The 57,671-nt window shown below is 57.0% G+C and carries 49 protein-coding genes and 2 pseudogenes (1 of these 51 running past the window's edge); 35 read left to right on the top strand and 16 right to left on the bottom strand.

What is annotated here, in order from left to right; genetic code table 11:
* Positions 1 to 599, bottom strand: the 5' portion of a protein-coding gene (locus BM022_RS09245) for a response regulator (RefSeq protein WP_091138809.1). 100 nt of this gene lie to the left of the window's left edge; 599 of the gene's 699 nt are visible here — the first part of the coding sequence; its start codon is at positions 597 to 599; its stop codon lies beyond the left edge, outside the window.
* Between the two features lie 169 nt (positions 600 to 768).
* Between BM022_RS09245 and BM022_RS09240 the strand changes: the two genes are divergently transcribed.
* From BM022_RS09240 to BM022_RS09220, 4 genes are all read left to right on the top strand, one after another.
* Positions 769 to 1,311: a Spy/CpxP family protein refolding chaperone gene (locus BM022_RS09240; protein WP_091138731.1), complete on the top strand. Its 543-nt coding sequence runs from the start codon at positions 769 to 771 to the stop codon at positions 1,309 to 1,311.
* A 201-nt stretch (positions 1,312 to 1,512) separates the two neighbouring features.
* A complete protein-coding gene (locus tag BM022_RS09235; RefSeq protein ID WP_091138729.1) occupies positions 1,513 to 2,175 on the top strand; it encodes a hypothetical protein in 663 nt (220 codons plus the stop codon).
* Positions 2,176 to 2,338: 163 nt separating this feature from the next.
* Positions 2,339 to 2,461, top strand: a complete 123-nt coding sequence (locus BM022_RS16030) for a PEP-CTERM sorting domain-containing protein (RefSeq protein ID WP_091138727.1) — start codon at positions 2,339 to 2,341, stop codon at positions 2,459 to 2,461.
* Between the two features lie 292 nt (positions 2,462 to 2,753).
* The gene (locus tag BM022_RS09220; RefSeq protein ID WP_218146866.1) at positions 2,754 to 3,911 is read left to right on the top strand and encodes an HAF repeat-containing protein; all 1,158 of its coding nucleotides are present in this window, start codon (positions 2,754 to 2,756) and stop codon (positions 3,909 to 3,911) included.
* Between the two features lie 46 nt (positions 3,912 to 3,957).
* Here the strand turns inward: BM022_RS09220 and BM022_RS09215 are convergent, their stop codons facing one another.
* Positions 3,958 to 4,152, bottom strand: coding sequence for a hypothetical protein (locus BM022_RS09215; RefSeq protein ID WP_091138722.1), 195 nt, complete (start codon positions 4,150 to 4,152; stop codon positions 3,958 to 3,960).
* Positions 4,153 to 4,649: 497 nt separating this feature from the next.
* On the opposite strand from BM022_RS09215, the gene BM022_RS09210 reads away from it, so the two are divergent.
* The 11 genes from BM022_RS09210 to BM022_RS16015 all read left to right on the top strand — a co-directional run bounded on the left by BM022_RS09210 (position 4,650) and on the right by BM022_RS16015 (position 14,134).
* Positions 4,650 to 5,828, top strand: a complete 1,179-nt coding sequence (locus BM022_RS09210; protein ID WP_091138721.1) for an HAF repeat-containing PEP-CTERM protein — start codon at positions 4,650 to 4,652, stop codon at positions 5,826 to 5,828.
* A 222-nt stretch (positions 5,829 to 6,050) separates the two neighbouring features.
* Entirely contained in the window at positions 6,051 to 7,211 is a 1,161-nt protein-coding gene (locus tag BM022_RS09205; RefSeq protein ID WP_091138720.1) for an HAF repeat-containing PEP-CTERM protein, read from the top strand.
* Positions 7,212 to 7,726: 515 nt separating this feature from the next.
* Entirely contained in the window at positions 7,727 to 8,617 is an 891-nt protein-coding gene (locus BM022_RS09200) for a DUF3466 family protein (protein WP_371264319.1), read from the top strand.
* A gap of 192 nt (positions 8,618 to 8,809) precedes the next feature.
* On the top strand, positions 8,810 to 9,052 hold the full coding sequence (locus tag BM022_RS16025; protein WP_371264315.1) for a hypothetical protein: 243 nt from the start codon (positions 8,810 to 8,812) through the stop codon (positions 9,050 to 9,052).
* Positions 8,958 to 9,197, top strand: a complete 240-nt coding sequence (locus tag BM022_RS09195; RefSeq protein WP_091138717.1) for a hypothetical protein — start codon at positions 8,958 to 8,960, stop codon at positions 9,195 to 9,197. Before BM022_RS16025 ends, BM022_RS09195 begins: the two co-directional genes overlap by 95 nt.
* Positions 9,198 to 9,521: 324 nt before the next feature.
* Complete coding sequence (locus BM022_RS09190) at positions 9,522 to 10,667, top strand: HAF repeat-containing PEP-CTERM protein (protein WP_091138715.1); 1,146 nt, start codon at positions 9,522 to 9,524, stop codon at positions 10,665 to 10,667.
* Between the two features lie 325 nt (positions 10,668 to 10,992).
* Positions 10,993 to 11,703, top strand: coding sequence for a hypothetical protein (locus BM022_RS09185; protein ID WP_091138713.1), 711 nt, complete (start codon positions 10,993 to 10,995; stop codon positions 11,701 to 11,703).
* The gene (locus tag BM022_RS16020; protein ID WP_091138712.1) at positions 11,700 to 12,083 is read left to right on the top strand and encodes a PEP-CTERM sorting domain-containing protein; all 384 of its coding nucleotides are present in this window, start codon (positions 11,700 to 11,702) and stop codon (positions 12,081 to 12,083) included. The genes BM022_RS09185 and BM022_RS16020 overlap by 4 nt, the downstream gene beginning before the upstream one ends.
* A 97-nt stretch (positions 12,084 to 12,180) precedes the next feature.
* Positions 12,181 to 12,699 carry a hypothetical protein gene (locus BM022_RS15205; protein ID WP_143079559.1) on the top strand — a complete coding sequence of 173 codons (519 nt, stop codon included), beginning with the start codon at positions 12,181 to 12,183 and terminating at the stop codon, positions 12,697 to 12,699.
* Positions 12,700 to 12,943: 244 nt separating this feature from the next.
* Positions 12,944 to 13,546, top strand: a complete 603-nt coding sequence (locus BM022_RS15765) for a hypothetical protein (RefSeq protein WP_218146865.1) — start codon at positions 12,944 to 12,946, stop codon at positions 13,544 to 13,546.
* A 66-nt stretch (positions 13,547 to 13,612) separates the two neighbouring features.
* Positions 13,613 to 14,134 carry a PEP-CTERM sorting domain-containing protein gene (locus tag BM022_RS16015; protein ID WP_256209087.1) on the top strand — a complete coding sequence of 174 codons (522 nt, stop codon included), beginning with the start codon at positions 13,613 to 13,615 and terminating at the stop codon, positions 14,132 to 14,134.
* On the opposite strand, the gene BM022_RS16410 is transcribed toward BM022_RS16015, so the two are convergent.
* Positions 14,109 to 14,471 (bottom strand): Tn3 family transposase, encoded by a 363-nt coding sequence (locus BM022_RS16410; RefSeq protein WP_177191673.1) that lies wholly within the window; start codon positions 14,469 to 14,471, stop codon positions 14,109 to 14,111. The genes BM022_RS16015 and BM022_RS16410 overlap by 26 nt on opposite strands.
* A gap of 88 nt (positions 14,472 to 14,559) precedes the next feature.
* Between BM022_RS16410 and BM022_RS09160 the strand changes: the two genes are divergently transcribed.
* A complete protein-coding gene (locus tag BM022_RS09160; RefSeq protein ID WP_091138707.1) occupies positions 14,560 to 15,729 on the top strand; it encodes an HAF repeat-containing PEP-CTERM protein in 1,170 nt (389 codons plus the stop codon).
* Between the two features lie 345 nt (positions 15,730 to 16,074).
* On the opposite strand, the gene BM022_RS15510 is transcribed toward BM022_RS09160, so the two are convergent.
* Positions 16,075 to 16,236: a hypothetical protein gene (locus BM022_RS15510; RefSeq protein ID WP_177191672.1), complete on the bottom strand. Its 162-nt coding sequence runs from the start codon at positions 16,234 to 16,236 to the stop codon at positions 16,075 to 16,077.
* Between the two features lie 241 nt (positions 16,237 to 16,477).
* Here BM022_RS15510 and BM022_RS09150 point away from each other — a divergent pair, with 241 nt between their 5' ends.
* Together BM022_RS09150 and BM022_RS09145 are read left to right on the top strand one after the other, a co-directional pair.
* A complete protein-coding gene (locus BM022_RS09150) occupies positions 16,478 to 17,803 on the top strand; it encodes an HAF repeat-containing PEP-CTERM protein (protein ID WP_091138703.1) in 1,326 nt (441 codons plus the stop codon).
* A gap of 336 nt (positions 17,804 to 18,139) precedes the next feature.
* Positions 18,140 to 19,300, top strand: a complete 1,161-nt coding sequence (locus BM022_RS09145; RefSeq protein WP_091138701.1) for an HAF repeat-containing PEP-CTERM protein — start codon at positions 18,140 to 18,142, stop codon at positions 19,298 to 19,300.
* A gap of 81 nt (positions 19,301 to 19,381) precedes the next feature.
* Here BM022_RS09145 and BM022_RS15505 read toward each other — a convergent pair whose 3' ends face one another.
* Entirely contained in the window at positions 19,382 to 19,543 is a 162-nt protein-coding gene (locus BM022_RS15505; RefSeq protein WP_177191671.1) for a hypothetical protein, read from the bottom strand.
* A gap of 9 nt (positions 19,544 to 19,552) precedes the next feature.
* Here BM022_RS15505 and BM022_RS16405 point away from each other — a divergent pair.
* The 3 genes and pseudogenes from BM022_RS16405 to BM022_RS09135 all read left to right on the top strand — a co-directional run.
* Positions 19,553 to 19,771 (top strand): annotated as a pseudogene (locus BM022_RS16405) (hypothetical protein); the annotation flags it as partial.
* 133 nt (positions 19,772 to 19,904) lie between these two features.
* A complete protein-coding gene (locus BM022_RS16400; protein WP_143079564.1) occupies positions 19,905 to 20,030 on the top strand; it encodes a PEP-CTERM sorting domain-containing protein in 126 nt (41 codons plus the stop codon).
* A 249-nt stretch (positions 20,031 to 20,279) separates the two neighbouring features.
* Positions 20,280 to 21,416 carry an HAF repeat-containing PEP-CTERM protein gene (locus BM022_RS09135; protein WP_091138700.1) on the top strand — a complete coding sequence of 379 codons (1,137 nt, stop codon included), beginning with the start codon at positions 20,280 to 20,282 and terminating at the stop codon, positions 21,414 to 21,416.
* Positions 21,417 to 21,514: 98 nt separating this feature from the next.
* On the opposite strand, the gene BM022_RS09130 is transcribed toward BM022_RS09135, so the two are convergent.
* The 4 genes from BM022_RS09130 to BM022_RS09110 form a co-directional block, all read right to left on the bottom strand.
* On the bottom strand, positions 21,515 to 21,841 hold the full coding sequence (locus BM022_RS09130) for a DUF190 domain-containing protein (RefSeq protein WP_091138698.1): 327 nt from the start codon (positions 21,839 to 21,841) through the stop codon (positions 21,515 to 21,517).
* Positions 21,842 to 21,874: 33 nt separating this feature from the next.
* Positions 21,875 to 22,894, bottom strand: coding sequence for a class I fructose-bisphosphate aldolase (locus BM022_RS09125; RefSeq protein WP_091138697.1), 1,020 nt, complete (start codon positions 22,892 to 22,894; stop codon positions 21,875 to 21,877).
* Positions 22,895 to 23,136: 242 nt separating this feature from the next.
* Complete coding sequence (locus tag BM022_RS09120) at positions 23,137 to 25,290, bottom strand: hypothetical protein (RefSeq protein WP_091138695.1); 2,154 nt, start codon at positions 25,288 to 25,290, stop codon at positions 23,137 to 23,139.
* A 575-nt stretch (positions 25,291 to 25,865) separates the two neighbouring features.
* Complete coding sequence (locus tag BM022_RS09110) at positions 25,866 to 27,998, bottom strand: EAL domain-containing protein (protein ID WP_091138693.1); 2,133 nt, start codon at positions 27,996 to 27,998, stop codon at positions 25,866 to 25,868.
* 354 nt (positions 27,999 to 28,352) lie between these two features.
* Here BM022_RS09110 and BM022_RS09105 point away from each other — a divergent pair, with 354 nt between their 5' ends.
* The 7 genes and pseudogenes from BM022_RS09105 to BM022_RS16390 form a co-directional block, all read left to right on the top strand.
* Positions 28,353 to 29,285 (top strand): histone deacetylase family protein, encoded by a 933-nt coding sequence (locus tag BM022_RS09105; RefSeq protein ID WP_091138691.1) that lies wholly within the window; start codon positions 28,353 to 28,355, stop codon positions 29,283 to 29,285.
* Between the two features lie 371 nt (positions 29,286 to 29,656).
* On the top strand, positions 29,657 to 30,928 hold the full coding sequence (locus tag BM022_RS09100) for an ABC transporter substrate-binding protein (protein ID WP_091138806.1): 1,272 nt from the start codon (positions 29,657 to 29,659) through the stop codon (positions 30,926 to 30,928).
* Complete coding sequence (locus BM022_RS09095; RefSeq protein ID WP_091138690.1) at positions 30,925 to 35,040, top strand: PAS domain S-box protein; 4,116 nt, start codon at positions 30,925 to 30,927, stop codon at positions 35,038 to 35,040. The genes BM022_RS09100 and BM022_RS09095 overlap by 4 nt, the downstream gene beginning before the upstream one ends.
* 152 nt (positions 35,041 to 35,192) lie before the next feature.
* Positions 35,193 to 35,564 carry a VOC family protein gene (locus BM022_RS09090; protein WP_218146864.1) on the top strand — a complete coding sequence of 124 codons (372 nt, stop codon included), beginning with the start codon at positions 35,193 to 35,195 and terminating at the stop codon, positions 35,562 to 35,564.
* A 56-nt stretch (positions 35,565 to 35,620) separates the two neighbouring features.
* Entirely contained in the window at positions 35,621 to 36,856 is a 1,236-nt protein-coding gene (locus tag BM022_RS09085) for an EAL domain-containing response regulator (protein WP_091138688.1), read from the top strand.
* Between the two features lie 323 nt (positions 36,857 to 37,179).
* Positions 37,180 to 38,076: a hypothetical protein gene (locus BM022_RS16395; protein ID WP_371264314.1), complete on the top strand. Its 897-nt coding sequence runs from the start codon at positions 37,180 to 37,182 to the stop codon at positions 38,074 to 38,076.
* A 15-nt stretch (positions 38,077 to 38,091) separates the two neighbouring features.
* Positions 38,092 to 38,721: pseudogene (locus BM022_RS16390) on the top strand (carbohydrate porin); the annotation flags it as partial.
* Between the two features lie 278 nt (positions 38,722 to 38,999).
* On the opposite strand, the gene BM022_RS09075 reads toward BM022_RS16390, so the two are convergent.
* Together BM022_RS09075 and BM022_RS09070 are read right to left on the bottom strand one after the other, a co-directional pair.
* A complete protein-coding gene (locus BM022_RS09075; RefSeq protein ID WP_091138686.1) occupies positions 39,000 to 39,215 on the bottom strand; it encodes a hypothetical protein in 216 nt (71 codons plus the stop codon).
* Positions 39,216 to 39,455: 240 nt separating this feature from the next.
* Positions 39,456 to 39,824 (bottom strand): Mth938-like domain-containing protein, encoded by a 369-nt coding sequence (locus tag BM022_RS09070; RefSeq protein ID WP_091138685.1) that lies wholly within the window; start codon positions 39,822 to 39,824, stop codon positions 39,456 to 39,458.
* A gap of 233 nt (positions 39,825 to 40,057) precedes the next feature.
* Between BM022_RS09070 and BM022_RS09065 the strand changes: the two genes are divergently transcribed.
* The 3 genes from BM022_RS09065 to thrC all read left to right on the top strand — a co-directional run bounded on the left by BM022_RS09065 (position 40,058) and on the right by thrC (position 44,321).
* A complete protein-coding gene (locus BM022_RS09065; RefSeq protein WP_091138683.1) occupies positions 40,058 to 41,302 on the top strand; it encodes a pyridoxal phosphate-dependent aminotransferase in 1,245 nt (414 codons plus the stop codon).
* Between the two features lie 101 nt (positions 41,303 to 41,403).
* Positions 41,404 to 42,720, top strand: coding sequence for a homoserine dehydrogenase (locus BM022_RS09060; RefSeq protein WP_091138682.1), 1,317 nt, complete (start codon positions 41,404 to 41,406; stop codon positions 42,718 to 42,720).
* Between the two features lie 185 nt (positions 42,721 to 42,905).
* Positions 42,906 to 44,321: a threonine synthase gene (gene thrC / locus BM022_RS09055; protein ID WP_091138680.1), complete on the top strand. Its 1,416-nt coding sequence runs from the start codon at positions 42,906 to 42,908 to the stop codon at positions 44,319 to 44,321.
* 110 nt (positions 44,322 to 44,431) lie between these two features.
* On the opposite strand, the gene BM022_RS09050 is transcribed toward thrC, so the two are convergent.
* On the bottom strand, positions 44,432 to 44,962 hold the full coding sequence (locus BM022_RS09050) for a GrpB family protein (RefSeq protein ID WP_091138678.1): 531 nt from the start codon (positions 44,960 to 44,962) through the stop codon (positions 44,432 to 44,434).
* Positions 44,963 to 45,354: 392 nt separating this feature from the next.
* On the opposite strand from BM022_RS09050, the gene BM022_RS09045 reads away from it, so the two are divergent.
* The gene (locus BM022_RS09045; protein ID WP_091138677.1) at positions 45,355 to 46,392 is read left to right on the top strand and encodes a DUF2278 family protein; all 1,038 of its coding nucleotides are present in this window, start codon (positions 45,355 to 45,357) and stop codon (positions 46,390 to 46,392) included.
* Positions 46,393 to 46,469: 77 nt separating this feature from the next.
* On the opposite strand, the gene BM022_RS09040 is transcribed toward BM022_RS09045, so the two are convergent.
* Genes BM022_RS09040 through BM022_RS09030 form a run of 3 tightly spaced genes read right to left on the bottom strand, consistent with a single transcriptional unit; the run spans position 46,470 to position 49,594 of the window.
* Entirely contained in the window at positions 46,470 to 47,246 is a 777-nt protein-coding gene (locus BM022_RS09040; protein ID WP_091138675.1) for a gamma-glutamyl-gamma-aminobutyrate hydrolase family protein, read from the bottom strand.
* Between the two features lie 27 nt (positions 47,247 to 47,273).
* Positions 47,274 to 48,389: a YbdK family carboxylate-amine ligase gene (locus BM022_RS09035; protein ID WP_091138673.1), complete on the bottom strand. Its 1,116-nt coding sequence runs from the start codon at positions 48,387 to 48,389 to the stop codon at positions 47,274 to 47,276.
* Positions 48,386 to 49,594, bottom strand: coding sequence for a cation:proton antiporter (locus tag BM022_RS09030; protein WP_091138671.1), 1,209 nt, complete (start codon positions 49,592 to 49,594; stop codon positions 48,386 to 48,388). The genes BM022_RS09035 and BM022_RS09030 overlap by 4 nt, the downstream gene beginning before the upstream one ends.
* Positions 49,595 to 50,002: 408 nt before the next feature.
* Here BM022_RS09030 and BM022_RS09025 point away from each other — a divergent pair, with 408 nt between their 5' ends.
* Positions 50,003 to 50,449: a DUF1810 domain-containing protein gene (locus tag BM022_RS09025; protein WP_091138669.1), complete on the top strand. Its 447-nt coding sequence runs from the start codon at positions 50,003 to 50,005 to the stop codon at positions 50,447 to 50,449.
* A gap of 652 nt (positions 50,450 to 51,101) precedes the next feature.
* Positions 51,102 to 53,240, top strand: a complete 2,139-nt coding sequence (locus tag BM022_RS09020; protein ID WP_091138667.1) for an EAL domain-containing protein — start codon at positions 51,102 to 51,104, stop codon at positions 53,238 to 53,240.
* Between the two features lie 187 nt (positions 53,241 to 53,427).
* Here the strand turns inward: BM022_RS09020 and nadC are convergent, their stop codons facing one another.
* On the bottom strand, positions 53,428 to 54,792 hold the full coding sequence (gene nadC / locus BM022_RS15190; protein ID WP_143079558.1) for a carboxylating nicotinate-nucleotide diphosphorylase: 1,365 nt from the start codon (positions 54,790 to 54,792) through the stop codon (positions 53,428 to 53,430).
* Between nadC and clpB the strand changes: the two genes are divergently transcribed.
* Positions 54,697 to 57,282, top strand: a complete 2,586-nt coding sequence (clpB, locus tag BM022_RS09010; RefSeq protein WP_091138665.1) for an ATP-dependent chaperone ClpB — start codon at positions 54,697 to 54,699, stop codon at positions 57,280 to 57,282. The two genes, nadC and clpB, sit on opposite strands and share 96 nt — an antisense overlap.
* The last annotated feature ends 389 nt before the right edge of the window (positions 57,283 to 57,671 follow it).

Below are 57,671 nucleotides of genomic sequence, written 5' to 3'. Positions count from 1 at the left end.
ATGTCGAGGCTGCGGTCATAACGGCTTAATTTACGGCCAAGCGCGTGCTGTGAGAGTGCCGACTTCAAAACGACACTACCCGCTTCCCGCAGCAGCACGTGCAACAGGCTGAATTCGGTACTGGTCATCTCGATGGGATAACTATCGCACGTGACGGTACGGGAGCCGACGTGCATGACGAAGTCATCCAGCACGATTTGATCAGGCCGATCTCTTCCATTCTGGTGCGTGGCTCGCGCCTCTGCTCTCCTTAAGATTGCGCGAATACGCGCCACCGTGACGCGCGGATTCGAGGGTTTGGCGAGATAATCATCTGCTCCAAGTTCGAGTCCGACGATGCTGTCCACATCGTGCCCGCGCACAGTCAGCATCAGCACGGGAAGCTGGGACCGGGTACGTAGCTCGCGCAATACATCGAAGCCATTCCGGTGCGGCATCATCACATCGAGTATCAGCAGATCGTACTGATTGATCTGCGCCTTGCTTAACGCCGTATCGCCGTCATGCGCCATGTCGACCTCGAAGCCCTCTTCGGCAAGGTAATCGACCAGCATGCTGCTCAACTCGATATCGTCATCCGCCAATAGTATGCGCACCATCCGTTTCCCCAACTCGATCATTCTGCGAAGACTTGCGCGATGTATCCAGTTTGGATATTGCCAAATTAATGGCGGCAAATACAGTATCTTCCGGTTTCTTTACATAACTTTACGCTTCCGTAACCCCACTTGACGTTCCCCGGTCTTATTCTTCGTTCAAGCCGTGCACATGCGCGGCGATATTCTCAACAACATTCAAGAGGATTTGGCTATGAAGACAATCACGATGGTTACGTTGATCAGCGGCCTGTTGGCAAGCAGTCTTGCCTTGGCCGATCCGCATACCGATAACTATCTGAAAGAGGGAGGGCGGGGATGCCATCACGGCGCACGTTCCGGAAAGATGGAAGGGACGAAAGGGATGGAAGGCAAAGGACCATACTGGGAAAAAATGGCGGATCGCCTTAAACTTACTACTGAGCAGCGTACGTTGGTGAAAGCCACGGTGGAAAATGCCAAGCCCCGACTTGCAGACTTAAGAGAAAAAATGCGGACAAATCGAGAAGCGTTGCGAGAGCTTCGTCAAGTTGGCATCGGTGACGAAAGCCGACTACAGGCATTGGCACGAGAGCGCGGCAACCTGGTGGCCGACCTGACGATTCAGCGCACCCAGATGCGCGATGATATACGCCAGATATTGACCGATATCCAGCGTGAACAGATTAAGCAGATGCGCGAAGAATATCGGCATGAGCATCGTCATAAAGCCTGAAACACAACGACTCTGGAAATAAGGTCTCGTGCGCGCCACCTTCGGAACATGGGACGCCCCGGGAGGAAGGCGATTTGATCTGCGCTCAACTGCTTCCCTTTGCCCGATAGCAGGGCAAAGGGATAGCTGGCTGACGGGACCGATGGCTGCTGGCACATGTTCCGCATTTTGGCAACTCTCTGCTGTGACCGATTGGTTGGGATGAACAGATTATCGCGACTTTGCGTCATCCTGACGCTATGCACCACCGCTGCCGGTTGCGCGGGGTTTCGCGGCGGCTGGGAAAGTGTCGCGTATACGCACCGCATTGCTTCCACGACGCCCCGCAGCCAGCATTCGGGGGGAGAGCGGGAGCTGAACCTGCCCGGAGTGAAACTGAATGTCAGCATCGACAACCGTTTGCAGACGTACGACACGCAGATCTTCTTCGGCTTGCCGCTCTCCATCGATCCCCGAAACGTATATCCGAAAAATCACCATCCGGGGAAGACGCGCGTTTTCGTGAACGTGACGCCGCAGACAGGCGGGTTCGTATTCCGGCCGCTGCTTGCATCCCTTGTGATCGGGGGCAAGCAGTATGCAGCGGTGCGCGGTTTCGAGTTTGGCATGTGGGATGCGGAGGGAAAGCAGACGAATACCGGGGGAACATGGGATCACCGCGATGTCGGAGCGGGACTGGCCCTTACCCAGCCCCACCAGCGTTACCTGTTGTCGCTGGAGTTCGATGTTCCCGTTCCTTCGCCCAGGTCGAACGGCATTTCGCTCGATCTGTCGCGCGCACTCCAGGACCTCGGCAGTGTTGGAGACCCCCCGTTGCCACTAATCCGGTTTGCACCGGTTAAATGGGAGGAGGGGTATAACTGAATTTTCCGGTGCGGTTAACGATCTCTGCTATTTAGAAAGTTAATTGTCGTGGTTGTGCTATAGGTAGAGACCAACTCTTGGGAGATCGCTGGCTTTAGTGGCAGGGCACGATCGACCTCAATTCGCTGATTGATCTGCCCTATGGGTTGTTCTCACCAGCGCCTTGGGTATCAATGACGCGGGCCAGGTCCCTGTCATCGCTCAGGTCATCCCTGAACCGGAGGCCTATGCCATGCTACTTGCCGGACTTGGGTTGATTGGATTCATGGTGCGGCGGGCGCCGTAGCTGGTCCGCCGTGGCTGGTCTAGACTTTGCTTAGATACTATTCTTTATCGCCATCTACGACCGCGACCTTCACCTTCATGGGCGTCGCCCAGCGACTGACCCCGCATTTAATCTACCTGATCCCTTTCAGATCCACTACCAAATCCTCGCTGTAGCGCAGATGAGTTTGCGCTGTTGCTGCTATCGCTGCTACGACGGAGATTTCCTCCTGCCTTGACAATCCGACTCTGTCGCCTATTTTAAAGCATGCCCTGCTGGCGCTGCTGTCTTTCTCAAGGAGGAGCATTCGATCATGAAGATTATGCATACTGCACAGGTGCGCTGCTTTTTCCTTTTCCTTGTGGCAGTCTTATCCGCCAACCTGGGGGTTGTAACCCTCGCCGTCGCCCAGGAACGCCCCTACCTTATCGATTTGAATACGAGGACGTTGACGGAGCTCGGAAGCTTCGGGGGCATAACTGAAGCAGATGCAATAAACGAATCCGGGCAGGTAGTGGGTTGGTCTTATTATTCGGGGGCAGAAGGACATCACGAGGCCTTCATTACCGGCCCCGGCGGCATAGGCATGATCAGCCTCGGAACCCTCGGTGGAGTGAACAGCCGCGCGCATGACATCAACAGCGCTGGCCAGGTGGCGGGCTGGGCCGAAAATGGCGCGGGAGACTTACGTGCCTTTATTACAGGCCCAAAGGGCAAAGGCATGACTGATCTCGGCACGTTTGGCGGAGATTACAGCTTCGCCACGGGCATTAACGACGCCGGGCAGGTGGTGGGCCAGTCGGTCACGGCATCAGAAGCCGACATTGTGGTCACTGGCTCCAATGGAGAAGGCTGGAACACTCCCGTCACCGGGGGCGTTGGCGCATCCTTCCGAATCAACAATTCCGGACAGGCAGTGGGAGTGTTCAACAGCCACGCTTTCGTCACCGGTCCTGACGGTATAGGGATAACTGATCTTGGAACACTGGGTGGAAGCTATAGCGAGGGGCACGGAATCAACGATGCCGGGCAAGTGGCCGGCCTTTCTTACACCGCAATGAGTGACTCTTACCAGCATGCCTTCATCACCGGACCGAATGGCGAGGGCATGACCGATCTCGGGACGCTCGGTGGGCGTGCCAGCGAAGCCACCGGAATCAATAATGAGGGGCGCGTAGTAGGCGGGTCGACGACGGGTGCGGAAGGAGGCTGGCATGCTTTCATCACTGGCCCTAATGGAGAGGGCATGACGGACCTTAATTCACTGGTTGACTGGCCGGACCGGGTTCTTCTAATTCGCGCCGTGGATATTAATGACGCGGGCCAAGTCCTTGCCATCGCTCAAGTCCCGGAACTCGAAGCCTATGCCATGATCCTGGCCGGGTTGGGGTTGATCGGATTCGTGGTATGGCGGGAGCGTCTCGTCGCGGAGAAGCGGCCTGAAGTCCAACGTTATTTCCATTCTTTCTAAACTGGCTTCGTCCAGTTGCCCGATCTCCACGATCACGTTTCTTACGCTAGTCCTCCAACGCGTATCGGCTCATCACCTCGTTCGAGTCGATGCTGCTCTCGGCCCAGTATGCGCTCTCAAGGTTCTTGATGCCCGTGTGTGTCAATTCAGAGAGATAGTATTCCCTGTCATGCCCATACCGCTCGACAAGGCGGTTCAGCCTTAATTCGATATCAGAGTTAATCTCCAGCCTGAGTTCCATGATGTCGCTCCCTTTGTTAACTGATCCTTCTTGCTAAACCCGGCGGCCTGATGAGGGCCACCGCCCCGATTCGTCCAAACATGGCATTGATGTTACAGAGTTTCGCAGTTTTAGCTATTGGACCGAAGTACACATTTAGCAGCGGAATTGTTGCTGGACACGCGCATCGCAGCCTGGCATGCCGGGGCATCGCTGAGTCTGGTCGCGTAATGGTTTTGCGGAAGTGGCTACTGGCTTAGACCCGCCTCATAACCTATCGCTGCATCTGTGGGCGCCTTTCCCCACCGCCTGCGGCCGACCAGCGGTTTTTATCCTGTCTGATCTCTACCAACACGCTATCGAAGCCTTGTTTGTTGGAGGGGTTAATGCGCGGGTTGAAGTGAGTGGCCGCGGTTGCGTAACCGGAAATCGCGGTGCCTTGACAATTCAGCTCCGTCGTCTAGTTTAAGAGCGTGCTTTGCCTTGGCCCTGCCCATCCTTCCGGAGGAGACCCCATCATGAAAATTACTCACAGTTTCAAAGTCCACAGCCTAGTGCTCGCCGCAGCGCTGGTTGCTGGCTCGGGTATTCCTACTCAGGCGGCTGCGCGGCAAGCTTCCTATCTCATTGACCTGAGCAGCAGGACAGTGATTCAACTTGGGAACCTCGGTGGAGATTTCACGGCGGCCAATGCGATCAATGATGCCGGGCAGGTGGTTGGGAATGCCTCCACGTCCACGGGTCATGGGCGTGCTTTCATCACCGGGTCCGACGGCGTGGGCATGAGGGACGTTGGCACCTTAGGTGGTAATTACGTTTATGTCGAGGCTTTGGGCATCAATAATGCGGGGCAGGTGGTTGGGTATTCCTCCACGTCCGACACCCCCCATGCTTTCATTACCGGTCCCAATGGCACAGAGATGAAAGACCTTGGCAGATTAGGCGGGGATAGCAGCTATGCTACTGGCATCAACGATGCCGGGCAGGTGGTGGGATTTTTCTATCCCACAATCGGCACTCAGCGCGCTTTCATCACCGGCCCCAATGGCGCGGATCCCGCGGACCTCAATTCGATGTTCGATTTGCCGAATGGCGTTGTTCTTTACAACGCGGTCGCCATCAATAACTCCGGTCAGGTGGCAGGGGAGTCCACAATGTCCGGCGCCCCCCTGCATGCTTTCATCACCGGGCCCTCGGGCGAGGGCATAACGGACCTTGGCACTTTAGGAGGTAATTTCTTCAGTACCGTTTCTGGCATAAACGATGCCGGGCAGGTTGTGGGGCAGTCAACCACGGCTGCCGGCTCTTGGCATGCTTTCATCACCGGGCCTGATGGCCTGGGCATGAGGGACCTTAGCGCGTTAGCCATGGACTACAGCGTGGCTCGTGGCGTCAACGACGCCGGGCAAGTTGTGGGCATGGCATACATGGGTGGGGACTCCCCCCATGCTTTCATAACCGGCCCCGATGGCAAGGGTATGATGGACCTGAATTCGGTGGTTAACCTGCCGCGGGGCGTTATTCTAACTGAAGCCAGGGACATCAATAACGTGGGCCAGGTAATCGCACTGGGTGTTCCCGAGCCCGAATCCTACGCCATGTTTTTAGCCGGGATGGGCTTGATTGGGTTCATGGCCTCGCGAAAACGGCTTATTGGTCTAAACACGCCTTGGAAACTATCGCTGTATCCGGGTTGAAGCCTTGGCGGGCACGTCTGCCGACCGACCTCCGGTTTTTATCCTATCCGATCCCTACCAACACCCTATCGAAGCGTTGTTTGTTGGATGCGTTAATGCGCGGGTTGAAGCGAGTGGCCGCACCTGGGAATTCGTCCCGCCTTGACAATTCGGCCCCATCGTCTAGTTTTAAAACGTGCCTTGCTTCGGCAGTGGCCGTCCTTCCCGAGGGAGACCTTCATCATGAGAATCACCCGTTGCTTCAAAGCGGGCAACGTTATCCTCGGTGCAGCCCTGTTCTCTGGGCTTGGTTTTATTGCTCCTGTCACCGCCCAGGAATTACCCCAGGAACGGGCCTATTTTATAGATCTTAGCGATAGATCAGTGACCGAGTTAGGAAGCCTCGGCGGAGGATACGCTAGTCCCAGGGCGCTGAACGATTCTGGGCAGGTGGTGGGTGTTTCTCGGACGGTCAATGGTCAATTCCATGCTTTCATCACCGGCCCTGATGGGGTGGAAATGAGGGATCTGGGCATTCCAAGCGATTACAGCTACGCATCTGACATCAACGATAGCGGGCAGGTGGTGGGGGAGTCCAATACTTCCGCCGATGCTCCCCTCCGCGCATTTATTACCGGCCCCAATGGCGAAGGCATGAGAGACCTTGGCATTCCAGGCGATTACAGCTACGCATCTGGCATCAATGATGCCGGGCAGGTGGTGGGACATTCCCCCAACTCCAATGGCATCCCCCATCCTTTCATCACGGGGGCCAATGGCGAAGGCATGACCCTTTTGGGCACGCTTGGCGGAACATTGGTCGTGCCCGGTGACGTCAACAGCCAGGGCCAGGTGGTAGGCTATTCTTTCACATGGGGAGGCCCCCCGACGTACGAGGGTACTGCTCACGGCTTTATCACAGGCCCGAATGGGACGGGCATGACAGATCTCGGGACGCTGGGGGGCGAAACCAGCTACGCAATGAGCATCAACAATTCCGGGCAGGTTGTGGGATATTCGGATACCGCGAGCGGGGCCACTCGTGCTTTCATTATCGGCCCCGATGACGTGGGCATGAGGGACCTTGGCACTTTAGGCGGCGGGTTGATCGACGTACCTTATGACATCAACGATGCAGGGCAGGTGGTGGGACGTTCCCGGATGTCCGGGGTCTGGGGGCCCGACCGTGCTTTCATCGCCGGCCCGGATGGCTACGGCATGACGGACCTCAATTCAGTTGTGAATCTGCCAGACGGGGTTGTTCTAACCGAGGCTACTGGAATTAATAACCTAGGGCAAGTCATAGCCATCGGCGTTATCCCTGAACCCGAATCCTACATCCTGTTTCTAGCCGGGCTGGGCCTGATCGGGTTCATGGCTCGGCGAAAGCGCGTACTGATCTAAACACGCCTCAGAAACTATTGCTGTATCCGGGTAGGGACACGCTACAAGCCCCTCCGCCTGCCGGGGTGCCTCCGCTTTTGCCCTGCGTGCGTCCTTCGCTGACTAACGAAGCAAGCACGGCAGCTGACGCGCGTGTTTGCGCTGCTTTACTTAGGTGATCAGAACTTGAGGCTTGTTCCGCCTTGACAATACAGTCTTGTCGTCTAGTGTAAAAATATGCTTTCTGCTGGCAGCACCCTTCTTCCTGAGGTGATAACAAGATGAACACCACTCATTGCGCCAAAGCCTGTGGTGTGCTGCTGGGTGCAGCTCTTTTTACCGGTCTTGGTTTTATACCTTACGCCGCCGCACAGATCTATCTTATTGATATTGATACTCGAACAGCGACCGAATTAGGGAGTTTCGGCGGATGGCCAACTCTTCCCCGGGCGCTCAACGATTCCGGGCAGGTGGCGGGTCTTTCTGCGACGGACTTTCGAGCCCGCGCTTTCATTACCGGCCCCGATGGCGTGGGCATGAGGGACCTTGGCGATTTAGCTCCTTACAGTTACAGTTCCGCATATGGCATCAACGATGCCGCGCAGGTGGTGGGTGTATCTGTGACGGCCAACCGTCAATCCCATGCTTTCATTACCGGCGCTAATGGTATGGGCATGAGGGACCTAGGCACTTTAGGCGGTAATTACAGCTACGCATTTAGCATCAACGATACGGGGCAGGTGGTGGGATATTCCGGCACGACCGAAGGTAATACTCGTGCTTTCATCTCCGGCCCTAACGGCGCCGGGCTAACGAACCTAGGCACTTTATTTGATTCTATCAATTCTAAATTGGGCGTCAGCCACGCCTATGATATCAACGATGCCGGACAGGTGGTGGGGCGTTCCGTATCGCGCTGGGGCAGCGACCATGCTTTCATCACCGGCGCAGATGGCGCAGGCATGAGTGACCTTGGCACATTAAGCGGCGATCTCAGCGATTTGAGCGTCGCTCACAGCATCAACAACACCGGGCGAGTGGTCGGGTATTCCGCGACGTCCAGCGGCACTTACCATGCTTTCATCACTGGCCCCGATGGCGTCGGCATGAGGGACCTTGGAACTTTAGGGGGTAATGACAGTTCCGCTTTGGGGATCAACGATGCCGGGCAGGCGGTGGGGCGTTCCCGGATGTCCTGGGGGACAGACCATGCTTTCATCACCAGCGCAGATGGCATAGGCATGACTGACCTGAATTCGCTGGTCGACTTGCCAGGCGGGATTATTCTAACTGACGCCGTGGACATAAATAACGTGGGTCAAGTCATCGCTTTTGGCGTTATACCTGAACCCGAAGCCTACGCCCTGTTTTTAGCCGGGCTGGGCCTAATGGGGGTCATCACCTCTCGAAACCGGCTGCTGGTATAGAAATCGCCTGGAACCAGCCTCGTTATGGATTGCTGTGCCCCATCTCGTGTGTGGGAGAAGAAGACTCCAGTCTTGCTTTTTGCTCATCGATAAAGGCAGATGGGCGAGCAAAAGCGGAGTGGCGCCGGATAGCGCACCCGGGATTGGACACCTTATACATCCTTCAGCCGATAAGTAACGCCCGCGTACGGGATGCATTTATGCGCTGGTGCCGGCCCCGATGGGATGGGTATGAGAGACCTTGGCACCTTAGACGGTGTTACCGGCACATCTGAGGCTAATGGCATCAACGGCATCGGGCAGGTGGCGGGTTATTCTGGCACGGCTGAAGGCGGCACCCATGCTTTCATCATCGGCCCCGACGGGGATGGACCTCAATTCTCTGATTCATCTGCCCAACGGGTGGATTCCAGAACGAGCCACCGGAATCAATAACGCGGGACAGGTCATCGCTATTGGAATCGTCCCGGAGCAGGAGATTTATGCGCTCTTTCTTGCAGGCCTGGCCCTTGTCGGATTCATCGCGCGACGAAAGAAGACGGGTGGGGAAGATTTTAGCCTGGGGAAGGCCTGTAGTTGAGGTAAAGACACGGTTCGCGCTTTAAAGCACGCTAAGCCGCTGCGGCGAAGTCATGCATAAGGGTCCGAAGCGGCCGAAACTGGTTTGGCCCGAGAATCGGAGACGTATCCCGTAGGTAATCGACTGTCAGGTTGATGTGCTGCCAGCCTAAGGGCGACCGATGGGCAAGATTTCCAGGCATGGCGACGGACGCGCGGACAGGCATCCTGCATTTCGTCGCCTTGACAATTCAAATCCTTTATCTATTTTTAAAATTGGAGTATTGCTTTTTGACAGCACCGGCAGTCCTATCCTTTCCTCGAAAAAAAATAAAGAGGATTCATCATGAAAATCACCCTTGGCTTCAAACTTGGTGGCTTTATCCTGGCTGCAGCATTTTCTGCTGGTCTGGGTTTCGCCACCAGTGCCTCCGCACAAGTAAGACATTCATTCCTCGTCGACCTCAACAGCAAGACGGTAACTGATATTGGCACCTTAGGCGGTGCTGAAGCCTATGCTTTCGGCATCAACGACGCCGGGCAGGTGGCGGGTTATTCTAAGGCTGGGGACGTCTACAGCCATGCTTTCATCACTGGCCCCGATGGCATGGGCATGAGAGACCTTGGCGCCTTAGGTGGTAATTACAGCGTTGCTTGGGGCATCAACGCTGCCGGCCAGGTGGTGGGTAATGCTTACTTGGCTGGAGACGGCATCTACCATGCTTTCATCACCGGCCCCGACGGGATGGGCATGAGAGACCTTGGCATAGGTCGTACTTTTAGCGACGCTCGGGGCATCAACGACGCCGGGCAGGTGGTAGGTCAGTCTCACGCCCATGCCTTCATCACCGGCCCCAACGGGATGGGCATGAGAGACCTTGGCACTTTAGGCGGTGCTGATAGTATTGCTAATGGCATCAACGACGCCGGGCAGGTGGCGGGTAGTTTTTACAAGGCTGGAGACGCCACCTACCATGCTTTCATCACCGGCCCCGACGGGATGGGCATGAGAGACCTTGGAACTCTCGGCGGGACCGACAGCTGGGCCAATGATATTAACAATGCCGGGCAGGTGGTGGGCGGTTGGCCTTTCGAGCCTGCAGAGGCTTTCATCACCGGCCCCGATGGGATGGGCATGAGAGGCCTTGGCACCTTAGGTGGTGCTAACAGCCAGGCTTATGGCATCAACGACGCCGGGCAGGTGGCGGGTTATTCTTCCACGGCTGGGGGCGTCTACAGCCATGCTTTCATCACTGGCCCCGATGGCATGGGCATGATGGACCTCAATTCTCTGGTTAACGTGCCTGGCGGGGTGATTCTAGAACGAGCCTACGGCATCAATAATAACGCGGGGCAGGTCATTGCCATCGGAATCGTTCCGGAGCCTGAGAGCTACGCGCTGCTTCTTGCTGGCCTGGCCCTTGTCGGGTTTGTCGCGCGGCGAAAGAAGATGGGTGGGGAAGCTTTTAGCCTGGGGCAGGCCGGTAGTTGAGGTAAAGACACGGTTCGCGCTTTAAAGCACGCTAAGCCGCTGCGGGGAAGTCATGCATAAGGGTCCGAAGCGGCCGAAACTGGTTTGGCCCAAGAATCGGAGACGTATCCCGTAGGTAATCGACTGTCAGGTTGATGTGCTGCCAGCCTAAGGGCGACCGATGGGCAAGATTTCCAGGCATGGCGACGGACGCGCGGACAGGCATCCTGCATTTCGTCGCCTTGACAATTCAAATCCTTTATCTATTTTTAAAAATTGGAGTATTGCTTTTTGACAGCACCGGCAGTCCTATCCTTTCATCGAAAAAAAATAAAGAGGATTCATCATGAAAATCACCCCTGGTTTCAAAGTCCGTGGCTTTATCCTCGCTGCAGCATTTTCTGCTGGTCTGGGTTTCGCCACCAGCGCCGCCGCACAAGTACAACATTCATACCTCATCGACCTCAACAACAGGACAGTAAAGGAGCTTGGGTCTCCGGGTCATCTCATATCTGTTGAGGCCATAAACCATGCTGGGCAGCTGGTGGGAGAAACCTCAGGGATGGGCTTCATCACCGGGCCTGATGGCGAGGGCATCAGGAACCTGGTCTCTTTGGGCGGCAACTTCAGCCGGGCTTTAGGGATTAACGATTCGGGGCAGGTGGTGGGAGAGTTCAGGACGGCGACGGGCGCTGACCATGCTTTTATCACCGGTCCCAATGGCATCGGGATGCGCGACTTAGGCACTTTGGGGCGAGATAATAGTAGGGCTACAGGCATCAACAGTGCGGGGCAGGTGGTGGGAGTACGTACCACTACAGACAATTCTCTGCATGCTTTCATCACTGGTCCCAACGGCGTGGGGATGAGGGATCTTGGCGGCATTCCGGCGGGTGCCGACAGCGCTGCGTTTGCGATAAACGATGCGGGGCAGGTGCTTGCAGTGTTCGCACCGCCGGAGGGGGGGGCTTTGTTTCGTTCATCACCGGTCCCGACGGCGCCGGGACGCAGGTTCTTGGCAGATTTGGGGGCCGTGGCGATGTTGCCAGCGACATGAACGCTTCCGGGCAGGTAGCGGGGGGCGCGGGCATCACGGGACCCAATGGTGTGGGTATAACGGCCCTTGGCAATTTAGGCAGACTTGGTACCGACGCTGAGGGGATCAATGACGCGGGACAGGTGGTTGGAAATTCCCCCACCGTCTCTGGCAATATTCATGCCTTTGTGACCGGCCCCAATGGCGTAGGCATGACGGACCTTAATTCGCTGGATTTCCTGCCGGACGGGCTTCTTTTAACAAACGCCGTGGACATCAATAACCGGGGGCAGATCATCGCAACGAGTGTTCCCGAACCTGAAACCTATGCCTTGCTGCTGGCTGGCTTAGGCTTGGTCGGGTTCATGGCGAGACGAAAGAAGGCGGAAAATCCGGGATAAATAGGGACTGCCTTTTGACAGCTTAACTTCCATTACCTATTTTGAAGTAACCGATCCTAAACATCGCCCTGCCGGAGGATGCCATGTCACTCAACCGTTGCTTCAACGTCAGCAACCTCATTCTGCGCGTTGCCCTGATGTCGGTCTGGGCCATGGTACTCATGCCGTCGCCCAGGAACACCTTCCATTCCTGATTGACCTCAACACAAGGACGGTAACCCAGCTTGAACGCCTGGAGGGAGGTACGACCGTACCTAGGGCGTTGAATGATGTCGGACGGGTGGTGGGATATTATTTTCCCTCAGGTCAAGGACTTAACCATGGCTTCATTACCGGTCCTGATGGCATGGGGATGAGAGATCTGAGCTTGGCAGGTAGTAGTATCTACGATGACGCGGCGGACATCAATGAGGCGGCGCAAGTGGTGGGAAATTCTACTCCAACTTCTTCTTCTAAAACTGCCTTCATCACTGGCTCTAATGGCGAGAGCATAAGGGACCTTGGCTCGTTAGGTGAAGATGTCAGCATCGCTCGCGCTTCTTCTTGCAGGCTTAGCTCTGATCGTTTCATCGCGCGGCGAAAGAAGATGGATGGGGAAGCTATTAGCTTGGGATAGGCCTGTAGTTGAATAAACTTCGGGTTAATAACTTCCGGGACGCTGAAGCTTCGTCGTGCCAATGCGCACCGTCCATGCTGGCCCCAGAAGGGCCTGCAGGCTCTGAGGTGGACGACCTGACAGGCATCCTGGATTTCGTGCCCCTTGATAATTCAAATCCTTGATCTACCCTCAAAACAGGAGTATTGCTTTTTGACACCCTGGCGGCCCCACCTTTTGTTGAGAAAACCGAGAAGGATTCATCATGAAAATCATCCGTGGCTTCAAAATTCCCAGCCTTATCCTCGCCGCAGCAGTGAGTGCCGGTTTCGGTTTTATATTTCCTGCCTCTGCCCAACAAAATGTCTCGTACATTGTTGACCTCAACACTGGGCAGGTGACAAGTCTCGGTATGCTGGGCGGGGATTCTAGTTACGCCTCTGCTATCAACGATTCCGGGCAAGTAGCGGGATTCTCCTACACCGCCGCCGGTCAGCGTGCTTTTATTACCGGACCCAATGGCGTCGGCATGACCGATCTCGGTGATCTGGGCGGAGGCGGGAGTTCGGCTTCTGGTATCAACGCTTCGGGGCAAGTGGCCGGTACCTCCTTTCTTCCCGGCGTAGGGAACACTTCACATGCTTTCATAACTGGGCCCAATGGTAGGGGAATGACCAATCTAGGCCCATTCGAAGAGTATTCGCTTAGTCATGCTTATGATATCAATAACACCGGGCAGGTCGTCGGGGACCTATCGGTTAGAAGTGATCAAGTATCTCATGCTTTTATAACTGGCCCGAATGGCATGGGCATGAAGAGCCTTGGAGGACGATACAGTTCCGCTTTCGGAATCAATGACGCGGGCTAGGTCGTAGGGTACGACTACACGACCGGACCATCTCATGCTTTTATAACGGGCCCCAACGGCGTCGGCATGACAGATCTTGGAACTCTCGGCGGGAACGACAGCTGGGCCAATGATATTAACAATGCCGGCCAAGTGGTGGGAAGGGCCACAAATGCCGTGGACATTGATCCTTATTCTTACGGTCATGCCTTTATTACCGGCTCCAACGGGACAAACATGAGAGACCTTGGCACTTTGGGCGGTAATGGCAGCGAGGCTCGCGCCATCAATAACGCGGGGCAGGTGGTGGGTAGTTCGGCCATGGGTCATTCGGGCATTGCTGGAGGCCCGGACATAGAGCATGCTTTCGTCACCGGCCCCAACGGAGCAGGCATGATGGACCTCAATTTGCTGGTTGATCTGCCGGTGGGAGTGGTTCTAACGCATGCCAACGACATCAATAACAATGGGCAGGTGGTTGCCATCGGAATCGTTCCGGAGCCTGAGACCTACGCGCTGCTTCTTGCAGGCCTGGCCCTGATCGGTTTCATTGCACGGCGAAAGGAGATGGGTGGGGAAGCTTTTAGCCTGGGGCAGGCCGGTAGTTGAGGTAAAGACACGATTCGCGCTTTAAAGCACGCCAAGCCGCTGCGGCGAAGTCATGTATACGGGTTCGAAGCGGCCGAAACTGGTCTGGCCCGAGAATCGGAGACGTATCCCATTGGTAATCGCCCGTCAGGTTGATGTGCTCCCAGCCCAAGGGGAACGGATGGGCAAGATATCCGGGCGCCGGATGGTGCCCTTGCTTTCGAAGGTGATCGACAGCCCGCTGCAGATAGTTCGTGTTCCATAAATGATGGCGGCGACGAGTAAATTCAGACCGCTCGCGCGGTGGCGTTTGACGACCTGACAGGCATCCTGTACTTCGTGCCCCTTGATGATTCAAATCTTTGATCTATCCTCAAAGCAGGAGCATTGCTTTTTGACAGCTTGGCAGTCCCACCTTTTGTTGAGAAAACTAGGAAGGATTCATCATGAAAGTCATCCGTGGCTTCAAAGTCCGTGGCCTTATCCTTGCTGCAGCATTTTCTGCTGGTCTGGGTTTCGGCACCAGCGCTTCCGCCCAAGTACAACAAGTAGAACATGCATTCTTTATCGACCTCAACAGCAAAACAGCAACCGATCTCGGCACCGTGAACCATAATTTTAGCTCTGCATATGGCATCAACGATTCCGGACAAGTGGTGGGTACGTTTGTCACAGCTGGCGGCTTTCCCCACGCTTTCATCACTGGCCCCAACGGGACCGGCATGAGAGACCTTGGCACCTTGGGCGGCTCTAGCAGCGGGGCATCCGACATCAACGACGCCGGGCAGGTGGTGGGTTCGTCTGAAACGGCTGGAGGCGCTCTCCATGCTTTCATCACCGAACCCAATGGGATGGGTATGAGAGACCTTGGCACTTTGGACGGTGGTAGGAGCTCGGCTTATGCCATCAATGAGGCTGGCCAGGTAGTGGGTGCTTCTGATCTGGCTAGTGGTTTGCATGATGCTTTCATCACGAGCCCCGATGGGATGGGTATGAGAGCCCTTGCCAGTTTGGGGATTAACAGCGTTGCAAGGGGCATCAACGATGCCGGACAGGTGGTGGGCGAGTTTGGCGCGGCTAGCGGGGGCTACCTTGCTTTCATTACCGGCGCCAACGGGATGGGTATGAGAGACCTTGGACCTTTAGCCAGTATTAACAGCGGTGCTAATGGCATCAACGCTACGGGCCAGGTGGTGGGATCTTTTATAACGGAGACGCCGATAAACGACTCGCATGCTTTCATCACCGGCCCGGACGGGATGGATATGAGGGATCTTACCCCTATGGGCCCTCCGTTGACCAACGCTAATGGCATCAACGATTCCGGGCAGGTGGTGGGCTCATTTTACACGGCTGGAGGCCGTTACGATGGACGCGATCCGCATGCTTTTATCACCGGCCCCAATGGCGCGGGCGTGACGGACCTCAATTCCCTGGTTCATCCGCCCGGGGTGATTTTTACTGATGCCATCGGCATCAATAACAACGGGCAAGTGGTGGCAATCGGAGTTGTCCCGGAGCCGGAGATTTATGCGCTCTTTCTTGCAGGCCTGGCCCTTGTCGGATTCACCGCGCGGCGAAAAAAGATGAATGCTGGAGGTTTTAGCCTGGGGTAGGCCTATGCTAGCCGACTCCGTGGTCTACCTTGAAATCGTGCTGCTCCTCCAGCAGTATCCCTTCCAGCGAAGTCCCTCATCACGAAAAAGACCCCACGGCTTTAAAACCGGAAGTTTTTCCTCCCTGTAGCTCTGTTCGCTAGCCCCGGCTTTATAACTCAGGCGATCGCCCAGGACCAACCTTATCGTTCTTATCTCATGATCTCAACAGCAGGACCGCGACCGAGATTAGCACTTTAAGCGGCGGCTATCGTGTTTGGGCAGATGACATAAACAGCTCGGGACAAGTCGTGGGGTGGCCTCAGCACAACGATCCGCCCCGCATTACTTACCCTGCACTCGGTGCTAATCCTCCAGGGCGTAGCGGCTCATCACGTCGTGCGAGTCGATGTCACGCTCCGCCCAGTATGCATTCTCACGGTTCTTGATGCCTGTCCGCGTCAGTTGGACGAGGTAGTATTCCCTGTCGCGCGCCTTGCGGAAGTGGCTACCGTTTAGATGTGCCATGTAAGCTACCGCTGCATCTGTGGGCGTCGTCCCGGACCGCCTGCGGCCGACCACCGGTTTTTATCCCGTCAGATCTCTGTCAACACGCTATCGAAGCGTCGTTTGTTAGATGCGTTAATGCGCGGGTTGAAGCGGGCGGCCCGACTTGGAATTCATCGTGCCTTGACAATTCGGCTTCCTCGTCTAGTTTTAAATGTGCCTTGCTTTCGCAGTGTGCGTCCTTCCGAGGGACAACTCGATCATGAAAATTACCCATTGCTTCAAAGCGAGCAGCTTTATCCTCGCTGCAGCCCTGTTTGCGGGCCCTGGGTTTATTACTCATGCCGCCGCACAGGACCGCGCCTATTTTATTGATCTGAACACCAGGACAGCGACCGAGTTAGGGAACCTCGAGGGAGGACAGACTCGCCCCGCGGCGCTGAACGACGCCGGGCAGGTGGTGGGGGAGTCTTACTCCATCGGCGGTTCGCATGCTTTTATCACCGGCCCTGATGGGGTAGGAATGAAGGACCTTGGCACTCTTGGTGGGATGTACACCGTTGCTTATGACATCAACGATAGCGGGCAGGTAGTGGTAACAACATACGACTATTCTTTCCATTCTTTCATCACTGGCCCCAACGGCATGGGGATGAGGGATCTTGGCACTCTAGGCGGGAGGAACAGCGAGGCCTCTGGCATCAACAATTCCGGGCAGGTGGTGGGATCGTCCGATACATCTGGAGGCGCCTCGCATGCTTTTATGACCGACGTTGATGGAATGAGTATGCGGGATCTCACAGCAAGTAAGCTCATCAGTAAGGCTGGGGACATCAATGATAAAGGGCAAGTGGTGGGATGGTTCACGGAGGAGCGGATCGAACCGTGTTGTGGGAGTTGGAGTTGGCATGCCTTTATCACGGGTCCGAATGGGGCGGGCATGAAGGATATCGCTGTTGGTCCTGACGGGGGTGGCGGCGGCTGGTATTTTGTCAGTCCTTCCAGTATCAATGCATCAGGGCAGGTTACGGGTAGCGCCGGCGATCCTTCCCACCAACCGTTTATCACCGGCGAGGATGGGGTCGGCATTAGAGACGTTGGCCTCTCCGACTCTAACGCAATTTCAAGTGGCGCTACCGGAATTAATGATACTGGCCAGGTTACCTTAACTTACTGGATGCCGGAAGAAGACTTCCCTGACCTTCACCGCTCCTTCATTACCGGGCCGGATGGCGCAGGCACCAGGGAGCTCGGCACGCTCGGTGGAGATTACAGCGGAGCGTATGCGATCAACAATGCCGGGCAGGTGGTTGGGCAGTCTAACCTCGAGGCCGGGTCTTTGGCCTTCCACGCTTTTATAACTGGCCCTAATGGCGCGGGCATTACCGACCTCAATTCGCTGGTTGACCTGCCGGAGGGAATTATTCTAACCGGGGCGGTGGACATCAATAACGCAGGGCAGGTCATCGCGATTGGAGTCATCCCGGAGCCGGAGACCTCTGCGCTCTTTCTTGCAGGCCTGGCCATGATTGGATTCATTGCGCGACGAAAGAAGATGAGTGCCCGGAATACGTTTAGCCTGGGATAGCCCTGTACTGGCCTAATAACTTCCATGATGCTGTAGTTGCAGCTGCTGCTTGATGAGCCCTCGCACCTGGCATGCTCTCCCCAACATAAGGCCCTGCGGGTTGCTTTTGCCGAGAAATGGGCAGCGCGTTTAAAGCCGCCGGAGCGTTAAAAGAGGAAGACTGCCTTTCCCTCAGGAACCGCCCAAAGGCGCCTTTGCTGTTGCCTTTCCAGGCGCATCTCCCATTTCGTCCGCCTTGCCAATTCAAGTCTTTAATCTATCTTTAAACTAGGATTATTGCTTTTTCACAGCTTGGCAGTCCCATCCTGTTGTTGAAGAATACCGAAGAGGAGCATCATGAAAATCATCCCTGGCTTTATCCTCGCTGCAGCATTTTTCGCTGGTCTGGGTTTCGGCACCCCCGCCTCCGCACAAGTACGTTCATATCTCATCGACCTCAACAGCAAGACGGTAACCGAGCTTGGCACTTTGGGCGGTGGTGGTGGCCCGTATGATTCCGGCTTTAACCGCATCAACGACGCCGGGCAGGTGGCGGGTTGGTCTTCCACGGCTGAAGGTCTTCGGCATGCTTTCATCACCGGCCCCGACGGGATGGGGATGAGAGACCTTGGCACGTTGGGCGGCACTGGCTTCTATGATCATAGCGGTGCTTCCAGCATTAACGATGCGGGACAGGTGGCGGGTTGGTCTTACACGGCTGAAGGTCTTCACCATGCTTTCGTCACCGGCCCCGACGGGATGGGGATGAGAGACCTTGGCACGTTGGGCGGCACTGGCTTCTATGATCATAGCGGTGCTTCCAGCATCAACGACGCCGGGCAGGTGGTGGGTTGGTCTCTCGCGGCTGGAGGCGGCCCCAGCCATGCTTTCATCACCGGCCCCGACGGGATGGGTATGAGAGACCTTGGCACTTTGGGCGGTACTGAAAGCAGTGCTTCCAGCATCAACGACGCCGGGCAGGTGGCGGGTTGGTCTTACACGGCTGAAGGTCTTCAGCATGCTTTCATCACCGGCCCCGACGGGATGGGTATGAGAGACCTTGGCACTTTGGGCGGTGATCACAGCGATGCTTCTGGCATCAACGGCGCCGGGCAGGCGGCGGGTTGGTCTTACACCGCTGGAGGCGCCCCCCATGCTTTCATCATCGGCCCCGATGGGATGGGGATGAGAGACCTTGGCACTTTGGGCGGTAGTGGCGGATTTGATTACAGCATCGCTCAGGGCTTCAACGAGGCTGGACAGGTGGTGGGTTATTCTCCCACGGTTGAAGGCGCTCGCCATGCTTTCATTACCGGCCCCGATGGCACAGGCATGATGGATCTCAATTCGCTCGTTGATGTGCGTGGTGGGCTGGTTCTAACCGAAGCCACCGGCATCAATAACGTGGACCAAGTGATAGCCATCGGCGTTATCCCCGAACCCGGAACCTACGCCATGTTTTTAGCCGGGCTGGGACTACTCGCGTTCATGATTCGGCAAAGGCGGGAGGCGTTGTAGAAACCCGTTAAAACTCGTGCTGTGCCCCCGACGGTGATGACATGAGGGTTATTGGCAACCCTGGCGACTGGGTTTACGACATTAATAATGCGGGGCAATCCGTGCTTTCATCACCGGACCGAATGGGATGGGTATGAGGGACCTTGGCACAGTGGGCGGCAGTTCCAGCCGTGCCGTGCTACTGGCATCAACGATGCGGGGCAGGCGGTAGGATAGTCCCGCGTTGCTGCTGGAGATTACCATGCCTTCCTCACCAGCGCTGGTGGCATGGGGATGAGAGATCTTGGCACGCTTGGGGCGGTTACAGCGAGGCTTTTGGCGTTAACGATGCTGGCCAGGCGGTCGGTGTGGTGGTCCTACACGGCTCTGGGCTCCGCCTATGCTTTCATCACGGGGAGCCGATGGCCTCGGCATGAGGGACCTTGGTACGTTAGGTGGTTTTTACGGCAATTTCGCATTGGGCACCAATGATATCGGGCAGGTTGTTGGATATTCCTGGACATCCGAGGCCCTGCCCATGCTTTCGTCACGGGCCTAATGGCGAAGGCATGACCGACCTCAATTCGCTAGTCGACCTGCCGGATGGCGTTATTCTAGGTAACGGATAGACATCAATAACGAGGGTCAGGTCATCGCCATCCAAATTCCCGAGCCCGAGTCGTACGCCATGTTTTTAGCTGGGCTGGGCCTGCTGGGGTTCATGGCGCGGCGACAGCGCCTGCTGATCTAGATTCGCGTTCCAATTTACCGCGGTATCTGCTCAGAGCCATCACGGGCCTCCCGCCTGCCTCCGGTCTTTGTCCTATCTGACCCCTGCGAACCCCCTGCCGAACCGACGTTCAGGCTCAGGATAGGTTTTTACAGATGTTACCAAAGGGCCAAGATGCCTATCCCTCCTGCCTTGACAATTCAGCTTCTTCACCCAGTGTTAAATCGGGCCCTGCTTCGATAGTGCGCATCCTTCTCAGGAGAGATCATCATGAAAATTGCGCTTCGCTCTAAAATCCGCACCTTTATCCTCGCTGCATCTCTGTTTGCTGGCCTCGGTTTTGTCACTCATGCCACCGCCCAGGACCTTATCTGGGAAACATTCCTGATTGACCTTAACAGCAACACCGCGAGACAGCTAGGGAGTTTGGGCGGGGGTGTCACAGATGCCCAGGCGATCAACGATGCCGGACAAGTGGTGGGGAGTTACTCCCTTCAGGGGAGCGCTCCTGGGGCTTGGGATCATGCTTTTATCACCGGCCCGGATGGGGTGGGCATGAGGGACCTTGGCACCCTGGGCGGGAACCGGAGCTGGGCTAATGGCATCAACGGCGCCGGGCAGGTGGTGGGATATTCCGATACCGCGAGCGGGATGATTCATGCTTTCATCACTGGCCCTGATGGGTTGGGGATGAGGGACCTTGGCACTTTAGGGGGCGTTCAGAGCATCGCTTCTGATATCAACGATGCTGGGCAAGTGGTGGGATTTTCCGAGAGAGCCGGCGGGGAGAGTCATGCTTTTATCACCGGTCCCAATGGCGAAAGCATGAGGGACCTTGGCACTCTTGGCGGGAATAATAGCGGGGCTACTGGCATCAACGCTGCTGGGCAAGTGGTGGGTGCTTCGGAGACGACCAACGGTCCAAATCATGCTTTCGTCACCAGTCCCGAAGGCGTAAGAATGATGGATCTTGGCACTTTAGGGGGCGTTGGGAGCAGCGCTTCTGACATCAACGATGCTGGGCAAGTGGTGGGATATTCCACAACCCCCGATGATCTTCATGCTTTCATGACCGGTCCCAATGGCGAGAGTATAAGGTTCCTCGATACTTTAGGTGGTAATTACAGCTACGCATCTGGCATCAACGATGCGGGGCAGGTGGTGGGATTTTCATCCACCTCGACTAGCGCCGCTGCTTTCATTACCGGTGCCAATGGCACGGGGGTTACCGATCTCAATTCACTGGTTGATCCGGACGGAGTTTGGCTATACACCGCCTTAGACATCAATAACGCGGGCCAGGTCATCGCCGTTGGCCTTATCCCTGAACCGGAATCCTACGCCATGGTTTTAGCAGGGCTGGGCCTGCTGGGGTTCACGGCGCGGCGAAAGCGTCCATTGGGCTAGACGCACGTAGAAATTTAGGCAGTTAATATGGAGGAAAGAGGGAGTCGAACTCTCCGAGTTGCGATTGCACACGCTAGCGGCGGCGCTTGAAGGCATGACTAGTCGGGCAGAAACCCGTACTCCACCGGGAATTTGACATAGAACAGGTCGATGTTTTCCAGTTGCAGCAGGTCGAGGAAAAGCGCGGCCTCCTCCTCAGTCAGGACGAAACTCACTTCCACCGGCAGGTCCGCCGCGATCTCAAGGAACGTTTCCTCGTGCAGCGCGCCGTGGCGCCCGAAGCCGGCAACAGCGCGCGTTGCGGTGCCCCCCTCCAGGCCGAACTTGCGTGCGCGCTCAAGCAGCCATTCGAACACCAGGATGCCCTTGTGTTCGCGGTATTCGCTTACATAGAACTTGAGGTATATTCCGCGTGCGCTTTCCATGAATGCCCCGCATGGACGATCGGTGCGCTGCGTTCAGGCGGCTTCCATCGCCCTGCTGTATATGCCTTCGCGCGCCAAGCCGTTCAACTGGCAGCGTTTGTGAAATTCCCGCTGCGCCGCCGGGACATTTTCTTCCTGTCCTTTCCAGGTTGAGAGGACCGGCGCCTGCAGTGCGCGTCCGTAGGAGAAACTGAGTTGCCACGGATACTCCCCCATCGCGTTCATGGCGTTTAGATGGTCGGTCGCATCCTCCGCGCTTTGCCCACCGGAGAGGAAAACGATGCCCGGCACCGCGGCGGGGACGTAGCGGCGCATGCAGCGGACTGTCGCTTCAGCGACTTCGGGGACGCTGGCCTGTTGCGGGCACTTCTTTCCGGGTATCACCATATTAGGCTTGAGCAGCATGCCCTCAAACAGGACCCCGTGAGCGTCAAGCTCCGCGAAGACACGAGCGAGCATCCACGATGTGGCGACCTCGCACCGGTCGATGTCATGGGCGCCGTCCATGAGCACTTCAGGTTCGACGATTGGCACAAGATCGACTTCCTGGCACAGGGCCGCATAGCGCGCCAACGCATGGGCATTGGCGCAAATGGCGTAGTCGGAGGGAATGTCGTGCTCGTCGATTTCCATTACGGCGCGCCATTTGGCAAATCTTGCCCCGAGCTGCTTATACTCTGCGAGCCGGTCGCGCAATCCGTCCAGGCCTTCGGTCACTTTGTTGCCCGGCTGCAATGCCAGCGCCTTCGCGCCTTTATCCACCTTGATGCCGGGCAGGATGCCCCGGTTCCAGAGCAGTTTGGGGAAGGGCGTGCCATCGCTGGCGGTCTGGCGCAGCGTTTCGTCATAGAATATGACGCCGCCGATATAACGTTCGATGCCTTCGGTGGTGAAAAGTATTTCGCGGTACCGGCGCCGTGTTTCCTCGGTTGATTCCACCCCGATCGGCTCGAAGCGCTTCTTGATGGTTGGACCGCTTTCGTCTGCCGCAAGGATGCCTTTTTGCGGGGCGGCGATTTGTTCCGCCGTTGACTTGAGTTCATCGATATTCATTGCTTTATCCTCCTCGATTATCTTTCCCTCCGTCTTCTCCCAGAAAGAAAACGGGGCCGCAGTTCGCGTCCGCGCCCATCGCGGGATCGCAGCCCGGGCCTCACTGCCTCCCGCATATGAAGAAGCGCATGCGGCCGCAGATAAGGCGAAATAGAACAAATATCAGCTTATGCCCGAACACGCCGACAATCAATAGAGCGCGACGCAATCTTCCAGCGCTGGCGTATTGCGTTCCGTGAGGTTCAAGACCCGTCGAACAGGCCCATCAGCCACAGCAAGATCATGGCAACGACAACTCCGGCGATGATCAGGTAATACGGCCAGACCGGTTTCTTGTCCGCGTAGGGATCGGTCAGGGAGCGATTCGAGCCTTCCGGCAGGCGGGCGAGCTTGGTCAGGGAGGTGCCGAACGAGATGTTGATGAGGGCTCTCGAGTTGATCGCCCAGCCGTTTGCATCCAGCATCGGACCCAGGTTGCGTTTTTTCAACTTGAACCAGGCGACAATCATCGCCGGCCCAGAAATCAGCAGGATAATGCCGAGTATAGCCAAGGGAATCTGCCAGAGTTTCAACCCCAGTATTCCGCCAATAACGGATGCGAGCACTCCGCCGATGGCACCAAGCGCCAGCCCGATCGCGGCAAAGATCCCGGCGAACTTGCCAACGTCGAAAGGCGCCTTGGGCGGTGGCGGGGGCGTGCCCGCGGCGACCGGCGTGGCGGTCGCGACAGCTGTCTGGATAAGCTTTGCGTCCGCCGCCGCGGCTCGTGCGGCCGCGAGTTTCCGCAACTGATCGTTGATGAACCTGACCAGTTTTTTATAGGGTGACCAGAACGCCTGGCGGATGCTGATCGGATGGTCTACGATGCGCACGATGGTGGCGTCCCAGTCGTTGCCTTTGCGATCATAGAAAATGCCGTTGCGGCCCACCAGGAGAAAATCCGAATCGCCGGCGGTAAACGCAGCGGCAATGCTCATTTTTTCCGTGCCACCCTTGCGGATGCAGTCGCAATACGCGAGATAAAGGCCGCTCATGGCTGCAAACTCCGCATGCTTGGCGATATCCTCGACTCGCACGCACAGGTCGCAGCTGCGGCTGTCCAGGTATAGCGTTCCGACCTGGAATATCGCCTTGTCCCGTCCCGTGTAAAAACTGCGGAACGAGACGAAGTTATTCACCAGCTTGTACAGGTCGCGGCGGTAACGCAGCAGCCGTTCCACCGAGAGGGTCGCCTTTACCTCGGTTTCCACCGATTTATCCAATCTGATCAACTCGTCGATCTCGTCGCGATGGTTGCTGGCGGCAATCTCGCGCAGGCGCGCCACGCCCAGTTGCTCGACGTTCCCGGCGGGTCGGGCGGCTTGCCAAGCCTCGAACGCCTCGAACCGGGCGCCAAGCGTTGCCCATTCGGCGGCGGAGAGGCTTTCCTTCTTGCCGAGCAGGGGAACGATGGCATGTTGGCGCAACGCTTCGATCTGTCTTTGCCAGGCCGGGTTGATGCCGGCAACCAAAGGCAGAGGTTTATCTGCCTCCACTGTCGCCAGCGGGAAATTCGCGATGTCGATGCTTTGCGTTGATAGCGTTTGCGCGGCGACACCCTGGTAATCCTCCGCGGACCGGCTGAGCGGTATCGCTGCGCGAATGTCGTAGGTGGCCATGCCGCAGCGCGTAAAGTAGTCGTTTACCTTTTCCTTGACAGCCTGGAATGCATCGGCTGCGGCGCCGGTCTTCTCCCCGAGGAAACGGACATCCTTGTCCCCGTCCGCGTTGGCCTCCCAGTCGAGCCAGGCGGAGACTTCAGTAAAAAACGCGTCACTGATTTCCTGGTTGATGCCGGGCTCGCCGCTCAAATCCGCTACCGGTCCGCGGCATTTGATAATGTCGTCGATGGTTGCCCGTAAACTTGCGTCGGCAATGCGCGCCGCGGCAATGACACCGTCGCCGTTGAATTCCAACCCCGCGACGAATTTCTCGATGTCGGCCATGTCCGCCAGGGAAATACTGGCGGCCTCGGGCTTGCCGAGGTTCTTAAGGATGTAGTGCGCTGAAGCCAGGACTTGTTGACCTTCCTCCGTGGCATCGTCTATTTCGCCCAGGGCCAGGCTATTGCCGCCTTCCACCAGCAGATCGGGATTTCGCAACAACCGCCCGGCCCAGCCGATCGCCCCCAGCACTTCGTTGGCGTGCACGCGGGCATCGTTATCGCTGTCGATCAGGTCGAGCGTTTTCGTATCGAATTCTATGCCGCGTGTCGGGCAGCTCAGCGCTACCCATAATTTCTGATCCAGTTCCTTCAACGCCAGCAGGTCCGCGCCGGTATCGATTTGCACCTGGTCGAAACCGCCGGCACGGAAGAAGTTCCATGTGTGTGAGGGTACGGGTGAGTGCGTGGCCATGATTTATCCTTTTTTTTGTGGGTTGTTCGCCAAACAGAATTTTTTTTGTCGCGCGACTTCCGATAAACCCGTCAATCCCCGACGCGGCGTGTCCATCTTCATGCCAGGGCATGCCAGGGAACGGCGGGATAAAGTTCGCGTCCCTTGCTTAAGGACCGCTGAACAAATCTCCGCTGAGCGCGTTACTGTTAAAATCGGGATGATCATAAGGCGCGCGACGCCGGTCGTAGCTGGCCGCAGCTCGTACGACGATGCCAAGGAGTGCAACGCCATGAGCACCCGATTTATCGCAACCCTGATGGGACGGGGCTTTGCGGGTGGTCTGCCTTGTCAGACTCCTAGCGAAGGGGATCACCCATTCGCGTCGTCGCCTTCGCATCCCATCCCGCAAAGCCGCCGTCGCGCCAGCGCAGATTTGTTCAGCGGTCCTTGACGCTGGACGAACCCCACACAGCATCCCTTTTTTATAGATACATCCTGCATGCATTGCAAGCAAGGGAATTAAAAATTAACGTAACCCCAGGTTTCGCAGAATGCGCCCATCAGCGCAAAGGCGAGGGGGGGTTGGCCGGTGATTACTTCACGCCCGGGCCGGTAAACCCTTTGACACCCAGTTTGGTCAGTGTTTTCAGCTCTGCCTCGTTCTGGACACCGCCGGCAATGACCATGATGCCGTTACCGCGGGCAAGGTTGCATAACCCTTTGAGGAATTTCTGGTTGCTCCTGTTCTGATTGATCCCGTGCGCAAAGCTGGCATCGATCTTCAGATAATGCAGGCCCAGACCAGTCAGCCGCCCAAACTCGCCCTGGTGATGGCCGAAGTGCTCGATGCCGGTGCGGCACCCGAGTTCCTGGAACACCCGGCAAAAGTCCTGCAAGGCGTCGAAATTGCGGAAAGCCTCATCCTCAGGCACCTCCATCCACAGGCGACTGCACAGCTCGGGGTGTTGGCGCAACAGGTTCACCAGCTGGTCGCGGTCGGCCCGCTCCGCAACAGACTCGATGCACAGATTGATCGCCAGGTCGCCCGTGCTCGACTCCAGCACCTGAAGCGCGTGACGCATGACCGCCAGATCGAGCGGGCCGGTCAGGTTGAGGCGCGCCGCGGTGGGGATGAAATCGCTTGCCTCCAGCCACCCGCCATCGGCCTGGGCTTGCATGCGCACGACGGCTTCCTGGTGCAATGTCGCGCCAGCGGCGCCAGCCACGGGATAGAGGACCAGCTTGAAGCGGTCATGAGCGAACGCCCCGCCGAAAATATCGCGCCAGTTGCTGATATCGGGAGCAGGCTTGGCGGCGGGCGGGGGATTGCTGACATGCCAGGCATTTACGCCCTTGCGCTCCGCCACGGCCAGTGCGCTGTCCGCGCTGGCGAGAAGCTCGCCTAGCGTATCCCCGGTCTGAAAATGGACGGCGCCGATATGGTAGAGGTTGGTTGAGTCACAGCCAAGCCGGGACGACAGCGCAGCGAGTTCGACCATCAAGCGGTTCGCGAATTCGGCTGCATCCTCGATATGCGGGGCGATGAGGGCAAAATCCGACCCGTTGAGGCGCGCCGCGAGGTGACCGGAGGTTTCGCCGCCCCTGTCACCGGCGATCTTGCTGACGAGATCGCCGATCTGGCGCAAAAAACTGTTTGCCTGCCTGTAGCCAAGCGTCTGGTTGATCTTCTCCAGACCGTGCAAGCGGATGAGGAAGAGAACGCCGCGTTGTCCATCCAACGCGATGACAGCTGCGGTTGCGGCTGCAACGGGTTCCTGGTCCGCCTCCGTCAGTTCGGCCTCTCTCAATCTGGTCCCGCCCGGTGTGGTGGCTTCCCCGGCGCCCGCGACGCTGATAGCTTCGCCGCCCGTTTGGGCCGCTTGGGCGACTGCACCGGCATTGCCCTGGGTTGGGGGCTCGCCCAGATCTTTGGCGTCGGGCAGCGCTTCCTCGGGTTCCAGCAATGCTCCAAACCGGCTCATGAAATACTCGCGGGTGGTGAGACCGGTGATGGGGTCGTGGTTGATCTGCTGCTGAAAGACGTCCAGCCGCAACGCTTCCTCGAGCGTCCTGTTGTGCAGGCGTCTCACCAGGTCGTTCATGGCGCGCGCGATGCTGCGGAGCTCGGCGATACGTGGTTCGGAAACGGTGAGAAAGCGCCGTTCGGTAATGGCCTCAGCCTGTGCGACCATCGCGCCCAGAGGCTTGTTGATGCGTTGCAGTATCAGTACGCCGATGAATCCGCACAAGATGCCGGCCGCCAGGAACCAGGCCAGCAGGGTTTCCGCCTGTTCCCATAGCGCCTGATGGGCAAGGCCGACGCTGCTCACGACCTTGATCACGCCAAAATGCATCCAGCTGTCGGGGATTTGAGCCGGTCCGGCGGGTGCGCTGATGGGGAGGAGATCGACGAACCATTCTGGGACTCCGGTGTCCACCGGACTCGCAACGCGTTCGGTGATAACTGTGCCGTCCGGCGCGGTGATCGAGATCGCCTCATACTGGCCGCTATTGAAGAATGCGTCGATCTGCAGGCCGACAGTGGCCGGGTCCTTGCTTAGCCGGGAAATGGAATGGGCCAGCGAATTGGCGCTATCCACATTCTTGCGGTGCAATTGCTGTTCAAGGTAGCTGCGGGTGCTGAGCAGGCTCACGGCAAAGCTGCCGGAAAAACTTATCAGCGTGACCAGGATGATGGTCAGCCAGAGTTGTCGGAAAAGAGACATTGAACGCCTGATTTTAGGAAACGTCTAAATAAATCCGCAACTGCCCGTTCGCGGAATCCGGCGGACAGGATGCGCGAAAGGCGGCGAAGCGAGGGCAGCGCGCAGCGCAGCAGAGTCTTCTGGGGAAGGCGCCCGCCCTGGCATCCAGTCGGCCAGGATCGAGCGCGAGAGACCCCGAACATGCGCCTTTACTTTTATTCTGATTCTACCTGCAACGCACACGCGGCGGGTTCATTTAGAAATTCCATTCGAGGGTATCACGGACTGGACGGTGGTTCAATTTCCGGGGAAGATCGAGTGCGAAAGAATATGCCTCCGGGGTAAGCCCGGGGCCTCCACCGCCTGAGAACATTTATGCATACCGCTTTTATATCGCATCCCGATTGCCTCTTGCATGAATGCGGCCCCTATCATCCTGAACGCCCGGCACGGCTGCCGGCAATCGAGGATGAACTGGTCGCGTGCGGACTCATGCCCAAGCTGGAGCGTCATGTTGCGCCCCTCGCGACTCATGAGCAACTGTTGCGTGTGCATGCAGCTGATTACATCGAAATGCTGGAGGCAGCAAGCCTGCGTGCAGCATCCTCAGGCGCGGCATATCTTGATCCCGACACCGCGATGAACCGTCATTCCATGAACGCGGCGTTGCGGGCAGCGGGGGCGGCCGTGCTGGCGACCGACCTCGTGATCGAAAAGAAGGCTGATAATGCTTTTTGCAACATCCGCCCGCCCGGCCATCATGCCGGAAGGGGCCGCGCGATGGGTTTTTGCTTCATCAACAATGTCGCGGTCGGGGCGGCGCACGCGCTGGAGGCGCATGGCCTGGAGCGTGTCGCCGTGGTGGATTTCGACGTGCATCACGGCAATGGCACCGAAGATATTTTTCGCGACGATGAGCGGGTCATGATGGTTTCCATATTCCAGCACCCGTTCTATCCGTTCAGTGGGGCCGAGGGGAGATCCGAGCGCATGGTCAACATTCCGCTGCCAGCTGGCGCCGGCGGTAAATTATTTCGCGCGGCTGTGCATGAGTTCTGGCTGCCGGCGCTCGATCGCTTCCAGCCCGAGATGCTGTTTGTTTCAGCCGGGTTCGACGCGCATCGAGACGACGATCTTTCCTCCTTGAATCTTGTCGAAGATGACTACGCGTGGGTCACCGAAACCATATGCGCAGCGGGTCGCCGATTTGCAGGCAACCGCATCGTATCGGTTCTCGAAGGGGGCTATGACCTGAAGGCGCTGGGGCGGAGCGTGGCAGCCCACGTGCAGGCCCTGAACACTTCGTAAGCGTTTCGTGAGCGTTTCGGGAGCATTACGTGTGGCCGGTGTTCCTGATGCGTGAGTCCGAGTGGCTCTCCGCTCACGCGGCCCCTGCCCTTTGTATAGGCTGCGGCCGGAATGCCGGAGGGGGGAACCTCGGCACAGCTTTAGGGCCCAGACCAGTGTCCCTGCCACGCTTCGGCGCAAGCCCCGAACCTCAAGCCCCCAATCTTGGGTTCTGAACCTCAGGCGCGACGTGCCACATCAGCATCAGTTATTTTTAGCAATTTGTTTCGTAACGCGACCATTGTGTCTATGATAAGAACGTACTCTGCGCAGGGTTATGCAAATTTTTACTATCGGATTACTTATGAGGGCCTTACGCCAAAAAACAGGTGGTGAATATCAGCCATAAGGGGCGTGTCGCGCTTGTCCTGCTGACCGTGCTGCTGGTCGTAGGCATCGCGATCTGGCAGCACTACTCCCGGGTGCAGGTGGCGATCCGGGTCGGGGTGCTGCATTCGCTCTCGGGTCCCATGGCGATTAGCGAAAAGCCGTTGATAGATGCGATTCATCTGGCGATCGATGAGGCAAACGCGGCCGGTGGTATCAACGGGCGGAAGATAGAGGCGCTCGTGCTCGATTGCGCGCCGGACCCGGAACACTGCGCCCGGCAGGCGGAGCGGCTGATAACACAGGAGTATGTCGAGGCCCTGTTCGGATGCTGGACATCGGCTTGCCGGGAAGCGGTGAGACCGGTGGTCGAGAAGCACCGGCATTTGCTCTTTTATGCGCTGCGGTATGAAGGTCTCGAGCAGTCGCCAAATATCGTTTATGGCGGTGCTGTACCCAATCAACTGGTCATGCCGGCGGTGCACTGGGCGCTGGAAAATCTTGGAAAGGCCGGCAATTCACGGCAGGGCGTCAAGCGCGTTTATCTGGTCGGCTCGGACTATACATTTTCGCGCGTGCTGAATCTGCTTATCAAGGATCTCCTCACCGCTCATCGCGCAGAGGTAGTGGGCGAATTCTATGCGTCCATGCAGAGTGCGGCAATGGATGAGATGGCGGCCGACATTGCCTTGCAGCAACCCGACATCGTGTTCAATTCCATCAGCGGCATCGACAATGCGCCGTTCTTCAATGCGCTGCGTGCGCGGGGGATAACTGCTGACGATGTGCCGGTGCTCTCCTTCAGTGTAACCGAGGTGCTGGTCGCCGAGGATACTGCCCGCATGGCCGGGCACTACGCGGCACGAAATTATTTCCAGACGGTTAACTCCCCCGAGAACCGGGACTTCGTAAAAAAATTTCAGGAGCGCTTCGGTAGCCGCGCGGTGCTCGATAGCCCGACAGAAGCCTCCTACGTCAACATGAAAATGTGGATCGACGCGGCGCGCGAGGCCGGATCGGGCAGCCTGAGCAGTGTGCAACGCACCATCTTGCGCCAGAGCCTGGCCGCGCCCGAGGGGATCGTCTCGCTCGATCCCATCACGCACCATGCGTGGAAAGTGGCGCGCGTCGGCAGGGCGCGCGAGGATGGGCAGTTCGATATCGTCTGGGAATCGGGGCGGCCGCTGGAGCCTGCGCCATTCCCTTCCTACCGGTCGCGGGAAGAGTGGGATCTGCTGCTGAAGTCGCTCAGCTTGGCCGGGGAGCAGAAATCATGATGCGGTTCACCTCGCTCACGCAGCGCTTCGCGGTCTGGTTTGTCGCGGTTTCCCTGCTGCCTATCCTGATCATCGGCTACACCCTCATGCGCACGTTCGAAACCGAGATGGAACAGACCGCCATCCGGCAGGTTTCAGCGATTGCCGATATGAAAGCAGAGCAGATCGACAGTTACCTGCGCGAACGCCTCCTCGATGCTCGTGTCATCCAGACGGCGAGCACGACGCGCCAGGCGATGCGCGAGTTTGCGGAGGCCCATGCCCGCTGGGGGGTGAACTCCGACGCCTATCGGCGTTTGGACGCGCGCTACCGGGAACACTTCAAGCGCTTCGTGGAGGAAGCAGACTATTACGATCTGTTCCTGATCTCTCCCCAGGGTCAAATCGTCTATACCGACGCTCATGAAGCCGACTTCGACACCAACCTGATAACGGGCCCGTACCGGACCTCCGGGCTCGCGATAGTTACGCGTCAGGCCTTGAATACGCTGCAGGACGGCGTTTCCGATTTCGAGCGTTATGCGCCCTCCCACGGGAGGATTGCCGCATTCATGGCGTTTCCGATCGTAATCGAGGGCAGGTTGGAGGGCGTGCTGGGGTTGCAGATCTATAGCGAGCGCGTATTCCAGGTGGTGACGGACAACGTCGGCCTCGGGGCGAGCGGCGAAACGGTGCTGACGCGCCTGTTGAACGAGAGCACCGGGCTGGTGATGGCGCCCCTGAAGCATGAGCCCAACGCCGCGCTGGAGTTCAAGGTACCGCTTAATAGTCCGTCATTGTCCACCGCGATACAAAGCGGGTTGCACGGCGAACGCGGGGGCGGGCTGAAGATGGATTACCGCGGCAAGGAAGTGGTGGCGGCGTGGCGCTACCTGCCGCGCATGAACTGGAGCATCGAGGTCAAGATGGATGCGGACGAGGTGTTTGCCTTCATGGATCGGGTGCGCACGTTCGGCCTGCTGATTTCGGGGCTGACCCTCATCGCCGCCATGCTGGGGGCGCTTTTGTTCAGCAGGCGCGTCGTCACGACGCTTAAGAATCTCAGCCTGAGCGCCCGCCGCATCGCGGAGGGAAACCTGCAGCAGCGCGTGCCGGTTGAAGGATGGGACGAAATCGGGCAACTGGCGCTCACTTTCAACACCATGACCGAGCGCCTCAACGCCAGCAACCGCGAGCGCGACGTCGCCGAAGACGATCTGCGGCAGCTCAACCTGGGGCTGGAGAACAGGGTCGCGGTACGAACCGCCGACCTTGAGCGAGCCAATGCGATCCTGGTGAGCAAGGAAGAGGAAATGCGTTCCATTGTTGAGCACATGGTGGATTGCATCATCACGATCGACGACAAAAGCATCATCCGATCGGTCAACCCGGTGATAGAAAAACTTTTTGGCTATACGCGCGACGAGGTGATTGGCAAGAGTATCTCCATACTCATGCCCGAACCCCACCGCAGCGGGCACGAGGGATACATCAACCGGTACTACCGGACCGGGCGCGGCCGGTGTGAATTCGACCATATACTCTCGCTGGAGGTAGAGGGCCTGCATAACATCGGTATGGGCCGCGAGGTCGAAGGGCAGCACAAGAACGGAGAAATCGTTGACCTGTATGTCGCGGTCAGCGAATATTTCGTTGGGGGAAAACGATATTTCACCGGGGTATTGCGCGATATCCGCGAACGCAAGCGCGTGGAGCAGGCGCTGCGCAACAGTGAGCAGCGTTTTCGCGCCATTGTGGACAACCTGGCTGCGCTTGTTGGCGAAATGACCCCTGATGGCGTCATGGTGGACGTCAACCGTACCGCACTGGAGGTAGGCGGCCTGCAGAGCCAGGATGTCATCGGCAAGACGCTCGACGAAACACCCTGGTTCTCGTACAAACCGGAGGTAAAGGCCCAGATTCAAGAAGACATCAACCGGGCGCGAGCCGGCGAAATAGTTCGCCGTGACCTTGAGATACGCATTGCCAATGGCGGTCTCATGACGGCTGATTGCATGCTGGTGCCGGTTCTCGACGCCAAAGGCCGGGTGGTGAAAATAATTCCTTCTGCGATCGACATCAGCGAGCGGATGCGCATCCTTAAGGAGTTGCAGCAGGCGCGCCGCGATGCCGAGCAGGCCAACCAGGCGAAATCCATCTTCCTCGCGGCCATGAGTCATGAAATACGCACGCCCATGAACGGTGTGATCGGAATGGCAGACGTATTGCAGCAAACCAGTCTCAGCGGTTACCAGGCGGAGATGGTCGATCTCATCCGCGAATCGGCGTTCGCCTTGCTGGAGATCATCGAGGATATTCTCGATTTTTCCAAAATCGAGGCCGGCCGGCTTGAAATCGAACAGGCGCCCATGTCGGTGACAAAAGTAGTGGAAAAGGCCTGTGCCATGCTCGAAAGTCTGGCGGTAAGGAAGGGAGTCGAGCTGACCATGTTTCTGGACCCGGCCATTCCGGACGAGGTGCGCGGGGATGCCCTGCGCCTGCGCCAGGTGCTGGTCAATCTTGCCAATAACGCGATTAAATTCTCCAGCGGCCGGCAGGAACCCGGCCGCGTGTCGGTGCGCGCGGTGCTGGTGGATCGCAGTCTCGACCAGGCAACGGTGGAATTCCAGATCATTGACAATGGCATTGGCATGGACGAGGAAACCCAGGCTCGGCTGTTTACTTCCTTTACCCAGGGCGACGCGTCCACCACCAGGCGTTTCGGCGGGACTGGTCTGGGCTTGGCGATTTCCCATCATCTGGTTCAATTGATGGGGGGGGCGGTGAACGTAAAGAGCGCGCCGGGCGAGGGGTCCATTTTCACGGTGCGTCTCGCGTTCACGTCGCCGCTTGCCGCCCCCGCCGCAAGCAAAATCCTGGATCTGAGCGGTATCTCTTGCCTCGTGGTGGGTGACCCGAGAGGGTTGGCGGATGATCTCGCGATCTATCTGCGATACAGTGGGGCGATCGCCGAGCGGGCAACGGATGTGGCGGAGGCGTGCAAGCGCATCGAGCAGCTCCCGCCCGGCTTGTGGCTGGTCATCATCGATGCGGGACACGATATTCCGCCGCTTGATAATTTGCGCGCCGCTTTTCACGCCCGGCCGGACGTCGATCCCCACTTCGTGGTGCTCGAGCATGGACACCACAAGCCCGACATGGAACCACGTTTTGTCGTAATCAGGCGCGGGCGGCGCCGTCACGAGCGTGCCGAAACAGTGGATACCGTCACGGTTGACGGCGATGTCATGCATCGCGACGCGTTTCTGCGCGCCGTGGCTCTTGCGGCGGGTCGTCTGGAAGAAGAAGCCGAGGTGCGTCCACCCGAGATCGAACCGGTTGCGGTTCCATCCCGCGAGCAGGCGCTGAGCGAAGGCAGGCTCATCCTGGTGGCCGAGGATAATGAAATCAACCAGAAGGTAATCCGGCAGCAGCTGACCTTGCTGGGATATGCAGCTGACATTGCTGGGAACGGCCGTGAAGCGCTGGAACGCTGGAAAAGCGGAAACTACGCGCTGCTGCTGACCGATATACACATGCCGGAGATGGACGGCTACGAATTGACCGCCGCGATCCGCCAGGCGGAGGAGGGCAAGCGCCGCGCCCCGATTATCGCTTTCACCGCCAATGCGCTCAAAGGCGAGGCCGAGCATTGCCGCGCGGTGGGCATGGACGATTACCTCAGCAAGCCGGTGCAGCTTGCGCACCTGAGGGCCATCCTGCAGAAGTGGATGCCGGTGCCGGCCACTGCTCAGTTGATCAAGCTCGTCACCCCTGCCGCAGTGCCAGTAACCGTTACGCAAAAACCGGTGGATGTGAAGGTCCTGGAACAGTTGGTGGGGGACGACCCCGCGGTAATTGGAGAATTTCTGCAGGATTTCCGCGTCAGCGCGACCAAAATCGGAACCGAGCTGGGTGCGGCCTGCGTAGCGGGGGATACTGCGACGGCTGGCGCCGCCGCACACAAGCTTAAATCGGCGGCGCGTTCGGTTGGCGCCCTCGGCCTGGGTGAGTTATGCGCGGAGATGGAGCGTGCCGGAAAAGCGGGCGACGCGCAGGCGTTGAACACGCTCTTGCCGCGTTTCGAGTCGGAGTTGGCGTTGGTGGATAAATATATCGAATCATTGGCATAATAGGCATTCTCGCTAGGCATTCTCGGACGTGGGGTTCACCGTGCTTCCATTGGATGCATCGCGGATTTTTCCCGTCAACGAATAACGTTAAAGTTAGTCAGCAAACGACTCCCGGGGTACTTGATGTGATGGTAACTGCCAGGCCGTTCTTGATGTTTACGGGCAACGCGCAAGCCGCGATGGATCTGTACGTCGCCATGCTTCCTGATTCCCGTATTATGCGCGTTGAGCGCTACGCGCAAGGCGAGCCCGGCCCTGTCGATACAGTCAAAGTCGCAGTTTTTACGCTCTGTGGCCGGGAGTTCATGTGTTCGGATAGTCCCGTCAAACATGATTTTACGTTTACACCTTCAAGCTCGATTTTCGTGGAATTCTCTACTGAAGAGGAGCTTGACCGTACGTTTGGCATACTGCCGGATGAAGGCAAGGTTTTTATGCCGCTGGGCAACTATGGTTTTAGCAAGCGGTTTGGCTGGTTAAGTGACCGCTTTGGTGTTTCCTGGCAGCTTAACCATGCCGTCTAACAATACACTCAAGCACAGTCGCTTCGCGGCCCGGCTTAATTCAGGCGATAAAAGCAATGGTTGAAAGATCGGCGATCAGAATTCTGGTGCTGGACGATGAGTCCTTCATGCTCAAGCTGCTGAACCGCGTCCTCGTAAATGCGGGTTTTACCGACGTCACGCTGTTTGACAACGGGCAAGCTGCTCTGGACCGGATTACCGGCATGCAGGGGGGCGGACCGGATGTCATCCTGCTTGACCTCAACATGCCAGTCATGGATGGGATCGAGTTCGTGCGGCACCTGGTCGGCCTGAAATACCAGGGCAGCCTCATCCTGGTCAGCGGAGAGGATGAGCGCATGCTGCGAACGGCCGAGAAGCTGGTTCAGGCCCATCATATTCCCATACTCGGTTACCTGCACAAGCCGGTCAAGCCCGATGCCCTGGCGGCACTGGTTGAGCAGTGGGCCCCTGCCTCCAGCGTCGAAGGCGGTCCGGCAAAAAAGGCCTATAGCGCGGACGAGTTGCGGGCGGCGATCGAAAACGGCGAGCTGATCAACTATTACCAGCCTAAGGTGTCGGTCGCCACCGGCGAGATTGTAGGCGTCGAGACACTGGTGAGATGGCGGCATCCGGTGGACGGTATCGTTTTCCCGGATCAATTCATTGGCCTGGCTGAATCAGCTGGGCTGATCGATGCGTTGACGCGCATGGTATTTGCGGGCGCCATCGAGCAAGCGAAAACCTGGCGCGAAGCCCAATTGCCGTTGCGGGTCGCTGTCAATGTGTCGATGGATAACCTTGCCTCCCTCGATTTTCTTAATTTTGTCGCCGAACTGACTGCGAGCGCCGGTATTTCGCCCCAGAGCGTGGTCCTGGAAGTTACCGAAACGAAGCTGATGCAGGATACGCGCGCGCCACTGGAGATCCTCACGCGGCTGCGGCTGAAGCGCTTCCGTCTTTCCATTGACGATTTTGGCACGGGGCATTCCTCGCTTGCCCAACTGCGCGATATTCCGTTTGACGAATTGAAGATCGACCAGGGATTCGTGCACGGCGCCCTGGTGGATGAAACCCTGCGCGCCATGTATGACGCCAGCCTGTCGCTGGCACGGCAGCTCGGAATGGAAGTGGTTGCCGAGGGTGTCGCGGACCGTGACGATTGGGAGCTGCTGCGCCAGACCGGCTGTGACCTGGCCCAGGGAATGTTCATGTCGCGGCCGATGCTGCCCGCCGATCTGCCCGGGTGGGTGGAAAGCTGGCGCGAACGGGTACGCACGGAATTGCTCGTGGCCGAGGGCGCTAAGGAATAGTCGGATATTGTGACCCCGATTAGTATACGGTCGGATTAGGAATAAAAAGTGCTTTACCCTTGCTCACCTTGATACCAAGTAAGCACGCCACATCCGCTTGCCGGGATCAGAAGCGTGAGCCGGCAGAACTGTCCCATCTCCCTCGCAGGTTACCCTAACGTCTTGCTCAGCGGCTAATGCTTCATAGAAAGTAATAACTTTCTTGATTTCCGTGGACACATCGATGGTGAGTGTTTGAATCATGGGCTGTGCAACTGTCTGGCTTTCGCGAGGAATAATAGGCTGTCCGCCATGGGAGAACTCCCTGTCTGGAGTGATAGCTAATGATATCCTTTCAAATAATCATCCAGGCCAATTGCCGATCAAATTCCAACTTGCCTGCAACAATGCGCCAGGGTTCAGAAAACATCAGAGCCATGGTTCTTGTAAGGATACTTCTTCTCTGTTCCATGCTGTTTCCCGTTGTGCCGGTTCAGGCGCAGACCGAGCCGGACCCACGCGCTACGGACGCATTCGATTTCATGAACGTATTTGCGAAAAAAGGGTGGCATGATCTGAAGGACGAACGCTGGAACATATATGGCCAATTCACCTATATTTCCAGCTGGAAGGGCGCATTTCCGGCCTTGTATACCAATCTGAATGGAAGCCCCAATTCTCTGTTGCCGGAAAGCGAAAGAAGCTTTAGTGGAACTGCTACGCTGTATCTGGGACTCAAGACCTGGAAGGGTGGCGAAATTTATTATGCGCCGGATATGATTTCCACGCGGCCTTTCTCGGATTTGAAGGGTTTGGGTGGAGCGATACACAACTTCGAGCTGCAAAAAGGAGGTTCTGAAATCCCTGTCTATTTCACATCCAGATTATTTTTCAAACAGACCTGGGGGTTTGGCGGAGACCGCGTACAACTCGATTCTGACCCCATGCAGCTCGGCACAACCGTGGATAGCAGACGCCTCGTGGTCAGGGTTGGCAAATTCAGTATTCTCGATTTCTTCGACAAGAATTCGTATTCAGGCGATCTTCGCCGGCAATTCTTTAACATGGGCTTCATGACATATGCGGCGTACGATTTCGCCGCGGATGCGAAAGGATACACCTGGGGGCTGCTGGGTGAATACATTCATGATAATTGGGCGCTGCGCTTCGGTCATGCAGCCGTTCCCATAGACCCTAATGAGCTTGCCATCGACACTAGAGTATTTACCTATTATGGATAGCAAGTTGAGTTTGAGCATAAGCATCTGTTAAATGGCCAGCCCGGCGCTGTAAGGGTGCTGGCTTATAGGAATCACGAAAACATGGGCAAATTCAATGATGCCATTGCCGCTTTCCAATCCGACCCTAATAGAAATGCCACAACCTGTACCGGTTTCAATTATGGATCAGGAAATGCGGGAGCCCCGGATTTATGCTGGGGACGCAAACCCAATAACAAAATGGGCATAGGGATTAATCTCGAGCAACAGGTGCTGGGCGACATAGGCTTATTCTTCCGGGGAATGTACAGCGACGGCAAAACCGAAGTGTATACCTATACGTCAACGGACAGATCGATCTCACTGGGTGCTCTGGCTCGCGGTACCCGATGGGGGCGTAGAAGGGATTCGCTTGGAATTGGGTTCGCCGCAGGCTGGATTTCAAGCGAGCATGCCAGGTATCTGGGTATGGGTGGTATTGATGGATTCATCGGCGATGGCCGAATTAGAAGAGGTCCTGAACACGTTGTTGATATTTTTTATAGCCTCAGTCTATTAAGCTCGGTATGGGTGACGGCGGATTATCAGCATATTACCAACCCGGGCTTCAATGCTGATCGGGGCCCCGTGAATGTTTTTGGGATGAGGGTCCATGCCGAATTTTAGTTGCTTCAGCTTGATCTTATAAAGGATTTCTGATGTTCGACCAGCAGTTGAAAATAGCTACTCCAAGCTACTGGGATTCCAGAAGCTTGACTGACATAGGCCTCCCGCGTTAATCGCTCGGTAAGATTATCGAGTTCCGCACCGTCGACCGAGGCAACCTGCAACACTGCCTCGATCTCCACGTCGTTTGCCCGAAAGCATGCACTACAAGATCGCTCCTTGGACAGTTGGCCTCCTCAAGAATCTGCTCTAGCAGTGCGAGCGCCTCCTTCCGAAACTCACGTTTGGTGATTACATAGACCGTATTGGTCATCTCCACGCTTTAGTGTATCGTCGGGCTGGCGGTTGATGCGATTCACCACCGGCCGCAAAAGCGTGTTAGCCGTGAGCACGAAGATCGTGCCGAGTAGCGCCTCCAGGATCAGATCGGCCCCGGTTGCGCCCCCACTACCGCAGAGCCTTACAGCGTGACAGCGGTGTTGATTCCCGCACATTCCCTTCCTCACATGATCACACCGGCACCGAGGAAGCCTATGCCAGAGACTACGGAGGTGATGACATGAACAGCCCCCTCGTGAGCTTGCAGGCGATTCGCCATGTCCACAAAAAGCGCTGCGCCGACAGTACGGAATGTTCATGTCCGGGCCCAAGCTACCGCACTTGTAGCTGTTCCAGGGGCTAGGCAGGAACCGCACAACGGCGCATACGTCGCGTGTGGGGCATGGGACGTGGGGCTAAATCAGCAGCGCGGCCGCGACCCGCCGCCCCTCGGCCGTGAGGATGTTGTACGTCCGGCACGCCGCTGCGGTGTCCATTACCTCGACGCCAATGCCGACCTGGATCAGGCCCCGCGTCAGCCGCGGGTGAGGAAAGCGCAGCGTGGCGCCGGTGCCGAACAGCACCATCTCGGGCTGTAGCGACAGCACGAAGTCGAAGTGCTCGGCCGTAATGTCTTCGAACGCGTTTGCGTTCCAGTCTTCGATAATGCGGTCGGGCAACACGATCAGGCTACGCTCATAACGCGCGTGATTGATCATGACATGCCCGGCCCCGTAGCCGGTGAACATATTCTGCCCGGTCATTCCGGAAAGATGCAGCTTCAATCAAGGCTCCATTTGCGACAGGTTGGCTGGTCGGGTAACATTACATCTTTTTCATGCCGCGATAAAGTTTTTGTGCCCGCGCCAGCGTAAACAATGGTGAAAAAGTGGCATCCTGAAGCGGCCGAAACGCGTCACTTCATTTATTCCATTGTATTCCGCTGGCTATTGCTTATTGGCGCTCGACTGGCACTACCGGTACCTTATCCGATCCCCGCGATTACGTTTTCCCATCCATGCGCCCTATCCTGAAATCCAGCAAGCTGGCGAATGTCTGTTATGACATCCGCGGGCCGGTGCTCGACCGCGCGCGGCAGATGGAGGAGGAAGGCCAGCACATCATCAAGCTGAATATCGGCAATCCCGCATCGTTCGGCTTCGACGCCCCCGCAGAAATCCTGCAGGATGTGATACACAACCTTTCCGCCGCCTCCGGCTATTGCGATTCGAAAGGTTTGTTCGCAGCGCGCAAGGCGATCATGCACTACACGCAGCAGAAGCGCATCAAGGATGTGCGGATGGAGGACATCTACATCGGCAATGGCGTTTCCGAGCTGATCGTGATGGCAATGCAGGCGCTTCTTAATACGGGCGATGAGGTGCTGGTTCCTTCACCCGACTATCCGCTGTGGACCGCGGCCGTGGTGCTTGCGGGGGGTACAGCCCGGCACTATGTGTGCGATGAGCAGTCCGGCTGGCTGCCCGACCTGGACGATATCCGCTCCAAGGTCAATTCAAATACCCGCGCCATCGTCATCATCAACCCGAATAATCCCACCGGTGCGCTTTACCCGGATGAGATGCTGCTCGAAATCATCGAGATCGCCCGCCAGCATCAACTCATCGTTTATGCCGACGAAATCTACGATAAAGTGCTGTATGACGGCGCTGAGCACACATCGATCGCCTCGCTTGCGGATGACGTGCTTTTCGTCACCCTCAATGGTTTGTCGAAGAACTATCGCGCCGCGGGCTTCCGTTCCGGCTGGGCGGTGGTTTCAGGAACGAAACAATACGCCCGCGACTACATCGCCGGATTGACCATGCTGGCTTCGATGCGCCTGTGCGCCAATGTTCCCTCGCAATTCGGTATCCAGACTGCCTTGGGTGGCTACCAGAGCATTAACGATCTTGTCCTGCCGACGGGGCGGCTCATGCGCCAGCGCGACCTTGCCTGGAAACTGCTGACGGATATCCCCGGCATAACCTGCGTCAAGCCGAAAGCGGCCATGTATTTATTCCCGCGCCTCGATCCGAAAATGTATCCGATCGAGGACGATGAGCAGTTCGCATTGGATCTGCTACTGGAAGAAAAGGTGCTGGTGGTGCAGGGCAGCGGATTCAACTGGCCGTATACGGATCATTTTCGTGTCGTCTTTTTGCCCAACAGCGATGACCTGACCGAAGCGCTGGGCCGGGTCGCCAATTTCCTGGGGCGGTACCGCAAGCGTCATGGCACCTGCCTCGGCAGAACAACCTGAGGGGCCATGGCTTCGAAGTGGAAAAAAGCACGGCGGAGGGAAATAAAGATACTGTCTCCCGGCCGAACGACTGATTTATCCAAATAACAATTACTCACGCTATGAAACCCATCAATGTAGGATTAATAGGCGTAGGCACTGTCGGTGGCGGTACGTATGCCGTGCTCGAACGCAACCAGGAAGAAATCACGCGCCGGGCCGGTAGGGGCATTGTCGTCAGCATGATCGCCGACCGCGACCTGGAGAAGGCGCGCCAGCTCGCGGGGGAAGGGGTGACTGTCACCGCCGATGCGAATGAAGTTGTATCGAATCCGGATATCGATATCGTGGTCGAGCTGATCGGCGGCTATACGGTCGCGAAAGAGCTGATACTGAAGGCTATCGACAATGGCAAGCATGTCATTACCGCCAATAAGGCCTTGCTCGCCTCGCACGGCACCGAAATCTTCGCTGCGGCGCAGAAAAAGGGCGTGATGGTCGCGTTCGAGGCGGCGGTGGCTGGCGGCATTCCCATTATCAAGGCGTTGCGCGAGGGATTGACCGCCAACCGCATCGAATGGATTGCCGGGATCATCAACGGCACCAGCAATTTCATCCTGTCGGAAATGCGCGACAAAGGGTTGACGTTCGATACTGCGCTCAAGCAGGCGCAGAAGCTGGGCTATGCCGAAGCCGATCCAACCTTCGACATCGAGGGCATCGACGCTGCACACAAGCTCACCATCATGGCGTCGATCGCCTTTGGCATCCCCATGCAGTTTGAGAAGGTCTATACCGAAGGTATCGCCAAACTGACGCGCGAAGATATCCGCTACGCCGAGGAACTGGGTTATCGCATCAAGCTGCTCGGCCTTACCCGGCGCACGCCGAAGGGGATCGAACTCCGGGTTCATCCCACGCTGATTCCAACGCGGCGGCTGATCGCCAATGTCGAGGGCGTGATGAATGCAGTGGTGGTAAAGGGCGATGCCGTCGGCGCCACGCTTTATTATGGCGCGGGTGCGGGGGCGGAGCCGACCGGCAGCGCCGTAGTGGCGGACCTCGTGGATGTGACCCGCATGCACACCGCGGATCCCAAACATCGCGTTCCCCATCTCGCATTCCAGCCCGACCTGCTGTCGGATACGCCGATCCTGCCCATGGAGGAAGTAGAGACTTCCTATTATCTCAGGCTCCGGGTGCTGGACAAGCCGGGGGCACTGGCCGACATTGCCCGCGTGCTTGCAGACCTGGGCATCTCAATCGAAGCCATGGTGCAGAAAGAACCGAGTGAAGGCGAGGAACAGGTCGATATCATCATGCTTACGCACCGGGCAGTCGAAAAAAACATTAACACGGCCATTGCCAGGATCAAGAAGCTGCCGACGATGACCGGCAAGGTCACGCGCATCCGCATGGAACAATTAGGCGGCAAATGAGCTCGGTGCCGGCGAAAGACACTTCCGCTGCGCAGCCGCGTTTCGTGCGGCGGCGATAGCGGTCTTCAATAAACTTCTGCAATGAGAGTCTGAAGCGCGAGTTACAGTGCGCGCGACCTACGGTCCAGCTTTTATTTTTAATAAGAATCTTCAAATAACATTCCGTATCCCCTGGTGCCGAACTCATGCGCTACATTTCCACTCGCGGCGGCATGCCGCCGAAAAAGTTTTCCCAAATCCTGCTGGGCGGGCTCGCGTCCGATGGCGGGCTTGCAATGCCCGAAACTTATCCGCAAATCGATGCGGGCGAACTGGCCCGATGGCGCGGCCTGAGTTACCCGGAACTTGCCTTCGAGATTATTTCCCGGTTTGCCGACGATATTCCCGCGGATGACCTGCGCAATATCATCACGCGCACCTATAGCGCGGATTCGTTCCAAAGCGACGACATCACGCCGCTCAAAACCCTGGAGCCGGAGCTGCATATCCTGGGGTTGTCGCATGGCCCGACACTGGCATTCAAGGATATCGCCATGCAATTGCTGGGCAACCTGTTTGAATATGCGCTGGAAAAAACCGGAGAGCGCCTGAATATCCTCGGCGCCACCTCGGGCGACACCGGTCCGAGCGCGGAATACGCCATGCGCGGCAAGCGCAGCATCCGCGTGTTCATGCTGTCGCCTCAGGGCAAGATGAGCCCGTTCCAGACCGCGCAGATGTTTTCACTGCAGGACCCGAACATTTTCAATATCGCCATTCGCGGGGTATTCGACGATTGCCAGGACATCGTCAAGGCGGTCAGCAATGATATCGTCTTCAAGCAGAAGTACCGCATTGGCACCGTCAATTCGATCAACTGGGCCAGGATCGCGGCGCAAATCGTCTATTATTTCAAAGGCTACTTTGCCGCCACCCGGTCGAACGAGGAGCAGGTTTCCTTTTCCGTGCCGTCGGGCAATTTCGGCAATATTTGCGCCGGCCATGTGGCGCGCATGATGGGGCTGCCGATCAGGAAGCTGATTCTCGCCACCAACGAGAACGATGTGCTGGACGAATTTTTCACGACCGGGTGCTATCGCCCGCGCGAGACAGCGGAAACACTCCATACCAGCAGTCCGTCGATGGATATTTCGAAAGCGTCCAACTTCGAGCGCTTTATTTTCGACCTGACCGGGCGAGATGCGGCCAAGGTGAAGGAATTGTGGGGCGTCGTGGACACGGGCGGGGCATTCGATCTTGTCGATACGCCTTTATGGGAAAAAATAAACGATTTCGGCATGATCTCCGGGACCAGCAGCCATTCGGCCCGGATCGGCATCATACGCGAAGTGCACGAAAAATATGGCCTGCTGATCGATCCGCATACGGCGGACGGATTGAAAGTAGGGCTGGAGCATCGGGAAGCTGGCATACCGCTGGTCTGCCTCGAAACGGCCCTGCCGGTGAAATTTTCCGAGAGCATCGTCGAGGCCATCGGCGATGAACCCGCCCGCCCTGCCGGGTACGAGAATATCGAAGACCTGCCGCAACGGTATGTGGTGATGAACGCGGATGTAGACGTGGTCAAGGCATTCATCGCCGAGCAGACCCGGCAGGACTAGAAGGGGTTCAGGAGTGGAATTTTCGCATATCAAGCTGTAAAAAAACTCGTCCCGCAAAATCAATCCCGGTAGCAAGAAAGCTGGCAGGGATTAGCCAAGGGTCATCTTACCTACCAAGCCCCTCCAGCAAGTGCTTCTGCTTCAACCTTCCTGATCCATGCTTCCTTGCAGTCGCCATAGGCGTGCGAATCGTCGGGGTGCAGGCTCTGGCAGCGGGATTTCTCCTGGTCATAGGCAGCAGCAATGCGGGGATTCTCGCGAAGATAGTCACGAAATGCGAGTTGCCGCGTGATCTCCGGTGAACCTTCGGCATAGCAGTGAAGCTGGATTAACCTGCGATTCGTCATGGGATCGGCTTTCGTGCAGTAGCGTCGTCCAGGCAAACCAAGTTCAGCCCACCAATCATAGCCAAGCATTTCAAGATCGGTCTGGTGGTCATCCAGCTCAGTCAGACTTGTGACCACTGGCATGAGATCGAGAGCTGGTTTTGCACGGATGCCCGGTATCGCAGTTGATCCGACATGGTGGACGGCCAACAGGATTCTCCCCAGGATAGATGCGAGCACCTTGCTTTCCGCAACGGTGTTCTCGACCCACTGCGGATCATATGGTTGCAGTTCGACCTTGATTGGCGGTGGCAATTTGGTTTCTCCTTGTTGCTAAAAGGATGCTTGATATCCGGGAATCGATTTGATGAATTTTCGCACATCAGACTTTGAGAAAACTTTTTTGGTTATTACACGAAATCCTGCTTTACCTAAAGCACGAGTGGTCGGCCATTGAAGGAAACCGAGCGGCATAGCGCCGAAGAATCGCGGGAGCATGGAATCAATTCGCTGACTATAATGAGAACGGTCCTCACTTTGCGTTGCAGTAGCCGCACCTGCCCAATACGCCTGCAAGGCCCAAGGGAGCGTTTTGCAGGCCCGCCAATCAGCCAGAGTTTGCACTATTGATCAATTGTGATCTAGGAAGGCCACGTTAACCTGCATTCCGGATAACCTTTTTTTCCACATCGACTGAGGAGAATAATATGCCACTAAACGCTTACGGCGTTTTGAAAGGGAGGGCGATTTCCCGCCGTTTGGGTTCAGGGTCTTCACCCCACTATCAAATCCATATTGTTGATGAGATCGGTACCAATTATCGCATCGCGATTAACGTCAAGTCTCAATTGGGGCCGTCCGAGCTGATGTACTACATCAAACCGTACTTTATCCATCCGCTTACGGAAATAGTATCCATTCTACCAAGCGGTTTCAGCAGTCTTGCACCTAACTCCTCTTCGGGCGCGCTTGATCTGATCCGTGGAAACTTGCTTCAGCCCGCAATGATGACTCCTCTCCCTGCGAATCTGCCAGGCCCGGATAACGACCTGAACGAGAAGCTTGATCAAATTGTCCAGAGGGCGATGGCAGATGAGGAGGCCCTGGTCTATGCTTTTGGCGAACGATGGGGACCAGAAGCCAACAAAGCCGACAAGTATTTCGGCTTTGTACCAGGTAACGGCATACATGACATCCACATGAACCAGGGTAATGTAGGTTCGTTTGTTCGCGACGATGGGGTTTGGCAGGATGGCGGAGTACTATTTCACTTTCCCGGTGAGCAACAGTGGACAGCCATTTTTCTGAAGTTCCAATCGCAAAGCTGGCATACAGATGACGTAACAGGGCATACATTAAGTGTGCCGGAGGCAGGCGAGCCTGTAAATCCCGACCCTATTGCGCCGCAGCCGACTGAAACATTGCCCGATGGGCTGGTACGCATAGTTGCGGCAATGGTTAATTCGAAGGAATCCCCAGAGAGGGAATGGGTCCACATACTGAATGCCAGCGATCGTGTCATCTCGCTGGACGGTTGGCAGCTGGCCGACAAGCAGAAAGCGAAAATGCCTTTGGGTGGCATGCTCGACCCCGGTGCCACGGTGCGCGTCGATGTTCAACCGCCAGTGGCCTTGTCCAATAAGGGAGGTATTATCACGCTGCTGAACCAGGATGGTTTAAAGGTACATGGCGTTTCCTACACCAAGCAACAAGCGAATCAGCCCGGCTGGACAATTGTTTTTTAGGTAAAACTATCATGAGGATTGCTTAGCAACTTGGCCATCTGACTACAGGCGATAATAATATCTGCCTCCGTGATTGATTACTTTCGCTGCTTTTCGGCAGCAGCAAGAAAATCGTCCAGGATAGGCCCGGAATCGAGCAGTTCGCTGCCCAAGCCGTGGAACTCGGGATGCCATTGAAAGCCGGTTACATAGGATTGGCCGCGCATGCGTATGGCCTCGATGATCCCGTCGCTGGCGGAAACGGCCTCGACCAAGGAGTCGCGCCCCAGCCGCTTGATGGCCTGATGGTGGATGCTGTTGACCAGGTGCTGGTGCTGGTCTCCATATAGCTTTGCCAGGCGCGAGTTCTCCTCGATCAGTACCGTATGCCGGTGCTGGTCGTACAAGTCGGCATCCACGTGCGCCATGGCATCGGGGTTGTCCGTGACGATATCCTGGTAGAGGCTTCCCCCCAGTGCCACGTTGATCAGCTGCAACCCGCGGCAGATGCCCAGCACGGGTCTCCCCTGCACCACGCACTCCCAGAAAAGCTCCATCTCGTACAGATCGCGCACGCGGTCCCCCGCCCATTCGGGCCGGGCCGGCGTTTCGCCGTAGGAGATGGGGCTGACGTCTGCGCCGCCTTGCAGGACCAGGCCGTCTATTTCCCGGACATAGTCGCTGACGCGCACCTTCGAGCGCTCGACGCCACCGGTTTCAATCGCCGGCAGCATGAATACCAGTGCGCCGCGACGCATGATCCAGTGCGCGACGGTCTGTTCGAGGTATTGCAGGGTTTTGTTGCGAAAGCCGAGTTCCGGCGGCGGGTTATGCAGAATACGTGGCGACAGGCCAATCCGTAGCGGGCGGGGCATTTGTGGGGGCAGGCGAAGGCAATGCCCTCAATTACCCATCCACAATTCGGCTTGCAATTGCATTACATCGCCGAGATTGTGCTCGCGGGCATAGGTTTGGCGCAACCAGCTGGTGCCGTTGCCGACTATGAGTATCTCGCGGATGCGCTCCAGCGCCTCGGAGGCATGCAGCTCGCGTGCGTGATCGCTGATGCGTGCCAGCATGTGGGTGATATCCTCACGGATGCTGCGTCGCTCATGCGTGCGCGGGTCGACGAAGATGCCGTCGAGTCCGAACCGGCAAGCCTGGAAACGATTGAACGTATAGACGAGGTAATCGTCCTCTTCCGGCGCGGTACGCTGTTCCACCATGATGTAGCGCGACATCGACTGGATGTAGCAGGCGATGGCCGCGGCGATCTCCACCGTGAGCGGGGTATCGCATACCCTGACTTCAATGGTGCCGAATTCCGGTTTTGGACGAATATCCCAGTAAAAATCCTTCATCGATTCCACCACGCCGGTACCGGTCATTTTTGAGAAAAATTGTTCGAACTCCTCCCAGCGTAGCACGAACGGAGCCCGTCCACTCAAGGGGAAGGAAAACACCGAATTCAAGCGCGCGGAGGCAAAGCCGGTATCGTGTCCCTGCACGAAGGGAGAACTGGCCGACAGGGCAATGAAATGGGGAATGTAGCGCGACAGCATGTGCATCAGGTGCAGCGCCTCGTCCGGGCCCGGGCAGCCAATATGGACGTGCTGGCCAAAGATGGTGAACTGTTTCGCCAGATACCCGTATAGCTCCGACAGGTAATGGAAGCGCGGCGCGTCAAAAATCTTCTGTTCGCTCCAGTGCTGGAACGGGTGAGTGCCGCCGCCGGCGATCGCGACGTCGAGAAAGCGTCCAGCCTCGGTGACGACCTCGCGCAGGGCGCGCAGCTCCTCAACCAGCACGGCATATTCGTACTGCACCGAGGTATTGATTTCGATCATGCTGCGGGTCATCTCCGGTTTTATTTCCCCCGGATGGGAGGATTTGGCCAGCCGCCGCAGGATATCGGGCGCAGACGAAACGAGGTTATAGTCATTACAGCTGAGCAGCTGCAACTCAAGTTCCACCCCCAGCGTCAGGGGGCGCGAGGATGCAAACGGCATCAGGCTCATGTTTTTCTCTCCGATGTCTCGCCTGCTTTTCGCAGAGCAGCTTGCACCAGGAACGGGCTGACAAGCTCAAGGATGACAATGCAACTCATGAGCGCCAGGCCCAGCCCGGAAGCGAAACCAGGGAAAACGGTTCCCGTATCAAGCGTGAGCAGAAGCGCGACGCTGGACATGGGCGTCAACGCCACGCCCAGTGAAATAGCCTGGCGCAAGCCGATGCCGCTGTAATTTGCCAGAGCAAGCACCGTCAGGAGCTTGGCCGCCGCCCGCACGGCGATTAGCAGCAATACCAGCAGGAAATTGTCGCGCAAGCCGCCGAGGTCCGCCGCAAGACCAGTGGCGATGAACATAAGCACCACGAGGACAGCTCCTGCCGAGCCAAAGTGGGGGGGGAAAGCACGCGAGCGCTGGCGACGGTAGCGCGTGATGAGACCGGCGGCCAGCAAAACCAGGATTGGGCTAAGCTTGAGCGTCGAGGCCATGATGGTTGCGAACGCGATCATGCCGAACAGGACGAAGGAGAACGTCTCCTCGTGTTGCCCCAGGTAGTGATGGATGCGCTCGAAGGTAATGCCGAACAGCCATGCCAGCAGGGCGGAGCCTCCAAGGAGGTAGAGAGGAGGCAGTACGGTATGGATAAATTCGGCGCCAGTTTCGCCATGCATGACGGCGACTGCAAGTTTATGGAATATGACTGCGTAGATGCAATTCAGGGCGGTCATGAGCATCAGTCGGTCAGTCACTTGGCCTTGCGCACGCGATTCGGTCACCATGCGAACGACGATTGCGGGGGACGTGGCGATGACAATGGTGGCGACGATCGCGGCAGCCGCGCCGGTGAAACCGAACGACACCAACAGTGCGAAAACGGCGACAAATGTGGCGGTGGCTTCCAGCAGGCTGGTGGCGGCAATCCAGGGATTGGCCTTGAGCCAGCGCAGATTCACCCGATTCCCCAACTCGAACAAAAGGATTCCCAGCGCCAAGTCCACGACCAGGCGCCATTCTGCAGCCGGCAGCTCGGGTATCAGACTCAGCCCGCCCGGGCCCAGCAATATGCCGATGCCGATATAACCGACAATGCGCGGCCATCTCAGGTGCCGCACCATCAATTCGCTGATGAGCACCGCGACCACAAGCGTCAGCGCCAGCCATAATGCCGGGCTCACCGCGAGCGGCCAGACCGGAAGGTAGTCAGACCAGGTCATGCGGCTCCGGGGAGGGATTGCGCAAACACGCGCTTCCGCATAGCGACAAATGTTTTATCAGTTGCATCCGGTCTCCTCGGGGGTGATTGGATCAAAACGGATGTTGGATGATTTGAAGAAACTCGGGGACTCTCCAGCCGCGCCCGCATATGATACTGAGGGTACTGAATCCCAAGTGCCAAGTGGAAGGAGAACCATTATAAACTATGAACGGGATGAGAAAAACCCAACCGCTGAGTCTGTATACTCCTTGTGCTGTGGATCAAGCGGGACTATCACGCCCCGGAAGCGGAATGCACGTTCACTGGAATCAAGCTCGATCCCACCGTAAATGCGTACACATCTGCTTAATAAGTAACGGCCGCGGTATCGATAATTTAACCCTTCAACCGCTTCGGGTTGTGAAAAATGGAGGATTCTTATAATCTTCAGCGCTTTGTGGATGCCCAGTGGCCCGTATACGAGAGGGTTTGCCGGGAGCTGCGGCAGGGACGCAAGCAAAGTCACTGGATGTGGTTCATCTTTCCGCAGATCCAGGGCCTCGGCCACAGCGCGATGGCGCAAAAATTCGCCATCTCTTCGCGCGAGGAAGCCGAAGCATACCTGTCGCACCCCATCCTCGGACCCCGTTTGCGGGAGTGCACCCGCATTGTTGCCGACTTGGAGGGCAAGCCCGTCGAAGATATTTTCGGTTACCCCGATGATATGAAGTTTCGCTCGTCGATGACGCTATTCGCGCGCGCGGCGGTCGATAAGGATAAGAATAAGGATAAGGAAATATTCCAGCGCTGCCTGGAAAAATATTTCGGCGGCGAGCCGGACCGCGTGACGCTTGCTGCACTGCCTGATTTCTAAAAATTCCCGCCACAGGTCATCCAGGCTCCGCGAGTTGCTGCTCCGGCCTTTGGAATCGGCACAGTCAGAGGTCTTTTTAGCGCCTCAAAGTGGATCGGTAGTATTTCTTCCTTGATCCCCTTCATACCCCACCTCATCAGTGACCGCCTGGTGGTTGCTGCGCATCCAACTCGGTAAGTATCCGGCCGTTAAATCCTTTGCAGGGCTCGAACACCCTGCCGGTACGTCAAACTATCACCTGCCTGCCCCCCTCGCGCGATCGATCGGTACAGCGGCTCGCGGCAAATCGGCAAAGCTAACGTCTCCGTTCTTAAGGACCAAGCTATCGTTCAAGAACCGCGGGGCTGTTATGAACTGTTATGAAATGAGTGCGCGGCTTATCGAACCAATACAGCGAACAGTGATCCCGGAAAAAGACGCTTTGCTAATGGGCCCTGTAAAATCATACAGCTATTAAAAGGCAAAACGGCATGATGTAATAACTCGTGCCGTTCCAAACTTACAATCTCCATATATTTCACCTAGTAGGCCTTTTGCCTACTACGGCCCCTCCACGCGAACGTGCGGTCGATCTCTCCAGGTTGTGATGAAAGACGTTATTCGTCTCTTACCCGAACACCGGTAGGAGTTCTCACAAAGGCATGGGAAAAACATGTTAAGTCAATTGGGCGCTCTTTTCGATCCGGAAGGATTTATCCCCCACGGGTATTGCTATCTATGGCTGCCAGAAGTGTTATGGCTGCATGTGATCGCCGATGCCATCATCACTTTGTCGTATTTCACGATTCCCTTCGCGCTGGCATACTTTGTAAAACGCCGTACCGATTTGCCCTTTAAATCCGCGTTCGTCATGTTCGGTCTATTCATTATGCTATGCGGATTTACTCATGTACTGGGCATCGTGACAATCTGGACGCCCATTTATTGGATTGAGGGTGTAGTCAAAGCCGTCACTGCCTTTGTTTCGCTTGCAACTGCCGCCGTGTTATGGCCTCTCACATCAAAAGCATTGGCTCTTGTAAGCCCCAGTGCCCTACTTGTGCGCTCGAGGGAAATCCAGACTGAGCTGCGCCGCGACATCATGGAACGTCAGCTTGCTGAAAAAGCGCTTTTTGAAGAGAAGGAGCGTCTGCGCGTGACGCTGAGCTGTATCGGTGATGCGGTAATTACGACGGATATTTTCGGCAACGTGACCTATCTAAACTCGGTTGCCGAAACCATGACGGGCTGGACTTCTCAGGAAGCGGACGGTCTTCCGTTGCCGGATGTATTTCACATCGTCAATTCCGAAACCAATGAAACTGTTTTCAACCCCGTTGAACTGGTTCTCCAGAATAAGCAGACCGTGGGCTTGCCTCTGAATACACTGCTGATACAGCGAAGTGGAGATACTTTTCCAATTGAAGATTCGGCTGCCCCGATACGGGACCAACACGGTGAAATTATGGGTGCAGTGCTGGTGTTCCATGATGTCACCCATGCCCATACGATGGCGGCCGAGATGACTTACCAAGCATCCCACGATGCATTGACCGGCCTTATTAACCGACGGGAATTTGAGCGGCGCCTGGAGCATGCCCTACAAACCGCGCAACAGGAAGACGAGCAGCATACGTTGCTTTATCTCGACCTCGATCAGTTCAAAATCGTCAACGATACCTGTGGTCACATCGCTGGCGATGAGTTATTACGGCAACTGACCAGCGTAATGCATGCGGACCTTCGCAGCAACGATACATTAGCCCGTCTGGGAGGCGATGAATTTGGTTTATTGCTGGAAAATTGCGCATCGGGGACTGCGTTACGCGTGGCCGAGCTGTTACGGCAGACGGTGCATGAGTTCCGTTTCGTTTGGCAGGATAGGGTGTTTACAGTCGGAGCAAGTATAGGATTAGTTACCTTTAGCGATGCCAAGGAAACACTAGGCGATATTCTGCGTAAAGCTGATGCGGCTTGTTATCTTGCTAAGGACAAGGGGCGCAATCGTATACAAATCTATACGGCGGACGACACACGACTTGCACAACGTCATGGCGAGATGGGATGGGTAGGTCGAATACAGAGGGCACTGGAGGAACATAGGTTCGTGCTATACGCCCAGAAAATATTGGCACTAGAGGATAGCCCGGACGCTGGTGAGCACTATGAAGTGCTTTTGCGCATGCTGGATGAGGACGGCAAGCTGATTCCGCCCATGGCTTTTATTCCGGCTGCGGAGCGCTACGGCCTGATGCCTCAAATCGATCGTTTGGTCGTTGCTACGGCTTTCGCACAATACAGGCGGCGTCATCCCTTCGGTAGTGCTCTAGGCACCTGCGCCATCAATCTTTCGGGCGCATCTGTTTGCGATGAAAGTTTTCATAAGTTCGTGGCGGATCAATTCAGTCTTTACAAGATTCCACCTGCCGGAATCTGTTTTGAGATTACGGAGACCTCTGCAATTGCCAATCTGGCACGAGCGACAGCATTGATCTGTCAGTTAAAAGACCTGGGCTGCCGTTTTTCCCTCGACGATTTCGGGAGCGGCATGTCCTCTTTCGCCTATTTAAAACATCTGCCCGTCGACTATCTGAAAATAGATGGGGGTTTTGTGAAGGACATGATTGAAGATCCGATAGACCATGCGATGGTGGAGGCGATCAACCACATAGGACATGTCATGAAGATCGAGACGATTGCCGAGTTTGTTGAGAACGAAGCCGTTTTGGTGGCATTGCGACGGGTCGGAGTGGATTATGCCCAAGGGTACGGAATTGAAAAACCGTACCTGAACGAATGCTTAAGGACCTGAGTGCAGTTATAAACCGCTTGCCCTCTTTCGATTATCCCGCCGGATCTTGAGTACTTTGCGGACTCGATGTATGCGTCTCTCGCCGTTCAAGGGAGTAAATCGTTCGCTGGTTGGAATCCAAGCAGGGAAAATGACCGCTTGGGCGATGTTCCTGTAGCGCTCCCAACCTCAAACTGGCGGCTCTCCCTTAGCCGCCTGATGAAAAGCGCATGGACAGATCCACGGCTTTGATGTCCTTGGTGAGGCTGCCGACGGAGATGCGGTCCACCCCGGTTTCCGCCACCGCGCGTACGTTGTCGAGCGTTATCCCGCCCGATGCCTCCAGCGCGGCGGCGCGGTTGGTCAGGCGGGCGTTCAATATCACCGCTTCGCACATGCGGTCGAGATTGAAGTTGTCTAGTAGAACCAGTTTTGCGCCGGCATCGAGCGCCGAGCGCAGGTCGTCCAGCGTTTCCACCTCGATCTGGATGAATACACCCGGCGGGGCGATCTTTCTCGCTGTTCGCAATGCAGGTTCGATGCCGCCGGCCGCGATGATATGATTCTCCTTGATGAGGATGCCGTCGTACAAGCCCAGCCGGTGATTGGTTCCGCCGCCGCATTTGACGGCGTATTTTTGCGACACTCGCAATCCAGGCAATGTCTTGCGGGTGTCGAGGATGACCGCGCCGGTTTTGGCGACCGCATCTACGTAGAGCCGCGTCCGCGTAGCGACCGCCGACAGCAGTTGGACGAAGTTGAGCGCGGTGCGCTCCGCCGTGAGCAGGGCGCGCGCGGGTCCGATGATTTCGCAAAGCTTCTGTCCGGGCCCAACGATGTCTCCATCCTGCGCGAACCAGCGTATATCCGCCTGGGGCGACAGTTGCCGAAAAGTCGCCTCAAACCATTGCACACCGCATAACACGGCCTTTTCACGGCTGATCACCGTTGCGGTCGCGGCCTGGGTGGCCGCAAGCAGGCTTACAGTCAGGTCGCCCGTCCCGATATCTTCTGCCAGCGCCTGGCTGACGTTTCTCTCGATTTCTGCTGTTAAATCCATAGTGAAGACCTGCATCAAGCGGAGCGTGGGCGGACATTTTAACCGAATACGTTCCGGGGGGAAGTAGCAGGGCGTAGGGCGCGCCAAGGGTGCCGAGCGCAGGATATCGCCCTGTTGCAGGAGGTGATCAGACGGGTAAGTGCGCGTCATCCCGCGCAATATTCGCATGAACATGCGGCGCAATGTGCTGCGCTTGTTGCGCCTCGCGCCTTCTTGTCCTACGCTGAATAAGGAAAGTAACGCTGGCGCTTCGTTGGAGGGGCATTGGAGGGGCAGGCAGTGAAGGGCGCACGGGCGGTAATCGCCATCGCGCACCGCCTGTCGACAGTGCCTGCCAAGGCCGACTGCGTCGAACTTGAAATCCGCGGCCCGTGCCTCATATACAAACCATTCAAAACTAACTGAGGAATTCGCCCCATGCGTTTCGACAAGTTGACCACCAAATTTCAGCAGGCGCTGGCGGATGCACAGAGCATCGCGGTCGGCCAGGATAACCCCTACATTGAACCCCACCACTTGCTGCTTGCGCTGTTGCAACAGGAAGATGGCGCCACTGCGTCGTTGTTGCAACGCGCGGGCGCGAATGTCCCGCCCCTGCGCGAGGCATTGAAGAAAAGCGTGGAGCGCCTGCCAAAGGTGGAGGGGACGGGTGGGGAAGTCACGGTTTCGCGCGAGCTGGGCAATCTGCTCAATCTCGCCGACAAGGAAGCGCAGAAACGGGGCGATCAGTTCATCGCATCCGAGATGTTCCTGCTGGCGGTGATCCAGGATAAAGGCGAAACCGGCAACCTGCTGCGGCAGCACGGAGCCAACCGCGCTTCGGTGGAGCAGGCGATCAGTGCCGTCCGAGGCGGCGAGAATGTGGCCAGCGCCGAAGCCGAGGGCAGCCGCGAAGCACTGAAGAAATACACTCTCGACCTGACCGAGCGCGCGCGCATGGGCAAGCTCGATCCCGTAATCGGGCGCGATGACGAGATCCGGCGCACGATCCAGGTGCTGCAGCGACGCACCAAGAATAATCCGGTCCTGATCGGCGAGCCGGGCGTGGGCAAGACCGCCATTGTGGAAGGGCTGGCGCAGCGTATCGTCAATGGCGAGGTGCCGGAGACCCTGAAAGACAAGAAGGTGCTTTCACTGGACATGGCCGCGCTGCTGGCGGGAGCCAAGTACCGTGGCGAGTTCGAGGAACGCCTGAAATCGGTTTTGAAGGAGATTGCGCAGAGCGAAGGCAGCATTATCGTGTTTATCGATGAGCTTCACACCATGGTGGGCGCCGGCAAGGCGGAAGGCGCAATTGACGCCGGCAATATGCTCAAGCCCGCGCTCGCCCGTGGCGAACTGCACTGCGTAGGGGCGACCACTCTGGATGAATACCGCAAGTACGTCGAAAAGGATGCGGCGCTGGAGCGGCGTTTCCAGAAGGTATTGGTCGATGAGCCCACGGTTGAAGCCACCATCGCGATATTGCGGGGCTTGCAGGAAAAATACGAAGTGCACCATGGTGTGGACATCACCGACCCGGCGATCGTGGCCGCTGCGGAGCTGTCGCACCGTTACATCACTGACCGCTTCCTGCCTGATAAGGCCATCGACCTGATCGATGAGGCGGCAGCACGGATACGAATGGAAATCGACTCGAAGCCCGAGTCAATGGACAAGCTCGACCGCCGGCTGATCCAGCTCAAGATCGAACGCGAGGCGATGAAGAAGGAGAAGGATGAAGCCTCGCAGAAGCGTCTGGCGCTGCTGGAAGAGGAAATAGCGAAACTCGCGCGCGAGTATGCGGACCTGGAAGAAATCTGGAATGCGGAAAAATCCCAGGTGCACGGCACGCAGCATATCAAGGAAGAGATGGAGAAGGTCAAGCTGGAAATGGAAGCGGCCAAGCGCAAGGGGGACTGGCAGAAGGTGTCGGAGCTGCAATATGGCCGTCTGCCGCAACTGGAAGCCCAGCTCAACGCCGAGGACCGCCAGGGCGCGCACGGCGAGGCGCACAAGCCGAAGCTGTTGCGTACGCAGGTGGGCGCGGAGGAAATCGCAGAGGTCGTGTCGCGCGCCACTGGCATTCCCGTCTCCAAGATGATGCAGGGCGAGCGCGAGAAGCTGCTGCAAATGGAGGAGAAGCTGCACGAGCGGGTGGTAGGGCAGGACGAAGCCGTGCGCCTGGTCTCAGACGCCATCCGCCGCTCACGTGCGGGCCTCGCCGACCCCAACCGTCCTTACGGCTCGTTCCTATTCCTGGGTCCCACCGGCGTAGGCAAGACCGAGCTGTGCAAGGCGCTTGCCGGCTTCTTGTTCGATTCGGAGGAGCATCTCATCCGCATCGACATGTCGGAATTCATGGAGAAGCATTCGGTTGCCCGCCTGATCGGCGCGCCGCCGGGTTATGTCGGCTACGAGGAGGGCGGCTACTTGACCGAGGCGGTGCGCCGGAAACCCTATTCCGTGATCCTGCTGGACGAGGTTGAAAAGGCGCATCCCGACGTGTTCAACGTTCTGCTGCAGGTGCTCGACGACGGCCGCATGACGGATGGACAGGGGCGCACCGTGGATTTCAAGAATACCGTCGTGGTCATGACCTCCAATCTCGGTTCGCAGATGATCCAGCAAATGGCGGGGGACGATTATCAGGTCATCAAGCTGGCGGTGATGGGTGAGGTAAAAACCTATTTCCGGCCAGAATTCATCAACCGGATCGACGAGGTGGTGGTATTCCATGCGCTGGATGAGAAGAATATCCGCTCCATCGCAAGGATCCAGCTGCAATACCTCGAGTCCCGACTGGCGAAGCTTGAAATGAATCTTAACGTCACCGACGCGGCTCTGGATGAAATCGCTCAGGCTGGTTTCGACCCTGTTTTTGGCGCCCGTCCGCTGAAGCGCGCAATCCAGTCGCAGATCGAGAACCCGTTGGCCAAGGAAATACTCGAAGGACGCTTTGGTCCTAAGGACACCATTACGGTAGACAGCAGGAATGGCGGGGTTGTGTTCGGCAAAGCATAGGACTGTGTTGTTGCGGGATGCCGGAAATAAGAGGTGGCTGCGGCGGTCATCCGTGGTAGCAGGCGGAAAAGGGGGCGCCGAGCGTCTCACCGCCTGCCAAGCCAGGAATGGCGCAAGTAGCCTCATAAGTGTCCAATGAGGGAAGAAACATCCCACTGTAGAGAACGCCACGCTGATTTGTAATCAGAAGGGCCCGGGTGGGATCAATGACTTGCCGTTTACTAGCGACAGACTATTAATTTATCTAGGCACGGCGTGAACATAAGAGGTGTAACAGGCTAGCGTCCAGTTAATTGTAGTAGTTTCGATTTAATCTGACAGTAGGGCCTTGCCAAAGGTGGGGTTACCCGGTTTGATAGAGGTGCGAATCTTTATCAAATTGAGCGCTG

It is taken from the genome of Nitrosospira sp. Nsp14, assembly GCF_900113575.1.
Classification (GTDB): Bacteria; Pseudomonadota; Gammaproteobacteria; order Burkholderiales; family Nitrosomonadaceae; genus Nitrosospira.
The sequence above is the reverse complement of the archived record's forward strand: the minus strand, read 5'-3'. Positions and strand labels throughout refer to the sequence as shown.

Coding starts and splice junctions, on each gene's coding strand:
- BM022_RS09240 (WP_091138731.1), top strand. CDS start 769: ATGCGCGGCGATATTCTCAACAACATTCAAGAGGATTTGGCTATGAAG.
- BM022_RS09235 (WP_091138729.1), top strand. CDS start 1,513: ATGAACAGATTATCGCGACTTTGCGTCATCCTGACGCTATGCACCACC.
- BM022_RS09220 (WP_218146866.1), top strand. CDS start 2,754: ATGAAGATTATGCATACTGCACAGGTGCGCTGCTTTTTCCTTTTCCTT.
- BM022_RS09215 (WP_091138722.1), bottom strand. CDS start 4,152: ATGGAACTCAGGCTGGAGATTAACTCTGATATCGAATTAAGGCTGAAC.
- BM022_RS09210 (WP_091138721.1), top strand. CDS start 4,650: ATGAAAATTACTCACAGTTTCAAAGTCCACAGCCTAGTGCTCGCCGCA.
- BM022_RS09205 (WP_091138720.1), top strand. CDS start 6,051: ATGAGAATCACCCGTTGCTTCAAAGCGGGCAACGTTATCCTCGGTGCA.
- BM022_RS09200 (WP_371264319.1), top strand. CDS start 7,727: ATGAGGGACCTTGGCGATTTAGCTCCTTACAGTTACAGTTCCGCATAT.
- BM022_RS16025 (WP_371264315.1), top strand. CDS start 8,810: ATGCATTTATGCGCTGGTGCCGGCCCCGATGGGATGGGTATGAGAGAC.
- BM022_RS09195 (WP_091138717.1), top strand. CDS start 8,958: ATGCTTTCATCATCGGCCCCGACGGGGATGGACCTCAATTCTCTGATT.
- BM022_RS09190 (WP_091138715.1), top strand. CDS start 9,522: ATGAAAATCACCCTTGGCTTCAAACTTGGTGGCTTTATCCTGGCTGCA.
- BM022_RS09185 (WP_091138713.1), top strand. CDS start 10,993: ATGAAAATCACCCCTGGTTTCAAAGTCCGTGGCTTTATCCTCGCTGCA.
- BM022_RS16020 (WP_091138712.1), top strand. CDS start 11,700: ATGAACGCTTCCGGGCAGGTAGCGGGGGGCGCGGGCATCACGGGACCC.
- BM022_RS15765 (WP_218146865.1), top strand. CDS start 12,944: ATGAAAATCATCCGTGGCTTCAAAATTCCCAGCCTTATCCTCGCCGCA.
- BM022_RS16015 (WP_256209087.1), top strand. CDS start 13,613: ATGACAGATCTTGGAACTCTCGGCGGGAACGACAGCTGGGCCAATGAT.
- BM022_RS09160 (WP_091138707.1), top strand. CDS start 14,560: ATGAAAGTCATCCGTGGCTTCAAAGTCCGTGGCCTTATCCTTGCTGCA.
- BM022_RS15510 (WP_177191672.1), bottom strand. CDS start 16,236: ATGGCACATCTAAACGGTAGCCACTTCCGCAAGGCGCGCGACAGGGAA.
- BM022_RS09150 (WP_091138703.1), top strand. CDS start 16,478: ATGAAAATTACCCATTGCTTCAAAGCGAGCAGCTTTATCCTCGCTGCA.
- BM022_RS09145 (WP_091138701.1), top strand. CDS start 18,140: ATGAAAATCATCCCTGGCTTTATCCTCGCTGCAGCATTTTTCGCTGGT.
- BM022_RS15505 (WP_177191671.1), bottom strand. CDS start 19,543: ATGGTAATCTCCAGCAGCAACGCGGGACTATCCTACCGCCTGCCCCGC.
- BM022_RS09135 (WP_091138700.1), top strand. CDS start 20,280: ATGAAAATTGCGCTTCGCTCTAAAATCCGCACCTTTATCCTCGCTGCA.
- BM022_RS09130 (WP_091138698.1), bottom strand. CDS start 21,841: ATGGAAAGCGCACGCGGAATATACCTCAAGTTCTATGTAAGCGAATAC.
- BM022_RS09125 (WP_091138697.1), bottom strand. CDS start 22,894: ATGAATATCGATGAACTCAAGTCAACGGCGGAACAAATCGCCGCCCCG.
- BM022_RS09120 (WP_091138695.1), bottom strand. CDS start 25,290: ATGGCCACGCACTCACCCGTACCCTCACACACATGGAACTTCTTCCGT.
- BM022_RS09110 (WP_091138693.1), bottom strand. CDS start 27,998: ATGTCTCTTTTCCGACAACTCTGGCTGACCATCATCCTGGTCACGCTG.
- BM022_RS09105 (WP_091138691.1), top strand. CDS start 28,353: ATGCATACCGCTTTTATATCGCATCCCGATTGCCTCTTGCATGAATGC.
- BM022_RS09095 (WP_091138690.1), top strand. CDS start 30,925: ATGATGCGGTTCACCTCGCTCACGCAGCGCTTCGCGGTCTGGTTTGTC.
- BM022_RS09090 (WP_218146864.1), top strand. CDS start 35,193: ATGTTTACGGGCAACGCGCAAGCCGCGATGGATCTGTACGTCGCCATG.
- BM022_RS09085 (WP_091138688.1), top strand. CDS start 35,621: ATGGTTGAAAGATCGGCGATCAGAATTCTGGTGCTGGACGATGAGTCC.
- BM022_RS16395 (WP_371264314.1), top strand. CDS start 37,180: ATGATATCCTTTCAAATAATCATCCAGGCCAATTGCCGATCAAATTCC.
- BM022_RS09075 (WP_091138686.1), bottom strand. CDS start 39,215: ATGTGCGGGAATCAACACCGCTGTCACGCTGTAAGGCTCTGCGGTAGT.
- BM022_RS09065 (WP_091138683.1), top strand. CDS start 40,058: ATGCGCCCTATCCTGAAATCCAGCAAGCTGGCGAATGTCTGTTATGAC.
- BM022_RS09060 (WP_091138682.1), top strand. CDS start 41,404: ATGAAACCCATCAATGTAGGATTAATAGGCGTAGGCACTGTCGGTGGC.
- thrC (WP_091138680.1), top strand. CDS start 42,906: ATGCGCTACATTTCCACTCGCGGCGGCATGCCGCCGAAAAAGTTTTCC.
- BM022_RS09045 (WP_091138677.1), top strand. CDS start 45,355: ATGCCACTAAACGCTTACGGCGTTTTGAAAGGGAGGGCGATTTCCCGC.
- BM022_RS09040 (WP_091138675.1), bottom strand. CDS start 47,246: ATGCCCCGCCCGCTACGGATTGGCCTGTCGCCACGTATTCTGCATAAC.
- BM022_RS09035 (WP_091138673.1), bottom strand. CDS start 48,389: ATGAGCCTGATGCCGTTTGCATCCTCGCGCCCCCTGACGCTGGGGGTG.
- BM022_RS09030 (WP_091138671.1), bottom strand. CDS start 49,594: ATGACCTGGTCTGACTACCTTCCGGTCTGGCCGCTCGCGGTGAGCCCG.
- BM022_RS09025 (WP_091138669.1), top strand. CDS start 50,003: ATGGAGGATTCTTATAATCTTCAGCGCTTTGTGGATGCCCAGTGGCCC.
- BM022_RS09020 (WP_091138667.1), top strand. CDS start 51,102: ATGTTAAGTCAATTGGGCGCTCTTTTCGATCCGGAAGGATTTATCCCC.
- clpB (WP_091138665.1), top strand. CDS start 54,697: ATGCGTTTCGACAAGTTGACCACCAAATTTCAGCAGGCGCTGGCGGAT.